General features: G+C 41.7%; 61 protein-coding genes. 18 read left to right on the top strand and 43 right to left on the bottom strand.

Features of this window, described 5'->3' with window-relative positions:
* The 8 genes from AB4263_RS17385 to AB4263_RS17350 form a co-directional block, all read left to right on the top strand.
* Positions 1 to 336, top strand: a 336-nt coding sequence (locus tag AB4263_RS17385; RefSeq protein WP_372083547.1) for a hypothetical protein, incomplete at its 5' end; no start/stop codon positions are given.
* 91 nt (positions 337 to 427) lie between these two features.
* Entirely contained in the window at positions 428 to 1,849 is a 1,422-nt protein-coding gene (locus AB4263_RS17380) for a hypothetical protein (RefSeq protein ID WP_136987184.1), read from the top strand.
* A 3-nt stretch (positions 1,850 to 1,852) separates the two neighbouring features.
* Positions 1,853 to 3,196, top strand: a complete 1,344-nt coding sequence (locus AB4263_RS17375; RefSeq protein WP_154723893.1) for a hypothetical protein — start codon at positions 1,853 to 1,855, stop codon at positions 3,194 to 3,196.
* Positions 3,197 to 3,285: 89 nt separating this feature from the next.
* A complete protein-coding gene (locus AB4263_RS17370) occupies positions 3,286 to 3,501 on the top strand; it encodes a hypothetical protein (protein WP_081231368.1) in 216 nt (71 codons plus the stop codon).
* Between the two features lie 151 nt (positions 3,502 to 3,652).
* A complete protein-coding gene (locus tag AB4263_RS17365; protein ID WP_154723894.1) occupies positions 3,653 to 3,931 on the top strand; it encodes a hypothetical protein in 279 nt (92 codons plus the stop codon).
* A gap of 17 nt (positions 3,932 to 3,948) precedes the next feature.
* Complete coding sequence (locus tag AB4263_RS17360; protein ID WP_154723895.1) at positions 3,949 to 4,131, top strand: hypothetical protein; 183 nt, start codon at positions 3,949 to 3,951, stop codon at positions 4,129 to 4,131.
* A 225-nt stretch (positions 4,132 to 4,356) separates the two neighbouring features.
* Positions 4,357 to 5,274, top strand: coding sequence for a hypothetical protein (locus AB4263_RS17355; RefSeq protein ID WP_136987186.1), 918 nt, complete (start codon positions 4,357 to 4,359; stop codon positions 5,272 to 5,274).
* Between the two features lie 492 nt (positions 5,275 to 5,766).
* Positions 5,767 to 6,003 carry a hypothetical protein gene (locus tag AB4263_RS17350; RefSeq protein WP_136987187.1) on the top strand — a complete coding sequence of 79 codons (237 nt, stop codon included), beginning with the start codon at positions 5,767 to 5,769 and terminating at the stop codon, positions 6,001 to 6,003.
* A 74-nt stretch (positions 6,004 to 6,077) separates the two neighbouring features.
* On the opposite strand, the gene AB4263_RS17345 is transcribed toward AB4263_RS17350, so the two are convergent.
* From AB4263_RS17345 to AB4263_RS17325, 5 genes are all read right to left on the bottom strand, one after another.
* The gene (locus tag AB4263_RS17345; protein ID WP_154723896.1) at positions 6,078 to 6,251 is read right to left on the bottom strand and encodes a hypothetical protein; all 174 of its coding nucleotides are present in this window, start codon (positions 6,249 to 6,251) and stop codon (positions 6,078 to 6,080) included.
* Between the two features lie 54 nt (positions 6,252 to 6,305).
* The gene (locus tag AB4263_RS17340; RefSeq protein WP_154723897.1) at positions 6,306 to 6,449 is read right to left on the bottom strand and encodes a hypothetical protein; all 144 of its coding nucleotides are present in this window, start codon (positions 6,447 to 6,449) and stop codon (positions 6,306 to 6,308) included.
* A 6-nt stretch (positions 6,450 to 6,455) separates the two neighbouring features.
* On the bottom strand, positions 6,456 to 7,481 hold the full coding sequence (locus AB4263_RS17335; protein WP_154723898.1) for an EAL domain-containing protein: 1,026 nt from the start codon (positions 7,479 to 7,481) through the stop codon (positions 6,456 to 6,458).
* Between the two features lie 469 nt (positions 7,482 to 7,950).
* A complete protein-coding gene (locus tag AB4263_RS17330) occupies positions 7,951 to 8,247 on the bottom strand; it encodes a hypothetical protein (RefSeq protein ID WP_372050549.1) in 297 nt (98 codons plus the stop codon).
* 76 nt (positions 8,248 to 8,323) lie between these two features.
* On the bottom strand, positions 8,324 to 9,457 hold the full coding sequence (locus AB4263_RS17325; protein WP_372050550.1) for a hypothetical protein: 1,134 nt from the start codon (positions 9,455 to 9,457) through the stop codon (positions 8,324 to 8,326).
* A 329-nt stretch (positions 9,458 to 9,786) separates the two neighbouring features.
* On the opposite strand from AB4263_RS17325, the gene AB4263_RS17320 reads away from it, so the two are divergent.
* Entirely contained in the window at positions 9,787 to 10,911 is a 1,125-nt protein-coding gene (locus AB4263_RS17320; RefSeq protein ID WP_102367749.1) for a tyrosine-type recombinase/integrase, read from the top strand.
* A gap of 144 nt (positions 10,912 to 11,055) precedes the next feature.
* On the opposite strand, the gene AB4263_RS17315 is transcribed toward AB4263_RS17320, so the two are convergent.
* The 12 genes from AB4263_RS17315 to AB4263_RS17260 form a co-directional block, all read right to left on the bottom strand.
* Positions 11,056 to 12,324, bottom strand: coding sequence for a phage integrase Arm DNA-binding domain-containing protein (locus tag AB4263_RS17315; protein WP_372050552.1), 1,269 nt, complete (start codon positions 12,322 to 12,324; stop codon positions 11,056 to 11,058).
* A 73-nt stretch (positions 12,325 to 12,397) separates the two neighbouring features.
* Positions 12,398 to 12,946, bottom strand: a complete 549-nt coding sequence (locus AB4263_RS17310) for a hypothetical protein (RefSeq protein ID WP_102561101.1) — start codon at positions 12,944 to 12,946, stop codon at positions 12,398 to 12,400.
* 50 nt (positions 12,947 to 12,996) lie between these two features.
* A complete protein-coding gene (locus tag AB4263_RS17305) occupies positions 12,997 to 13,236 on the bottom strand; it encodes a hypothetical protein (RefSeq protein WP_136987128.1) in 240 nt (79 codons plus the stop codon).
* 135 nt (positions 13,237 to 13,371) lie between these two features.
* On the bottom strand, positions 13,372 to 13,539 hold the full coding sequence (locus AB4263_RS17300; protein WP_170964551.1) for a hypothetical protein: 168 nt from the start codon (positions 13,537 to 13,539) through the stop codon (positions 13,372 to 13,374).
* 107 nt (positions 13,540 to 13,646) lie between these two features.
* Positions 13,647 to 13,868: a hypothetical protein gene (locus AB4263_RS17295; protein WP_086715480.1), complete on the bottom strand. Its 222-nt coding sequence runs from the start codon at positions 13,866 to 13,868 to the stop codon at positions 13,647 to 13,649.
* The gene (locus tag AB4263_RS17290) at positions 13,840 to 14,265 is read right to left on the bottom strand and encodes a hypothetical protein (RefSeq protein ID WP_102561104.1); all 426 of its coding nucleotides are present in this window, start codon (positions 14,263 to 14,265) and stop codon (positions 13,840 to 13,842) included. Before AB4263_RS17290 ends, AB4263_RS17295 begins: the two co-directional genes overlap by 29 nt.
* A gap of 10 nt (positions 14,266 to 14,275) precedes the next feature.
* Complete coding sequence (locus tag AB4263_RS17285; protein WP_081231411.1) at positions 14,276 to 14,467, bottom strand: hypothetical protein; 192 nt, start codon at positions 14,465 to 14,467, stop codon at positions 14,276 to 14,278.
* A 122-nt stretch (positions 14,468 to 14,589) separates the two neighbouring features.
* Positions 14,590 to 15,849, bottom strand: coding sequence for a Y-family DNA polymerase (locus AB4263_RS17280; protein WP_136987129.1), 1,260 nt, complete (start codon positions 15,847 to 15,849; stop codon positions 14,590 to 14,592).
* Between the two features lie 2 nt (positions 15,850 to 15,851).
* On the bottom strand, positions 15,852 to 16,256 hold the full coding sequence (locus tag AB4263_RS17275; RefSeq protein ID WP_086715489.1) for a LexA family transcriptional regulator: 405 nt from the start codon (positions 16,254 to 16,256) through the stop codon (positions 15,852 to 15,854).
* A 419-nt stretch (positions 16,257 to 16,675) separates the two neighbouring features.
* Positions 16,676 to 17,419, bottom strand: a complete 744-nt coding sequence (locus tag AB4263_RS17270) for an excalibur calcium-binding domain-containing protein (RefSeq protein ID WP_372050554.1) — start codon at positions 17,417 to 17,419, stop codon at positions 16,676 to 16,678.
* A gap of 32 nt (positions 17,420 to 17,451) precedes the next feature.
* Positions 17,452 to 17,733 carry a hypothetical protein gene (locus tag AB4263_RS17265; RefSeq protein ID WP_372050555.1) on the bottom strand — a complete coding sequence of 94 codons (282 nt, stop codon included), beginning with the start codon at positions 17,731 to 17,733 and terminating at the stop codon, positions 17,452 to 17,454.
* Between the two features lie 5 nt (positions 17,734 to 17,738).
* Positions 17,739 to 17,957, bottom strand: a complete 219-nt coding sequence (locus tag AB4263_RS17260) for a hypothetical protein (RefSeq protein WP_136987130.1) — start codon at positions 17,955 to 17,957, stop codon at positions 17,739 to 17,741.
* A 175-nt stretch (positions 17,958 to 18,132) separates the two neighbouring features.
* Between AB4263_RS17260 and AB4263_RS17255 the strand changes: the two genes are divergently transcribed.
* Complete coding sequence (locus AB4263_RS17255) at positions 18,133 to 18,498, top strand: hypothetical protein (RefSeq protein WP_081231404.1); 366 nt, start codon at positions 18,133 to 18,135, stop codon at positions 18,496 to 18,498.
* 31 nt (positions 18,499 to 18,529) lie between these two features.
* Here AB4263_RS17255 and AB4263_RS17250 read toward each other — a convergent pair whose 3' ends face one another.
* From AB4263_RS17250 to AB4263_RS17235, 4 genes are all read right to left on the bottom strand, one after another.
* Positions 18,530 to 19,465, bottom strand: a complete 936-nt coding sequence (locus tag AB4263_RS17250) for a hypothetical protein (RefSeq protein WP_136987131.1) — start codon at positions 19,463 to 19,465, stop codon at positions 18,530 to 18,532.
* Positions 19,466 to 19,846: 381 nt separating this feature from the next.
* The gene (locus AB4263_RS17245) at positions 19,847 to 22,534 is read right to left on the bottom strand and encodes a type III restriction endonuclease (RefSeq protein ID WP_372098600.1); all 2,688 of its coding nucleotides are present in this window, start codon (positions 22,532 to 22,534) and stop codon (positions 19,847 to 19,849) included.
* A complete protein-coding gene (locus tag AB4263_RS17240; RefSeq protein ID WP_372098599.1) occupies positions 22,527 to 24,371 on the bottom strand; it encodes a DNA methyltransferase in 1,845 nt (614 codons plus the stop codon). Before AB4263_RS17240 ends, AB4263_RS17245 begins: the two co-directional genes overlap by 8 nt.
* A 40-nt stretch (positions 24,372 to 24,411) precedes the next feature.
* The gene (locus AB4263_RS17235; RefSeq protein WP_372098598.1) at positions 24,412 to 27,282 is read right to left on the bottom strand and encodes an ATP-dependent helicase; all 2,871 of its coding nucleotides are present in this window, start codon (positions 27,280 to 27,282) and stop codon (positions 24,412 to 24,414) included.
* Positions 27,283 to 27,640: 358 nt separating this feature from the next.
* Between AB4263_RS17235 and AB4263_RS17230 the strand changes: the two genes are divergently transcribed.
* The 5 genes from AB4263_RS17230 to AB4263_RS17210 all read left to right on the top strand — a co-directional run bounded on the left by AB4263_RS17230 (position 27,641) and on the right by AB4263_RS17210 (position 34,475).
* Positions 27,641 to 29,869: an AAA family ATPase gene (locus AB4263_RS17230; RefSeq protein ID WP_372098597.1), complete on the top strand. Its 2,229-nt coding sequence runs from the start codon at positions 27,641 to 27,643 to the stop codon at positions 29,867 to 29,869.
* Between the two features lie 11 nt (positions 29,870 to 29,880).
* Complete coding sequence (locus tag AB4263_RS17225; RefSeq protein ID WP_372083541.1) at positions 29,881 to 30,909, top strand: hypothetical protein; 1,029 nt, start codon at positions 29,881 to 29,883, stop codon at positions 30,907 to 30,909.
* 235 nt (positions 30,910 to 31,144) lie between these two features.
* The gene (locus tag AB4263_RS17220; protein WP_081325388.1) at positions 31,145 to 32,662 is read left to right on the top strand and encodes an ISNCY family transposase; all 1,518 of its coding nucleotides are present in this window, start codon (positions 31,145 to 31,147) and stop codon (positions 32,660 to 32,662) included.
* A 265-nt stretch (positions 32,663 to 32,927) separates the two neighbouring features.
* Positions 32,928 to 33,164, top strand: coding sequence for a hypothetical protein (locus tag AB4263_RS17215; RefSeq protein WP_372050595.1), 237 nt, complete (start codon positions 32,928 to 32,930; stop codon positions 33,162 to 33,164).
* A 528-nt stretch (positions 33,165 to 33,692) separates the two neighbouring features.
* A complete protein-coding gene (locus AB4263_RS17210) occupies positions 33,693 to 34,475 on the top strand; it encodes a hypothetical protein (RefSeq protein WP_372050594.1) in 783 nt (260 codons plus the stop codon).
* Between the two features lie 30 nt (positions 34,476 to 34,505).
* Here AB4263_RS17210 and AB4263_RS17205 read toward each other — a convergent pair whose 3' ends face one another.
* Positions 34,506 to 34,796, bottom strand: coding sequence for a hypothetical protein (locus AB4263_RS17205; protein WP_136987166.1), 291 nt, complete (start codon positions 34,794 to 34,796; stop codon positions 34,506 to 34,508).
* Between the two features lie 351 nt (positions 34,797 to 35,147).
* Between AB4263_RS17205 and AB4263_RS17200 the strand changes: the two genes are divergently transcribed.
* Positions 35,148 to 35,402, top strand: a complete 255-nt coding sequence (locus tag AB4263_RS17200) for a hypothetical protein (protein WP_136987167.1) — start codon at positions 35,148 to 35,150, stop codon at positions 35,400 to 35,402.
* 66 nt (positions 35,403 to 35,468) lie between these two features.
* A complete protein-coding gene (locus AB4263_RS17195) occupies positions 35,469 to 37,379 on the top strand; it encodes an Ig-like domain-containing protein (protein ID WP_372098596.1) in 1,911 nt (636 codons plus the stop codon).
* Positions 37,380 to 37,430: 51 nt separating this feature from the next.
* Here the strand turns inward: AB4263_RS17195 and AB4263_RS17190 are convergent, their stop codons facing one another.
* The 9 genes from AB4263_RS17190 to AB4263_RS17150 all read right to left on the bottom strand — a co-directional run bounded on the left by AB4263_RS17190 (position 37,431) and on the right by AB4263_RS17150 (position 41,290).
* Positions 37,431 to 38,087: a hypothetical protein gene (locus AB4263_RS17190; RefSeq protein WP_136987169.1), complete on the bottom strand. Its 657-nt coding sequence runs from the start codon at positions 38,085 to 38,087 to the stop codon at positions 37,431 to 37,433.
* Complete coding sequence (locus AB4263_RS17185) at positions 38,077 to 38,514, bottom strand: hypothetical protein (RefSeq protein ID WP_136987170.1); 438 nt, start codon at positions 38,512 to 38,514, stop codon at positions 38,077 to 38,079. The genes AB4263_RS17190 and AB4263_RS17185 overlap by 11 nt, the downstream gene beginning before the upstream one ends.
* 56 nt (positions 38,515 to 38,570) lie before the next feature.
* A complete protein-coding gene (locus AB4263_RS17180) occupies positions 38,571 to 38,753 on the bottom strand; it encodes a hypothetical protein (protein WP_102423482.1) in 183 nt (60 codons plus the stop codon).
* A 2-nt stretch (positions 38,754 to 38,755) separates the two neighbouring features.
* On the bottom strand, positions 38,756 to 38,938 hold the full coding sequence (locus AB4263_RS17175) for a hypothetical protein (RefSeq protein ID WP_136987171.1): 183 nt from the start codon (positions 38,936 to 38,938) through the stop codon (positions 38,756 to 38,758).
* A 147-nt stretch (positions 38,939 to 39,085) separates the two neighbouring features.
* Entirely contained in the window at positions 39,086 to 39,325 is a 240-nt protein-coding gene (locus AB4263_RS17170) for a hypothetical protein (protein WP_136987172.1), read from the bottom strand.
* A gap of 44 nt (positions 39,326 to 39,369) precedes the next feature.
* Positions 39,370 to 39,687 carry a hypothetical protein gene (locus AB4263_RS17165; protein WP_136987173.1) on the bottom strand — a complete coding sequence of 106 codons (318 nt, stop codon included), beginning with the start codon at positions 39,685 to 39,687 and terminating at the stop codon, positions 39,370 to 39,372.
* A 191-nt stretch (positions 39,688 to 39,878) separates the two neighbouring features.
* Complete coding sequence (locus AB4263_RS17160) at positions 39,879 to 40,001, bottom strand: hypothetical protein (protein ID WP_276605648.1); 123 nt, start codon at positions 39,999 to 40,001, stop codon at positions 39,879 to 39,881.
* A gap of 146 nt (positions 40,002 to 40,147) precedes the next feature.
* Positions 40,148 to 40,693: a hypothetical protein gene (locus AB4263_RS17155; protein WP_372050591.1), complete on the bottom strand. Its 546-nt coding sequence runs from the start codon at positions 40,691 to 40,693 to the stop codon at positions 40,148 to 40,150.
* Between the two features lie 150 nt (positions 40,694 to 40,843).
* Positions 40,844 to 41,290, bottom strand: a complete 447-nt coding sequence (locus AB4263_RS17150; protein ID WP_081231389.1) for a hypothetical protein — start codon at positions 41,288 to 41,290, stop codon at positions 40,844 to 40,846.
* 213 nt (positions 41,291 to 41,503) lie between these two features.
* On the opposite strand from AB4263_RS17150, the gene AB4263_RS17145 reads away from it, so the two are divergent.
* Positions 41,504 to 42,601 (top strand): hypothetical protein, encoded by a 1,098-nt coding sequence (locus AB4263_RS17145; RefSeq protein WP_372083536.1) that lies wholly within the window; start codon positions 41,504 to 41,506, stop codon positions 42,599 to 42,601.
* Positions 42,602 to 42,821: 220 nt separating this feature from the next.
* Here the strand turns inward: AB4263_RS17145 and AB4263_RS17140 are convergent, their stop codons facing one another.
* The 12 genes from AB4263_RS17140 to AB4263_RS17085 form a co-directional block, all read right to left on the bottom strand.
* Complete coding sequence (locus AB4263_RS17140) at positions 42,822 to 43,505, bottom strand: hypothetical protein (RefSeq protein ID WP_372050589.1); 684 nt, start codon at positions 43,503 to 43,505, stop codon at positions 42,822 to 42,824.
* Positions 43,506 to 43,700: 195 nt separating this feature from the next.
* Positions 43,701 to 44,114: a hypothetical protein gene (locus AB4263_RS17135; protein WP_081231386.1), complete on the bottom strand. Its 414-nt coding sequence runs from the start codon at positions 44,112 to 44,114 to the stop codon at positions 43,701 to 43,703.
* 84 nt (positions 44,115 to 44,198) lie between these two features.
* Positions 44,199 to 44,747 (bottom strand): hypothetical protein, encoded by a 549-nt coding sequence (locus tag AB4263_RS17130; RefSeq protein WP_154724110.1) that lies wholly within the window; start codon positions 44,745 to 44,747, stop codon positions 44,199 to 44,201.
* A gap of 101 nt (positions 44,748 to 44,848) precedes the next feature.
* The gene (locus AB4263_RS17125) at positions 44,849 to 45,295 is read right to left on the bottom strand and encodes a hypothetical protein (RefSeq protein WP_372050588.1); all 447 of its coding nucleotides are present in this window, start codon (positions 45,293 to 45,295) and stop codon (positions 44,849 to 44,851) included.
* A 55-nt stretch (positions 45,296 to 45,350) separates the two neighbouring features.
* Positions 45,351 to 45,839, bottom strand: a complete 489-nt coding sequence (locus AB4263_RS17120) for a hypothetical protein (protein ID WP_081231383.1) — start codon at positions 45,837 to 45,839, stop codon at positions 45,351 to 45,353.
* Complete coding sequence (locus tag AB4263_RS17115) at positions 45,839 to 46,363, bottom strand: hypothetical protein (RefSeq protein ID WP_081231382.1); 525 nt, start codon at positions 46,361 to 46,363, stop codon at positions 45,839 to 45,841. Before AB4263_RS17115 ends, AB4263_RS17120 begins: the two co-directional genes overlap by 1 nt.
* Positions 46,364 to 46,456: 93 nt before the next feature.
* Positions 46,457 to 47,149 (bottom strand): hypothetical protein, encoded by a 693-nt coding sequence (locus AB4263_RS17110; protein ID WP_136987179.1) that lies wholly within the window; start codon positions 47,147 to 47,149, stop codon positions 46,457 to 46,459.
* Positions 47,150 to 47,227: 78 nt separating this feature from the next.
* On the bottom strand, positions 47,228 to 47,461 hold the full coding sequence (locus tag AB4263_RS17105; protein ID WP_081231380.1) for a 2Fe-2S iron-sulfur cluster-binding protein: 234 nt from the start codon (positions 47,459 to 47,461) through the stop codon (positions 47,228 to 47,230).
* Positions 47,451 to 47,921 (bottom strand): DUF4314 domain-containing protein, encoded by a 471-nt coding sequence (locus tag AB4263_RS17100; RefSeq protein ID WP_372050587.1) that lies wholly within the window; start codon positions 47,919 to 47,921, stop codon positions 47,451 to 47,453. The genes AB4263_RS17105 and AB4263_RS17100 overlap by 11 nt, the downstream gene beginning before the upstream one ends.
* A gap of 283 nt (positions 47,922 to 48,204) precedes the next feature.
* Positions 48,205 to 48,438 carry a hypothetical protein gene (locus AB4263_RS17095; protein WP_136987181.1) on the bottom strand — a complete coding sequence of 78 codons (234 nt, stop codon included), beginning with the start codon at positions 48,436 to 48,438 and terminating at the stop codon, positions 48,205 to 48,207.
* Positions 48,439 to 48,570: 132 nt separating this feature from the next.
* Entirely contained in the window at positions 48,571 to 49,761 is a 1,191-nt protein-coding gene (locus tag AB4263_RS17090; RefSeq protein WP_102424207.1) for a toprim domain-containing protein, read from the bottom strand.
* Positions 49,762 to 49,806: 45 nt separating this feature from the next.
* A partial coding sequence (locus tag AB4263_RS17085; protein WP_372098595.1) for a hypothetical protein occupies positions 49,807 to 50,832 on the bottom strand: 1,026 nt, incomplete at its 5' end.

The raw sequence follows: 50,832 nt of genomic DNA, 5'->3' as shown, positions 1-50,832 counted from the left end.
GATACTCCTAACCAGTTTGACACATCGGTAGCACCTAACGATGGTGCAGAACATGACTCTATGATGCGAGAAAGTGGTACTCAACTAGCATCAACAGGATTTGACGCTCCAAACGATGGACATATGGACCCAAGTACGTCTGACGCAAACTTAGGAGACAACTCTAATAAGTTGGATATTGCGACAGCTTTAACTACTGGCGACAAGACAAATCTTGAAATGGACGCCGATGAAATTATCAATGGCGACAAGCTTGATACTGTAGTTGGCTTGGGAGGTTCAGTAGGAGAAATCGATGGTGACGTGAATTATGATCAAGACACAAAACTAACATAATGCCCATATTGATGACGTTTAATCGATATTTCTAATAACTAAACCCTATTGGTGTATACAAACTCCAATAGGGTTTTTTTTAGGTTTCCGAATGAAGATATATTCCACAATCGCATTGATGATCATGTCGTTCGTTTCTGAAGCATATGAGGTTTCAGGGAGAAGTTTATTAATCATGGATGCGCAAACTACGGTTGGCTTAGAAGCTTTAGGTGTGGAAGCCGCTAAAGTTGATGCATTGGAACGAGTTGAGCAAACCATTTCCAAGGGAGACAAATATGGACTTGTGTATTCCTACCAGCCATCCATTCAGAAACTTATTGTCTTAGCTCAGGATAAAGTTGAATGCGATGTTGGCATTTGCTTAGAAACAACCATTAAATTGATAGTCGATAAACAAATTGCTAAGGCTATCACTCAAAGCCTTCATAACAGTGCTAGTGGCATGTCGCAACTTGAGTCAAAGCCCAAAGATGTACTAAGTGCGCAGCTAAACCAATTTACATTGATAGAGTCACGCCACTCTCGGTTACCAATTGAGTTCCGCGCAGAAGACGGAATCTATTCTCAGTGGTTAAGGCTCAGAGCAAAGGAACAAAAGGAGCTTGTTAAACGTATCAAGGTATCTACGATATTTAAGGATACGGGGTTCGTTCCACAAGAAGTTAAGCTGAATAAGGTGCCTGTGTTTGACTCAATAGGTGAGCCATCAACGTCTCAGTACATTGCCTATTCGTTTGTCCTACCTGGTTCTGAGAAGATGAATGATCTGGTAAAAGCCGTTCCATCTTTAATCTCTGATACTCGGTATGTGACTATGAAGATGAGTGTCCCAGAGCTGTCCATAGAGCAGGTCGAATTTAGGGCTAAGTACCATTGCATGTTATTCGCATCGGCAGATGATTACTTATCACATCAATCGCTGACAACAGCTCAGTTGTTTCACCGAGAGCCAGAAGTAGCAATCAACGTGTCAGGAAAGATAGTCCATATAGGTCGTGGGTACTATTACGAAAAAGGTTCCGAATCTGATTCAGTATTCAAGCGTTCAGGGATACCAACCTATTGTGAATTGCTTAATGGAGAATTGGTGTTTCCTAAAGATACAAAACAGGCAACTTTATTGGGGTCCCATGTGACGGTGTTTAGTACTGTTCGTATCCGGGAGGTAGCCACGGATTTCCATGGGGATGAAACGAATATTGATGATTGGCTTCTCGTTGATTCCAACTTTGATAAAGCATGGATAGAGTCACGTTATACAGATGAGATTAATACGATCCGACAAGGATGCATTGATGCGGTGTGTTCTTCACAGGTTATAACCCCTAAACAATTCATGTTGATGCTTAATGGCGAACCCCATGTTGCCTTCTCTAAAGTCGCAGCCGGAATGAGATACCCATTCAGAATTGAGCGCTATCAACCAACGTACCCTCTTGTTGTTCCATACGTGGGCTTACAGACCGCAGGGTATGGTACTGCTTTGAGTTCGTTAACAGTGGAGGAGTGATGTATGGGACGTATGTTTATTTTGTTGTTTCTAATGTCTAGCCTAGTGACTGCAAAGCCATTCGACGCAACTGTAGAGCGCGTAGTTCCGAGCGAGCAAGTAACGCAGGCTCTGTTTCAGCAATTGAAAGATGAAGCTGCGTTTTTAGCTGTCTCTAAAGCGGATCTACGTGGTTATGTAAAGACGAGTCAAAGTTATAACGGAACTTATCTAGAGACATTGAAGGTTCTACTACCTCTAGTAGCCGATGTGGATGTAGTTAGTCAATCAGTGAATAACTGCACTGGTGCTGATTTTAAATGTGTATCACTGACAGTCAATGTGGATATAGACAGAAGAGAGTTCCAGTCTCAGCTTGAAATGATAAAGAATGATGAAGTTTTAAGAAGAAGTCTGGAGCAATATCATAGGGAGCCTGGTCATCCTCTTCGAAAGCGCATTACGATGTTGTCTTCTCAGATCGAGAGTTTGAGTAAACGTGGTGAACAGTCTGATTTGATTAATTCGCTAAAGCTGCAGCTTCATGAGAGCAAGTTGGTGGAACGTGATATTAAGTCAATGCGAATTGTGACTGAAATTGCACGGCATTATTCGGATTTCATTATCTTTACTCAAGTTGAAGGTATCGAGCGCATTTCTAGTAACAGAGTGAAGGTTACATTACGTTCACGAGGTAGCTCATATGGCAATCATGACTTTGATTCTCGTTTAGCTGCAATTATAGATAGTAACGGTTATGCAATGGACATGTACCACCGAGTGGTGCATCAAGGAAATGTTTCTTCTCGCATCAGTCTAGGAAATCACTTTGATGATGGCCACCAGCTAAAAGTGCGACAGCTTTGTATTGAACCGAACTCCTTTGAATTTCATTCACCGGTTCTACAGGCTTTATATGAAAGTGACACGAAACTTACGCTTCCGCTTTATTCACAAAGTAGATTTGTACGAGTTGGTAGCTTCAAGGGTGAACCTGTACCAAAAGAAACAAAAGTGGATAGTTACTCTTACTGTATTTGGGACAAATTCGAATACCAATATTCAGTTGAATTGGCGGATAAAGAAATAGAACACTTTGCGATGTCGGCTAGTAGGTCAGCGGCCAGTCGTCTCACTATTGGCATAGAACCGGAACAATACGCTCAGATGTCGCCTAAGCAATGGCAAGCGTATATGGATATCAATGGCTTACTTGATGCTACCCACCAGAAAAAGCCTCGTAGGGTGTCACAGGGCGCAATGTTGCCAGCCTTTGGCAACGATTCAACGCGATACCGTGAGAATGTGATCATCGGTTGTAATGCGGATACCGGCGACTGTCTAGACCGAGCAATACAACACTTCTAAATACATTCCCCCCAATTTGGGTACGGAACATATTCATTAGTAGCTTTTTTGTTGTATAACTAAAATATGCAACAACAGGAGATTACAATATGTCACGAAGAACTGAGCAACAAAGCCACGATGATTTTTGCAATAGAATGCAGAACAACCGACGCAAAAATTCTGGAGTAAGGAGACGTGGCGTATCTCATCGTCATTCATCCCCTGAAAGAGAAGAAGACAAACTGTTTGGAGGTCTTCCATATGTTCATTGGCTTTCAAATGAGATGGATCGAGACAAAGCCTTTGAAGGTGACGATGATTAATGACTGCTGCGCGTTGCATTCCCTTCAATGTGCTTCTTTGAGGGCTATTGATATTAGACCAAATCGAACATTCACGATGGTTATACGTTCCTTGGGATAGATCTGGTAGACCAGAAAATTTAAACAGGATTTTGTAGCTTAGGGGTATTAAATGGACACACATGACTTTACAGGGTTCAAAATAGCCCTTGTCCCGAACAGCCCTGAAACTCCGATGATCTTGATTTTTGATGGTGTGGCTTGCTGTAGCATCGAACTACCATCTACAGGTGAGTTTCATGTTTTACCTGCTGATGACCGAGCGTTATACCACTTAGTACAGTTCAAAATGAACGGTGCTAAAAATAACCCTCCGGAGATAGATTTTCATGTGCCAGTATCGGAAATGGAAAGGTTTAAAAAAACTAGCCTTTTACCAGTAATCAGCTAATGGGGGAAAATGCGTTAATGACAAAAATAGTAATTTCGGTAGTTATTGCGTTCGCGTTCTTGGTCTGGGTTCTACTAACAGATTACGAAGCTACTCGAACAACTCAATTGCCTCTGATGTTGATGACGGTTGTAGCGATAGGTGTCGCGTTATTTAATGGTGCATTGATTTATAACCGCATAAACAAACCGAACAAGTAGGGAAAATATTATGCTGTTTGAAGCGATCTACATTCAACAGTTTTACTCTAAAGGTTAAAATGGAAACTTAATTATCCAGTCTCAATCTTCATTACCTCGACACCTCTTTACTCCTTCACACCTAATAAACATCCAAATATCTTTCATTATTTAACCATTTTATCGCGTTATTGCTCCATTCTTTCTTTACTACCTTCGGTGTAAATGAATGAAACGGAGATGCGTATGGATTCCGATCTAGTTAATGGATATTTGAAAGAGCATCTATTCCCAAAGATGACCCAAGAAACAATCGATCAAGCCTTTGGTCACCTGGTCCCCAGATTAGGTGCTGGTGAAATGGTCGAGTTGTTATGCCCTTCCTGTGGAAACAAGGGGACCCACTTTTTAGGCACTGGCAGTTTCAACTGTGAGTCTTGTGGACCTACTTCGATTATCGACGCCTATTCAAACGACCACTCAGTAACACCACATCGCGCCATTATAGAATTATGTCGCCTAGCCGGTTTGAATATACCTGCTGACATTTACCGTGAACTCACACCTGAAGATATCAAATTCACGGATATCGTTATGGACATCGCGAGAATGAGAGTCTTGCCAAAAGAAGTGGAAGAGTGGGGGCTTTCAGTGGATGAACGCAATGTGCCTGACCATCTATCCTGTATTCCAGACGCTGAACAATTTATCGAATATGTGAACGCTGTTAACGGTTGGGTTCCCAATGCCGTTATTGATGCCATCACTGAGTTTCAAGGCGAACCCATCTTATTGTTCGTTAACAAAGGTCGCTTAGTGTTCATTAAACTCAATGGATACAGCTCCGCGAGATCACCATTCATCCGGTCTTACACAAAAGGCACTAACAAAACCAAGCGAGTGTTTGTCTCAGATGATCCACTGTTTATAGATATGTGTTGGTCTAAGGGCCTATCTGCATATTTTATCAATCCAAATTTTATGACCCCGAGAGCGATTGAGTTTCTGAGTGATGAATTCAAATCGAAATCGGTGGTTGCAGTGTGGACCAAAACCAAAAGCCAAGATTACGTATTTAGCCGAGATCAAAAAGTACATCGTTACGATTGGTTTAGTCGTAAGGTTCCAGGTTCTTATCAACGTATTGCGGAGTTAATTCAATGACTATTTTTAATGCAAAATATCAAGCGACGGTGCCTGTTTTAAATTTCGTAAGAGGCTGGGTCATTGTCCTTATTGGGTTTATGTTTTACACCTCACTGGTCAGCTCATCCCATAGTTACCACCCACCGGTGCAAGAAGTGATATCTCTTTGCCTACTTGCCGTCTGCCTGTCTTGGACTGAATTTGTAGAAATCAAAGAGGACACGGTTGAAACTTACTATCGCCATTCGCTACTCACCTTCATAAAAACACCAAGGTTCGTATATGAGATCCAAAGCGATTGGTCTTTAGAAGCTAGGCCCAGTTCATTTGGGTATACAATATGGACAGCCAAGAGCGATAACGCTTTAATTCAGATATTTCATACTGGCCATGTGTCTAATTGCTATAGCAAGAACTAAACTTTTCGTAAATTGTTGTATATAGCAAGTATGTTTGACCATTAGAGATTAAATGTATGAATTTGAAATTTGCTTTTTTTTGGTAGCCTCAATGTCTTTCACTGTCTCTGTGTCAGTTGTCGCGTCTGAATCAGTGCAAGAAGGCGAGGGCAGTTTGAACCAACAATCCCTGAGCCAATTGGTAGAACAGCACGGGGACAAGACTATCGGTGGTTATGAACGGATGAATGAAGATGGCAACATTGAACAGTCTATTTATTCGGTGTCTGTACTCTTGGTCGATGGGGCGGTGAAGGCTGATCTTCAAGATAGTGAGCCAGTTAACTAAACGTTTTTGAAAGCACCCACCAGTTCGGTCATCAGTTACTTTTTCCTTTTCTTGCCTTAGTGGTGGGTTACAGTTTAGTCAGCATACCAAAGTCGTAGGCAAATAAATCTACTGTCGCCAGTGTCAATTTTAGTCTCATAAATAGATTCAATACTGACAATAGAAACTGCTTGTTCAACTAACCAGTTATTCAATCGCTCATGTGCGACATCCACAAGAAGTTCGTTAGCTGACGTTCTCGTGTTCATACCACATCCTAAAACATTAAATTCGATACGTTTTATCATCATTTTCCCTCTACGTTAGCCGTACCAAGACGCGTTGGTAATCAAGTTAGTCATTTGTTCTACTTCATTAGCGGATAGCGTTAATCTTGCGTCACCATGAGCCAATACAAAACGACCACTGACATTGACCAATCCACCTTTGGAACTTCCATTAGGCATCGTGTGTCAATGGTTGAAATTAGTATAATGTTGTTCGAAGTCATTGGAAGACAAGGGCTTTGAAAATAAAAAGCCCTGAAAACTCTCTATACCTGAAGATTGGTATAGTTGTAGTGCTTCTGGTGTCTCTATCCCTTCTAGAGTGGTGTTCAACCCCAGCTGCTTAGACAGGATGACAAAGTTTTCTAGCACTTTAATGCTTATCTCCTGCGATCTTGTATCATTGACTTTAAAGGTAATGAGGCTTCTGTCGAACTTGATTGTGTCGAACTTGATGGTCGTCAACATAGTCATACTATTGTGACCTGCAGTAAAGTCATCCAGAGCTAAATCGGCTCCCGACTGTTTCAGGAGCTCGATATTTCTGAGCATCATGTCATTGGTTTCAATTTTTGTTTGTTCTGTAATCTCTATTTCTATTGATATCCTTTCATTGACCACTGTACTCAAAGCATTGGCAATTTTTTTGATTGAATCAGTACACTGTAGAGTGTCGGCGGCAACATTAAACGATAAAGTGAAATCGTCAGTGATTTTATTTGTTATCAGCCAAACCTTTAATTGTTCGATGGCTTGTACAGCGATTTCGGTGTCTATTTCTGAAATCAAGCCTTCTTTGATCGAGAAGGGGATGAATTCTGCAGGTGGGATAACACAACCTTGGCATTCCCAACGTGCCAGTGCTTCACAGCCCGTTATCTTTCCACTTGTTTGTGAAACTCTACTTTGAAAATACGGTTTGATGTCACCATTATCTAAAGCAGTGTTAATACGCAGTACTTGGTTATTTCTCTCGCGAATCGTGATTACTTTTTGCATTTGAGTTAGAACGAGTCGATTGCCAAAGATGATCCCAATGATAAACCCACTGCACGCCATAATGACGCTTACTTCTTGAAAGATAGAAAGCTCTACTTTACCTTTTCCAATCAAGAGCCCAGCTAGACAAGCGGCAGCTAGTAAAGGCATACACAGAGATATCGCAAGTACGTTCCTTTCCTTCGCATATTCATTTTGTATTGAGTTAGTCATAGCTACTTATCTCGATTAGGTTCATTTCATGTCCCAATCAATTGAACTCTAATATTAATGATAAGTGTGCAAATAAGGCCCTTAAATTCATACATAGATTGTACAAATATCGGTTTTAAGCCTCTGAGCTCTATAGGGTAGTTAGATATCCACAAAATTTGTTAGTTGCTGGTGGATAAATACACAAAGTTGATTTGAGTGAATGGTTTAAAGTCTGCAGGGTTCAAGCATCGGATGTATAGAATCTTTTGAACGACTCAATAGAGTAGAGCAACTTACTGTAGAAATGAAAAAGTCGCTGTTAGGCGACTTTCACTCTGCCACATTTTCATGTGGATTCGTCAATACGTTGTCATGGCGCATTATATTGCCACAAACTCATCTTAGGTGGGACGAGCTGCATTGTTGTCAAATAGACAATCGATTTTCGCCGCTTAACTGATCCTTCGTCATGAATCTCTGATCCTCACTACTTATAAAGAGTAGGGTTAACGGACAGTTTCAAGTTAGTGATTGTTGAATCAATCTTCTCAGCCCAAGCAAGAATTTGTTGCTTATCGAACTTTAAACGCGTCAGTACCATACTGTTTGGGGCTTCAATAGCTATGCTGCCCCCGTTGACGTTCGCAACACGCAGTTGATGGCCATAGTGGGGAAATTGCTCATGAAACTTCTGATTGATTTCTGCAATGTCTTGGAGCTTGTCTTTGATTGCCGAAAATTTAGTGTCCTGGAACACATCACACAAGCTTGCTGTCGCTCTCATAATTCTCTCCAGTTAGATGAGTACACATATGGTTGTACACCATCTAATAGAAAAATGAGTGTCGAATGAATAGGACCTAATTGTTACCCAATTGAAGGTTTTTGGCCTCAAGTTCTTTGATGATGGTCTGGTTATTCGCTAGTTCTTCTTTTTGACTTTCGTTTTGCTGAGTAAGACGCTTAACATCATCCTCTAGGCGGCTACTGAAGGCACCTTGTCTTTCGATGGTACTAATGTTTTGACTGTTAGACATACGTAGCTCAGTAAACTGATCTGATAGAGAGGTTAGTCGTTCTGATGCAGTACCAAACCTTATCGTTGCTTGCTCTAACTCGCTGGCTAGGCGTGCGTTTTCAGATTTTGTTGTAATGTATTCCGCTTCAACTTCTGCTAGGTCAGTGCTGAATTTGTTTCGACTCTCACGTAATTCTTTGATCAGTTGAATATCGCCCTGAGCCTGAGTTTCGAACCTGATGATTTCTCCGGATTTCTGAGTCACAGTGTCACTTAGTTCGGATATCTTGTTTCGACATTCATTGAGCTGAGTTTCTAAGTTGCCTATTAGTGTCTCTTGGTTTTCGAGTTTGACCTCAGTCTTGGCCACTTGGCTTTGAGCCTTATCAAGATCGATTTTTTGATTATTCAACTTGTCCTGCAAGCCACCAATCTCATCCGTCAGCCGTTGTTCAATACCTTCACAGTTCTTTTCGCTTTGCGCAAGTTCGGTTGTAAGCTTGGTTATCTCTTTGTCTTTCAATGAAATTGTAGTGTTTGATTCTTCAAGCTTAACACCGGCTAACTCCAGCTCACCCTCCGTCTTCAAAAGGAGTTCATTGGCCAGATCTGCTTCATCTTTATACATGAGAACTTCGGCATTGTGCTCTGCATCTTTAGCGGCGCTTAATCGAGTGATTTCAGTTGAAAACAATTCAACAAATTCATCGCTAAAGCCTCGTTCTCTGAAGAGGTCCATTCGTTTGTTCTTAGCTTGAGTGTTCCATTCACGGACATCCACGTTAATCGTGGAGGTAGATTTAACGTCCGGCATCATTGATAAGACATTGCGAACACTGGTTTTCTCGCCTTTAACGAAGAGCGAATCACAAATTTCAAAAACACGTTGGCGTCGTTGTAGTTGATCTGCGGTAAGGTCTTTCTGTGTGCTGATGTCGCTCATTAGATGGTACTCAAGTTCAGATTTCGATGTCATTCATTTTAATCGAACATTGGTCGAACGTCCAGAACGAACGAACACCTGTTCGATGTTCGATAATTGTCGTTTGAAGCGAAGCACGGTAAAAATGTACCGTTCATTTACTGGATGCGTTGTTGTTAGAATTTTAGCCCCCCTACCCTCCAATAAAAGTGACACTGTAATTAACTCAGATAAATTGAATGTCAGGATAATCACGCGTAGATTTAAAGCCATAAATTGCACATTTTCTAGATCTCAGATAATTACAATTATATGTGATCTAGAAAAAATGCATGGAATTGGTTAGACTGTAACGAACTACGAAAGCATAAGTTGGAAATGATATGGTCGGCACTGAAATCTCACTTCATACGGACTTTTCCCGTTTAAGGCCAGAACATGTTCACCAGGCGATCATGCTCGCACGAAAGCACGGTACATCGAACGAACAGTACCAAAAAATTCAAGATGCTATTAACCATCTTTTGCGAGAGTTCAATAAACGTGAAGAGCGTTATGCTAAGAACTCACTTTCTCAACTCTATAGCAACTGGTCACGATTTGAGAAATGGTGTCACGAGCATGAACATCACCCATTGCCAGCAGCCGCAGAAACCATCGAATTATTCTTTGAAGATAAGGTCGACGACTTACACCGTAACTCAAATCGATCTTATGCGTGGGCCATTTCAAAAATTCATCGTATCTCGGGTTGTCCGGATCCATTTCTTGATGAAATCGTGCGTGACAAGATGGCCGGTATCTTTCGAAGAAAAGTTGAGGCGGGTGAACGAATTGTACAGGCTTCAGCGTTTCGAGAGAAACACTTAGATAAGATAACCGAATTGTGGCGTCATTCCCCTAGCCTACGGTATCGTCGTGATCTGGCTTTGCTGACTGTTGCTTATGAAACCCTACTTCGTGCGTCGGAAATCGCAAACATCCGTTTTGGTCACTTAGAGTACCCAGGTGACGGAACGGCTTTGCTGACTATCCCTATCACGAAATCTAATCATAGTGGCGAACCAGATACAGTGGTGTTTAGTCCAGAAGCTGTTGATATTATTCATGAATACGTAGAATTAGCAGGGCTTGATGACACAGATGAACAAGCTTTCTTGTTCGTCGGTGTGAGCCGACACAACACGCCATATAGACCAAAGTTAATCGACCCAGCCCACCCTGAAAGCGGCAAAAAACATAAGAAAATGACGTCATGGACTATCGAGCAGATCTTCAATAAAGCATGGGAAGCGCTTAATTTGGGCAAGGTTGGTATTGCCACTTTTACTGGCCACAGTGCAAGAGTTGGCGCGTGTCAGGATTTATTGACCGATGGATACACCATCTTGCAAGTACAGCAAGCTGGACGTTGGTCCACACCGGCTATGGTGATGAGGTACGGTCGCGGAATATTGGCAAAAGATGGTGCAATGGCACAGAAACGCGCATCTAGAGGACGAAAATAACCAGTCTTTTGAAACCCCGCAGCTGACAGCTGCGGGGTTTCATTATCCGCCGAGTCGGTTGAATTTCTCTATATTGATTTTAGCTTGGGGCATTTGCATTTTATGCCTCAAATTGAAACTACTGAAAAAGCTGGCTATATCTCTTTAGTTGTCGTTCGGGTATACAGAAACTGGCTCACACTCATTCCATACGGCTTGATCAGGTTTCGTATAAATCTCCGTTGTTTTTGAATTGCTATGAGCCATCCTCTTTGTGGCACTTAAGCCTTTCTTTTCAATCATTCGTGCCGCTAAGGAACGAATCTCATGGTACGTCGGTCTTTGGTTACTTGGTAAGTGCGATTTGACACCAACTTTGTCACGTATCTTGCTGAACTGCTTGCTTAGGTAATGACTTTGGACTTGGTAGATATGGTCACAATCTTTAGCAACGCCTCTTTGTCTTTGTATTGGTTTCATGTGGACGATATAAGGGCAGCGTATACGGTCTGTATAACTCATCTGCACAATGTCAAAGATAGACTGTGTGACAGGGATTTTTACTCTGGATGCCTCTGAATTTGAGACTTTTTGCCTATGTATATACAAGTAACCATAAATTTTTACGCCATCAACCATTACAGGTTGCTTATCCTCATTCCAGACAATTCCGCAACGGTTATCTCTTGGTGAACGTAGGTTGTATTTGATACGACATATTTCATTGATCGCATGCGTCGTCTCCAACGTCAATGCCATTGCCACCTTAAGAAAGAGTGGTGCGCTTTGATAAATCAATTCAAACTCTTCTAGTGTTAGTCTTTGACGCTTTTTAACCTGTTCTTTTTTAGTGACCCGAAGACGTTTTTTATTGCGCATGAAGTTATCAGGTATATACGATTGATCTGCTAAATAACTGAACGCTTTATTGATCAAACTGAGGTTGTTGTTGTAGCACTGAGCTGAAAATTTAGCGTAAAGAGTATTTAAGAAGACATTCATCATTTGCAAGTCTAATTCATGGGTAAGTGTCGTTCCTAAATCAGCACAGAGCTTCTTCATTAGTAATTGGTACTTCTCCATCGTACCTTTTGAAAGCTCTTCTCGTTTGATTAGCGGAAAGATTTTCTTCAGTGCTTTTTCTAAAGGAATATTGAAGTCGTTTAAAGAAGTGTGTCGTGGCTTATCTGGGACGCTATCGAGAGCCGGTAATGAAGCTTGGTGTGCTTTCTCTATGAGCTGTTCCATAGACCGGTACTTGATATTGTAGTTAACCGCTTCATTGATCGCGTGAAGTTTCTTCGTGCCTACAGGGAAAGAGTAGAATTTCCCTGACGCAAGCTTTAGGCGGTAACGTACCTTGCCATCTTTGTGTTGATATCGATAAAGATAAGGCGGTAAATCTTTGTGTTTATCAGTTCGTTTTGTACCCATATTTATATTACGAAGGTGAGCTTATAACCGTCGTTCCTTTTAGTTACGTTCGATTGTTACATACTGGATTACGTTATGCATCGCCAAATAAGTCAGGGAATATTGTCGCTTTTCTGGCAGCCTCTATTTGCTCAGGCTCATCAACTACTACGACTTTCGCTGCACCAATGCCCATAAGCAAACGTTTAAGTTCCTCTTCCTCTAACTTCGTCAGTTCAAGCATTGAGTGAACGATTAACAAAGGCTTCAATGTAAGCCCAGGTTGCTTTGCTTCCCGTAGCATCGAACCCACCAGCTCCGCGAAACTATCAGGATTATCTAAGAGTAGTTGCTTTACTGGTATCGTTGAAATTTTACTTAACTCTTCTCCTTGCCACATTAACTCGCATTGTTGTGTTGTTAGATGAATCACAGCTGGATTGGCGAGTACCTTTTTGTTGGCTAGGAGATCGATACGACAAGCAATACTAATGAGCGGAATGACCAGAACCATAGCTACTAAGCTTTTTAGGTTGTCATACAGCTCTGGTTGGTCAGTCATGAAATGCAGGTAATGTATCTCCAGAAATAAGAAAATACATACTATTGACATCGCATCATTTATCGTTCTTTTTTTAAGCATCTTGCTTTCTCCATTGATCTGACAATCGATGTCCATTGGTGGGTATTAAATTACACCGAGGTACTGGTTACCGCTAAGAAGAAGTTAATGCCGACTACTATAAACGACCAGAAAGTCATAATTCCAAAAAGGTAGCACCACAATTTGGTATGTGTTGAAAAGGTAACGTTGGCGTAGCTCGACCAAGTTGTTAATGTTGCAAAGGGCAGCACTACAAATGTTCCATAGATATTGGTTAGCTCAGATAGGTAGCCTGCCACCATCGCTATTAATGTTATGAATATAAACATTGCATTCACCCACCGTGAGGGTAAATTCGTCGTATTTTCGTGTACTTTCATACGAGCCCCGTCAGTTAATATGTGCGTTTCTATAGTGGTGAGTAACAGGTTCCTAACTGATTTTTAAGACACATGCTTATATTATTATCTATGTTCGATATCGGCTTCAGAGTGGACTTTGTATGGCCTATGGCAATCGTCGCATTCAAATTCACCACCCGCAGGATTGCCACAAAAACCATCTTGTACTTCTCCGCAGTGAGGGCAATATAGAGCGACATTCATTGTGTGCAATTCTGTCACTGTCTTCATATTATCTTCCTAAGATTAACTGTGAGTTTGTTATACATCCCAAGACTCCCAATTTAGCTTCGTATCGAGTTTCAATATTTAGACGACGCTAGAGCAGACTGAAGAACTCAAAGGTGCTCTTCTCGATCTTTACGTTTTTGTTTGTAGGCAATTGTCGCCACTGCCGCAACGAAACCCAAGGTGAGTAAGGTTTCAACGAGGCCGAAAAGTTGCCCGTTAAAGCCAGTAACTATCATTACATGCGACCCAATGGTTAGGATGCTTAACCTGAGCAACGCTTTATCAACAGGTCCCATGTAGTCAGTGAGATCGTACTTGAGTTTGCGCATTATTGGCGACTCTCCTTAACTGCTCACGGATATAGCCTTCTTGCCACTCGATATGGCAATCAGGGTTAAACTTCTCCCCTTTTCTACTTGCCATGACTCCGGCTTTGAATTCAGTCGTGTGGTTTGTGTTAACGGTGATAGTCGGTTCGCACATCTCGCAAGCTACTGCCGACAACAAATGAGTAAACATGCCTGAGTCATGTCGCTTCTCAGTGATCTCTAAGATTCTGACCAGGGCATGTAACTCGTTACAATTGAATTTGGCCATCGTTAATCGTATGACAGGGGACCATTTCTCATATTTTTCAATGAACCCCTGCTCTCCTGAAAGAAATATTTGTTGTTCACGACATTGGTAAAGCCGTTGAGCTGTAGAAACGATTTTTATTGAAGTCATATCTTTGCCTTTAACGGGAAGGTTTGAACTGCAATTCTGTTTCGTCTGACTGGTGCTTAGGTACTGTGACCTTAGATTGGAAATACTTGCCTCGCGGCAGCTGATTACCCACAGGAACGTGCGCAATCCAGTCATCGAATGCTGGTTTAGAATTCGAGGGGAGTCGTTGCCTTATAAACGGGTCTTTTAGCGTGTCTGCCATTCTTGCTCTCTACTTTGTTAAGTACTACTGAGTTCAGTATCCAACAACCCGATACAGGCATGTTCAAATAAAGAGCTTGAATTGGAGAATAGATTGCGTATCACAAACGCGGTGGGTAGAAATTAGCAGGCGATTCTAGGTAAGTCGCTCCATTTAGTGGTGTATTGCGGAGACAGCATTTCGCGGCGCATACCCCAAGACTGTCTTGTAGGTGTTCCTTGCGCAGCCAGAAAGATAGTGTCCATTCCATACTTTGCGTTTATCTGATCAAACGAAGCCATTAACTTTGCATTATTGGGTTGTGGGTTAAATAGGTCAGCTTGCTCATGTCTTCCGTCAACGAGGTCAATCAGCCCAACACCGACTTTGTAGTACTGAACACCTTCTTTGTAGAGTGTTTTGGCCAGAGCACAGGCCGCACTGGTTAAGGTATCCACATCAGCTGTCGCGTACTCAAATTTGTGAATCGCTTTGAAACTAACCGGCTTTTCGTCAAAAGGTGAATTTCCTGCAAAGCAAACCAACACTTTACAAAGTGACTGTTGAGCACGGATCTTTCGCGAGGCAATGCCCACATGCAGACTGATAGCTTGTCTAAGCTCATCGAATTCCGTTATGCGCTTACCCAGACTGCGGGTAGAAAAAACTTGTTGTTTGTCTGCTCTTGCTATGTCGAATGGAATACACTTTTCACCATTGAGCTCCCGTATCGTTCGCTCAACACCGACATCGAATTCTTTTCTCGCTTTTGAAGGTGAAAAATTTGCTAGTTGCGCTGCGGTAGTGATCCCCATAAATTGCAATGCTTTCGTTCGCTTGCGACCAATCCCCCAAACTGAACCCACATCAATAGCCTGGAGAACACGTTGGGTTTCTTTCACTGAATCTAAAACACATACCCCCTGATAACCAGGGAGTTTTTTCGCTGCGTGGTTGGCTAATTTTGAGAGGGTGAGCGTCGGGCCGGTTCCCACACAGACCGGGATCCGACACTCTTTCCATATTGCTTTTCGAATTGCGGCCCCATGCTCTCGTAAACAAGGAATGTTTATGCACTTGTCCAGATTTAGGAAGCTTTCATCGATTGAATAGATCAGTTGTTCAGGTCCAAAACGTGCAATCACTTGCATCATCCGCAAGCTCAAACTGGAGTACAGTTCATAGTTAGATGAGAAGACTGTAACGCCATGTTGCTCACATAATGCCTTGATTTTAAAGTAAGGTTCGAACTTTGGAATGTTCAACGCCTTCGCTTGATTGTTTACCGCAACGGCACAACCATCATTGTTACTGACGGTGATAACCGGCTTTCCACGTAAATCAGGTCTGAAGACTTGATGACACGAATTGTAGAATGAATTGCCATCTATTAATGAATACATGCTTAACCCGAAAACATAGTTGATACACGGTGGAGTCTGATGGAACTCGCTAATACCCCTTCTATTGCGAAGGAGTCTTGTTCATCAATTCTTACCGGCTTCATTGATTCATTCGCACTCAGCAAGCGACGTCCTTTGATATCTAGAATTTTACAAACCAGTTCACCGTTTAGATTGGCAATGATAATATCGTGGTCTTTCGCAGTAAGGGCTCGATCTACAATCAATACATCACCTGAAAAAATCCCAACTCCTTGCATGCTATCTCCCTGTGCCAGCGCTAAAAAAGTTGATGACGGGTGTTCCACCAGCAATTCATCAAGGCTCAATTCCAGTTGTTTATATTCTGCAGCTGGGGACTCAAAACCCACCACGCCTGCACTCACTGGATAAGTTAATATATTCATAATTTATACTGGTTATTTATACAGTGCAATTCTAGCCCCGAATCTAGATAAAAGGCAAGAGAATGTCTCAGTAGGTAACTAGCGCTATAGAATTTAAGGTGAGACAGAGGTTGAGAGGGCGACATTATGAACAAGAGCCATATATACGATAACATAATATGATATTGTGTATATTTAGGTTTCACCTAAACGATGTTAAGTTGTTTAAATCAAAGGGAAAGTTAAGAGGTCACTATGCCATTAGTAAGGTTTGCAATATTAGTTGTTGTACTATTTTTCGCTTGGTTAGCTTTAGTCCACATTTTCAATGACTATGGTGCTGGCGTAGGTCTAGTCTGTTTGGGGTTGTTTGTTTTTGTGGGTCGGAAGTTATCAAAGAGAACGCTGGCAAAACTTCAGTCTCGCCAGCAATAAATCGTTTACTCGCACACAACACCATCCCCGTCTCGGTCAGACATGAATGCGTATGCCGGGTCATGAGCCGTTACTGGTGCAATCTTATGATTTCGAGCTTCGGCACAAGTGATACGTCCGTTGTTGTTGTCATCATACAAGGACAACGCATGCCCCGTAGATTGGGTGACGTATTTAGTTGGAGCGCTTCCAGCAGGTGCATAGAACACCATTTCAAAAGACGGGCAATTATTGATAACACTCTCCAACGTGTTCGCTTCGACTGGATTTACACTAAGGCCATACTTAGTTTTTATCTCAATGACACGCAACGCGAACCAACATTGGTTTCTTGGCGGCAACCACTCGCCAGCGTCCAAGCCACATTTTCCAGTAGAACTACAACGGTTCACAGCTGGGGATGCTAGGGTCAAGTTCAATAGATCTGTTGCAAATGCTTTTCTTGTTTCAGGGCTTGCCGCACAGAGTCCACTGTCATGCCCTTCACTGGCTGCAATGATGTGTTCGATGTCTGTCTCTGAAGTTGATTGGTAGTAGGTGCCAGTATAAGGGCCATAAATCTGACCTCCCATACTATCGACTATCGCTGACTCTACTGAAGCGGGATATGGGTATTGGCTTTTCTTATCGTATGGTGAACATCGATGCTCTTCCTTAACTACCAACCCACGCCACATTTCATTTCCCAGTGATGAAAACGAAGCAAGTAAAACAACCAAATACATTGAACTGCGAATAATCCCCATCATAACGTTCTCTATTTATTTACGTTACATTGTCACTAAGACCAGCAGCCCGATAGAATCTGGGACCACAAACGCTGCCCCTTTTTAAGTCCACGTATATCCACGAATTTTACGGTGACTGGCTTACCTACTAAATCAGTCTCATACTTTTTTCCGGTTATTATGTTATATAAGTTTCCAGATGCATTGGCTAGAGGTATACCCAACTCTTTTGATAAACTTGCAGCAGTGTAATGCACTCCCGACTCCAACATATATGCGGCCATCTCTTGAGTGCTCATCTTGTTGTGAACCTTACTTGGTGTTGTTGTATTCATGGCCATTACACCTCTGTATAGTTACCGGAATCATACTCACGCATAATGGCAGTCTCGGTGAATTCAAGCACTTGTACTTCGCCATCTATCCCACGCGTTTTATCGGAAAATCGCACACGAAGTGTTACTTCAGTATCATCGATAATAGTCGCATGAATTCTTTGTCCATCAGGTGCATAACCTCTACCAGTATTAAATGTCAGTTCGCCTTGCTTCGTTTGCATATCTCAGTTCCTTCAATTGGCTTTGGATTAGATATACAACATCGATGTGTTCTATTAAGCACATTGTCATCACAAGGTTGTGGTTCAACCGGTATTGTGTGTTGCTGTTAGTAGCGGAATATTAGATATTACTAAGGCTATCTATTGTTATATCGAAATTTCAGGAAGTTAACAGATGTCTAAGCAGCTCAAACCTGGTGGTCTTCAATACGTGTCTCGTGTCCTAGCAAACAAATATGATGTTTCCCTGTCCACATTCGTACTGATTGATGCCACTCGAAATGGCAATATTATGACCGAGATAGCAGAGCTCTACGGGGTCAATAGAGATGGTAAGGATTCGTATCAATTTCTCAGTGACTTGGTTAAACATGCCAACAAGAAATCCTCTCTTCCAATTTTCAACGTCACGAATATGACGAGATATGACTTAATAGCAATGGGAATTGATCCCGTTTCAGGAAGACGTCCTCGTTGGCTGTCATTGACCAGCTACGGTATGACGATTCTCAAAGACTTCGACAAATTGATGTATGAATAAGGATCTAACAATGAGAGCCTTTTAATACACGCTATTTAATCAGGACCGACTCTCGCTTTATCGGCTTTTCATTGAAGCGAATTTTTACGATGTGGTTATTCTCAAACCTCTGCTTACCTATAAGATCACGATACTGTTGATAGGATTTTCCCTTGAGGCCACAGTGATTGACGTAGATAGCTACTTTATACACGGTGAAGTCGAGCCAATTTTTACGTTTCTTGTTCACATCGATGACTGCATCACTTAACGTTATTTTTAGTAGCTCCCATAACTTCCCACTAATTACGTGTGTGTTGACGCTGAGTGAGTAAAATCCACTACCATTCAATGCGCTAGTAAACATCGTCATTTCTCTGATCAGTTGGTCTTTTTTGCCTTTTATTGGTTTGTAAGGGTCTGCCAAATGGAGGGTTATATCTGATGCATGTTTCCAACGATTAGTGATCGGATACCACTCCAGCATCAATATCTCGGTGCTACCGAATACTAATTTTATCGGTGTCATTATCACCCAAGTCATGAACGCTACCAATAGGACAAGAGCATAGTTCCAGCCCGATAATAAGCAAGGCCATAGATTCTCTAAGGCCAGGTTCTCGCTATAATTTTTATTGATAAAGGTGTCGTTCCAATTGAATGAATCAAGTGCAAACAAGAGTAGATAAAAAACAGAGAACTTCGTCATAAGTTTGGCCGTCTTACAGAAACGGTGCCAATATTCGGAATGAAACATAGAGAGGTTCATGTGCGTCGGATCATCGAGCACTATCTTTTCATAGGCGATGTTTCTAATGGCTTTCGCCTGTACGAGTGAGACGCCCATTGCGACTATGAACACATAATCACCAAAATAACAGCTGAGTAAGATACACAGAGTCGGAATGATGTATTTCAGGGTTTGAATAACTACCGTGATGACGTTCATTACGTAATCAGTTAAGAGCGTGAAAGTTGGTTTTAACATAAGAATGTATTCCTTTTGATTTAAACCTACTTAATTTTTCCGAGATCGCAAAATTTTTTTTTCATATCCTGTAGGAGAGGAATAAAGTTTCATACTAAGCAGTCAAGTAACCCTGTTTGTACCGTTCTAAATGATACTCACCCAGAAATAAAGATTCATACTAATTCCTACTACAAAGTCTGAGTCACGCTACAACTGAGTAATAAAGTATCATACTGGTTGTCTTGGGCATCCACAGATTGATCGGCCCCATTCAAACACGTTTCTGGACAGAAATCATTTATGAATAACAAAACCATCTAAATACTTTATGTTTGAATTTGGCATTTTCATGCACATTAAAAAGGCTATTTAGTGCATCTAAATAGCCTCCGTAGTCTTTTAGTTCAGGAATGATCGTCCATATAAACCACTTTCTGCTGCTTTACCTGCAATGATTTCGTAGCCAATACCAGAAGCTACGCCCATCAAATCAGCCGCATCTTTCTTGTCTCTTACGTTCTGAGAATCAATCATGTGCTCGCCCTTCACTTCAACCATCACATAAGAACCATCTTGCTTCTTAATCAAAAAGTCTGGGTAGTAGCTGCGAACGCGCTGCGTTTCGCTATCCACATAATGAATCACAAAGTCGCTCTGGCCGTGCGTTAGCATACCGGTAAACCAAATCTTATCGACTTTATCTTCATGCAACATGCTCCAGAAGAAATCTCTCTCAGGGTTAGAATCGAAACAGTAGTTGTCAAGATGGAAACTTTTACCAACATTAGGGTTTGATTCGCTACTCGATTTGCTAATGATCTTGTCCTTCGCGACCGTTACAGGATAATAGCCCACATCAATAGGTGGTTCGTTTACCAGGTCTACTTCGAACTCTTCGGTAATGCTCTCAGCTTCGATATCATAAATAGCTTTAAACAAGCGTGGGATGACCTCGTCGTAAAGCACCTCGTTGAACTCGTTAACCATCTTCAAGATGCTTTCGAAGCCCTCAGCGGTTCCCCCGACTATTTTCTCAACCTCTAAGCATGGCTTGTTCAGGTAACGCGCAATATCAGCAACCAGTGTTAGCTTCGAAAAAGTGCGCTGATCTTTAATATGTGAAATATCGTTGTGCACTCGAGATTTCGCAGAACCAAGGTCATCTGGCATCAACATGCCGTCTTGAGTTGAGTGGATAAGGCGATATTTATCGACATTCACATCTTTAAGGCCAAGATCATACCCTTTGTCTAAGTCTTCTTTCTCAATCAACTTGAACTGACGTCGTACGCGCTTAATAGGAATTTTGATGCTTGGTTGCTCAACTCTAACCTGGACCGTAACTTTGTTCGGATCGGGGTCTTTCATCTCTTCAGCTGAGATACGGAAGTTCGCTTGAAGCTCTTTATCTAGAAGCTTCATGTTCTCATCGGTCAAGAAAACTTGGCCCGTATGTTGGCGATCACCGATAGCGCGCAAACAACGCATAGTCGCTTGGAGTATGAACACTTTTGATTTCGGTTCTCGGAACATTGCAACAGAAAATAGCGAACGACAGTTCCAACCTTCGCGACCTTTGTTTACCAATAAGATGAACTGCTTTTCCGATCTCGGTGTGTCTAGGCGATTGAATTCGCGAATGTCATCATCGGTCGTGAGTTTCTTATCACCAACGTTAACCAAAATACGATCTGTTGAGATGCCTCGTTCAGCTAAAATTTCTTCGACAGCAGGGCGAACAACATCGTTTATCTCTTCGATCGTCGTCCCAAAAATAGCCATTTTAGGTAGCATATTTTCTGGGCGACCAACTTCTTCTGCGCCTTCTAAGAATTTATCGATGGCTATTTCAAGGAATTGCTTCTGACGAGTTTGGGTAAAGCTGTGAAGCTTTACTTGCTTCAGATAATTGTTGTCGATTGCTTTGCGAAGGCCATACGCGTAAACCACCTCTGGAAGCACATCCTTACCAACATAGGGCGTACCTGTGTAGTTATAACACCCTACAACTCGAGTCCCAGCCGCTTTTAGATTTATGGCCAGCTCATCGATAGTTTTACGCAAAGAGTTCGCTGAGGTGTCGTTTTTTACACCCATATCTTTAGCGAGTTTAGTTCCGAACGCGTGGTGCGCTTCGTCAACAAAAATACCTAGCTGAGGAAGACGTTTTATTTTCTCAAATCGTTGGTTGGTGACAAGATCTGCTTCATCTTCTGGTGCAACATTCATCGTTTCAGAATCAAGTTCGAGGACATCCATCATGTCATCAACAACGTTGCCCATTCCTTGGTAGGCCTCTTTGCCTGAACTAAACAACTTATCCGCTGTTGATTTTCCTTTATTATCGCGACGTAAGATGATTTTCTGGCTGTTCGATACGATGATGTTGAACTTAGAGCCATCTAGAGTGTTAAGTGAAACACCGGCATCTTCTAAGTAATGAAACTTAAACTCTGCGACGATCGGCATGTATTCGGGCGGCACGACTTTGGTGTGGTCGAAAGACTCTATCTCACGCAAAGACTGCAGTACTGTCTTATCTGGGGCAAAAATAAGCGCATTCTGAATAAATCGAGGGTCATCTTTGCTTTTTTTGTTGCCAGCTAAAAAGTCATAGAAAATACAAGTGGCCATCAATATGGTTTTACCGGTACCCATCGTCAGAGCGAAGATGTAGTTCGGGTAAAGGCGGCCACCGTTGCTGGCCTTCATCTTCTTGAAGATACCTTTGTAATCCTTCGCAGACATCTCCCAGAACATATCCCCTTGCATCAGTTGGCCATCGACCGCGCTAATACCTGAGATACGTTCTTCGAAGCGGCCTTTGTTGCCATACCAATCTTCAAATAGTTGGTAAACGGGTTTGTTGTCCAAGAACTCTTTTAAGAAGACGTAAATTTCTAGCGCTTCGAACTGCGGCGTGCGCAAAAAGCTTCCCGGACGAGAAGGGTCGTTAAAATCGAGAAACGCCTTACTCAAGCGAGAATAATGCTTACGAACCGTACCTCGATGAATCTTATAGAACTCATGCAGGTGCACGTAAAATGCATTGTTAAGTTCGAAGTTCTCTTGGGCATTTTTAACCATGTGCAATCACCTCTTCATAAGATTCAGAGAGTAAATCTGTAATCTTAATCTTGATGTTATTTGCACCCTCTGGGATCTCGTATTCGCCAGCAACGAATTTATCTTTTGCAGGGATATCGATAACGATAGGCTCCATCACAGCACCATCGAAGTTCCAGTCGATCATGATAGATTCCACCATTTCTCGCCACTCAGTTACGTCGTCTTTTTGTTGGCTGAGCTTTTGTAATAGGTTACGAGGGTAGAAGGCTTCGATGACTAACTTACCATCCTTAATTTTAATAGACGCTTCAGAGTCATACTTAAAGGTAAGGTCAGATTTATCGCGCAGAATATCGACTACTTCAACCTTCATCTTATATCCGGATTCATTCTCAAGAATCGCGCCTAGCCCCGGCTCATGTCCCATACAAACCAGCATGATGTCTTCTACCGGTTTATTAGGATTTGCCTCTTTACGCTCCTCGAATTGCTTATAAGGGAAGCCTTGAATCAGATCATTCAAATCTTCTTTGGTTGCAATACGGTTGACTGGCATAATTTTCACTTTGGCGCCGTCTTTTTCGCCATCGTAGATGGTATTAGAGCCAAGCGGTTGGATTTCTAACGCTTCGATTAGAAGGTCTTTTGCCTCTACTGGATTACGGAAAATTTCGTAATTGTTAACGTTATAAACTTCAAAATTAGCCTGATCATTCCCTAAACGTTTAGTCGTGGTTTGAATAGAGCCTAGATTAATATCTGCACCAATAAACTTTCTATTAAGTTTATTTGCTACTAGCTGTGTTGTACCAGAGCCCATAAAGCAGTCAAATATCAAATCACCCTCACCACTTCCGATTTGAATTATTTTTTCAAGAATAGACACTGGTTTCTGAGTCGGATAGCCTGTTTTCTCTGATGGCGGTAATTGCTTAGCATCAAGCCAAATCGTACCTATGCGTGCTCCTTTAGAGTCCTTAAGATACTTCTTATATGACCATACTCCTGTGTCACTTTTAATAATAAAGCCTTTAGAGTCCATTTCGTCCATATTCTCTGGAGTAAATCGCCAATGGTTGCCAGCAAGAGGTAACATTCCTCTCCACTCTCCACCAGTGCTACCATTACGAATTCCAGGAGCATGCAATGGTAATATACGATAACTTTCCCCATCTGAGTCTTTGTATCTATACGCTGATTGGATATATTCGTCCCTTAACTCTTCAAAAATTTCGTTAAAACAATATTCGGAATTTTTTGAATACAAAAAAATCGTATCATGTACATTACTTAATGAGGATGATGTGAAGTTTTTTGAGTTACATTTTTGCCAGATAATTTCATTGACGAAATTATTTTGACCAAAAACCTCTTCAAGAATACAACGTAGGTAGTGACTTTTATGCCAATCACAATGAAGAAAAATAACCCCCTTTTCAGAAAGCAGTTCACGGAGAAGAATTACCCTTTCATAGATAAACTGTAAGTACTCATCATTTGACCAAATATCCGTATATTGCTTCTCTTCAAAAGAGTTTGAATCTCCTGATAGTTGCTTATTTTTGAGTTTTACAACCTTTTTATAATCAGCTTTTGAATCAAATGGAGGATCAATATAGATAAGATCCACTTTACCACGAAACTCTTTTAGCAAGTGGCTCATTACTTGAAGGTTATCGCCCCAGAAAATTTTGTTGATCCAACCGTTATCATCTTCTTGGCCGTACACTTCTTTTAGTTGTGCTGGAAAATATTGGGTAGAGCGAAAAGGACGCTTACCTTTCCAGTTAAGCATCGGGTAGCCCTTAATTGGCTCGAATTCATAGCTTTCTACGTTGGTCTGGTCGTTAGACATAGTCTTATTCTCTTTATTCTTTGATGTCACTTAGCCTTCGCTAAGCACAAAATTTCCAATTTTTTCGGTCACAATAACCACGCGCACTGCAGTCAACACATGTCTTGTCTGGTCGAGCCTTGAGCGAAAAATCTTTGTTTTCTATTCTGTCGACAATACTATCAAACTGTTCAATGGTTTGGCCGATTACCGCCGTATTTTTGTTGAAGCTGATGGTCGGTAAGCCTACGGACTCCCCCGTAAAATAAAGATGCATTTTACTCACCTTATAACCGGTGTTTTCCTCGACCAAATGCGCGTATACCTCAAGCTGACGCTGATGGTGCAAAATGCGGTCTCGGTCTTTCTCCATGTTTGGCTTACGCTCAGACTTAAAGTCGATGATCTCGACCGTATCGCCTTCTCCTTTGATAAGGTCAACACTGCCGGTAAGTACATAGCGATCTTTAACCAAGGATATATCCACTTCCGTCTCTTTGATATCATCCCAATTACTGCCTTTGCGGTCCACGTAACGCATCACATGTTGCAGCGCCGCACCAAGGGTTGAATCACCTAAGTACATTCGCTCACGGTTAGCCAGGTTTTGGTAGTTATCTTGGAGCCATTCCGCAATATTATCTTTGGTTATCTTATCTTCTTCCCCGCGAAGCGCAGCTTTGTGCACGTCTTCCAAGGTTTCGTGGATCAAGGTACCGAATAGCATTGGGCTTGCTTTAACCGGCTGAAATTCAAGTTCCTTGAACAAGCGATATTGCTCTGCGCAAGTCTCAAACAAAGTAATGTGCGATGTAAATGCGTATTCGTGTTTGATGTTTACGTCTTTAACTTGCTCAAACTCAATAGAAGCAAGTTTGTGCTTCACATCTCGCCAATAGGGGAGCTTTGAAGTGTAATCCGTAAAGTACTTTGATGGCGTTTTCCCATGACCAGATTTCTCCTGGCCAGTGAGAACAAGCAGGTTCTGAGGGCGAGAGAAAGCCGTATAAAAAAGGCGCCAGAAGTCAAAGTGCTTGGTATCTTCTAACGGCTCAAACGGAGGTTTGGCCATGTATTGGTGTTCGATGATTTCGTCTAAGTCAGTGTATTGTTTCTTGGGTACTGCTTCGAGCGAACCGACGAATACAATAGGAAACTCCAACCCTTTCGATTGGTGAATGGTCAAGAACGAAACACAACCAGACGGTGCGTATTCAGACATATCCTCATACTCATCGATTCCACCTTCGAAGAGAAACTTCAAAAAGTTATCAAACAGAGACGTTAGGTTTCGCAATAAGTACTTTGGACTTAAGACGCTGATATGGTGTAAGTATTCGAATTTCCCAAGCATTCTGCTCATCTGAGCTAGGTTACGCTGTGCACGTTCGTACCCATTCTCTTGCTCTAAGAAATGCGAAAACAATGGAAACTGAAGCAGCTCATAAAACAACCCAAGGAAAGCCGATTCTGCGTTCTTTGTCATGTTATGATGCGCTGCAGCTTTGCGCTTACACCACATAAGTAAATCTGATTGTTCCGGTTGGCGCAGTTTTTCAATAAAAGGTGCGATGCATTGTTGTTCGTAGTAATCCCAGATTGGTAGCCGTTTGCCTTCTTGGATTTTTTTCTTACGATCTAACATCACCATAGGAAATACCATGTGTAATGCACCAATTAAATGACGAATTTCTTCTCGCTCAAAAAACAAATTTGCGCGTGGTGAGTATACAGGAATACCTTTTTCTTCAAGAGATTGCGCAAGCGCTCTTACCTTATCCGCTTTTACGGAGCGGAATAAAAACGCTGCTTGGTTCCAATCGGTAAGCTTGCCTTCATTTTTTAGGTGCATGAGCATCTGATAAACATCTTCATGCCAATCATCACCTTCTGGAGTAATAGCACTAACAACCGTCGGCCCTGCATCAAACCCATCATCACGCGCTTCAATGGTTTTACTGTAGCGATAGTTTACTCCGCCACGTAACCAAGGCTTATCACCCATATAGGTATCATAAAAACCTACGATGTCAGGATGAGAGCGGTAGTTGATGGATAGCTTAACTTGCGCACATTCTCCTGGATCAAACTTAGATGGAAACTCCAAGATGTTACGAACGCTCGCCCCTCGGAAACGATAGAGTGCTTGGTCATCATCACCAACCACACATAAATTACGCTTTGCTCCCATCAAAAGCTGTAAAAGTTGCTCCTGAATGGTATTGGTGTCTTGGTATTCGTCGACCATCAAGTAGGTGATCTTTGTTGTAAGCTCCTCAAGTACTTGAGGGTACTGTTGCAGCAACACCAAAGTCTCAAGCTGGATGCATGAGAAATCGAGAGAATTGTGTTTCTTCAAGAGTTCTTGATAGGTGGTGTAGGCTTCGCCCAAAGCTGAAATCGCTACATCATCTGAGTGAGTCAGTTGTTCGATATCAAGAACTTCTTCTGAGGCTTTATTAAGCCAGCCCAATAAGTTCTCAGATTTAGCCCAAGCCGGAATTTTACTCTCACCTTGAATGAATTCAATGCCTTCTATTTCGCTGAATTCAAGCAAATTTTGGTAAAGGAAGTACTGTTGGTCGAATTGGTCCATGAGCACAAAGCTGCGTTTGAGGCGGGTAAACTCGCGGTACTCTTCCAGAATACGAAGACATATAGAGTGAAACGTACCTAAGTACATTTCGTTGACGTTGAAATGCGAACTTCGCTCTAAGAGCCGATTCGAAATTCGAGTCTTCAACTCTTGCGCAGCTTTTTCAGTGAACGTTACGACTAAGAGCTGTTCAGGCTTTGCACCATGTACATCAATCAAATTCATGATGCGCTCTACCAGTGTATAGGTTTTACCTGACCCCGGGCCCGCGATGATCAGCAGAGGGCCTTGATGGTGTTGAATTGCTTTTTTCTGTGAGGGGTTCGATGTTGTCACCGGACTTCCTTACCATATGCAAATAATAGTTAATCAACCATTTTATAGCATTAGCGGTATAAGTAATATCGGTGAGGCATGCTTTTGCATAAAAATGCATCTTAATATTTTCAATATAGAGCAGTTCGAAGCTAATAATGGGGCAGAACCTTCTTAGAGTAATCACTTAAATTTAAAAATTGCGGATGACTTTTGGTATTTGAAAGTCGCTTAGTGGACTGTCTAGCCCTGATGGTGTAGTTCAATAACGGTTGAACCTCCATGAGCGTACAGATACCTTTATACAAAAGGACAACACGCAACAAATTATGAAATGAAACTGGTATAGTATCCCTATTATATTAGTCGGGATAACTTGATGTTTAAGAACATAAAATCAATAAAGAACTTCGGTATCTTCAAAGACACCAAAATGAATGCTGGTCAGCCATTCCTACAATTTAATCTGATATATGGCTTTAACTATTCAGGAAAGACTACTCTTTCACGTATCTTCAGAGCTATGCAGCAAGGACTCGTTCATGAAGACTTTACTACTGCGAGTTTTGTGGTTGATCGTTATGAAGGAGAGGCGGTATCAAGTGCTACGTTAACGCCTATAGCCAACCTTCGTGTCTTCAATTCTGATTACATCAAAGACAACGTTAATTTTGTAGATTCGAGCGTGAACCCAGTGCTCATGGTTGGTGAACGTAATATTGAATTAGAAGATGAACTTAAACATCTTGAAGAAACACTAATCCCAGCGGAACAAGGAACGTGGGAATCACTAAAAGATTTGGCTGAAAGCAAAGAGAAAGAAAAAAATAAACGCCTTCAAGATGTTGCTAAGTTGGTTAACACCTTAAGCATTCTCGGTAACTCTAAATTTGACATCCGTGGTGTAAGGACACTATTACCTCAGGTTTCATCTCAAGATCTGAAAACTGATAAAGAACGGTTACAACTCGAAGAAACTGCCCGTTCACAAAAATCAGAACCCGTAAGTAATGCGTTCATTAAAGTACCAAACACAGCAGCCTTACTAGACCAAATTCAGACAATTCTGGCTGAGTCTGTTACCCGAACAACCATAGAAGAGTTAGAAGCCAATGTTGGACTCCGTCAGTGGGTCGAAGACGGTATCAAGCATCACGGTAAAGCAAAAACTTGTCAATTCTGTAAAAGCCCATTGGAACAAGTGAGGCTAGATGAGCTAAATGCTTATTTTTCAGATTCTTACAAAGCACTTTCTCAAAAAATCAGTGCTGCGATCAAACAAGTAGGAAGCATAAAGTTGGGGCATTCTGTCCCAAAAGCTACAAGTTTATACCCTGATCTAATTACCAACTTCGAACAATTGGTAGAACAGATCCCTGTACTAGAAGAACAGGTTGAACGGCTAAAAAATCGTCTGCTAGAGGTGTTAGAAGATAAGCGCAGCCGTATGGAAGAAGTTGTTCCATTTTTGCAATCGGATTACCAAATGCCTATCGCTTCTAAACTACTTGAGCAATTCAATATTCCAATAGGTGAACACAACAGACGATCAAGAGAACACAATAAAGAACAAACAGTAGCCCGTGATGCAATAAAACGGCACTTTGTTTACGTAGAAACCATGGAATATGACCAAATTAAAGCTTACGAAACGGTTGTTGAACTACAACAAAAACAAGGCGAATCAGAGGGTAATTTACTACGGCTAAAAGGTCGTGTAATGGAAATCAAAGCAGCCCTTCGGAATGTTAAACAAGGTGCTGACAACCTGAACGATAACCTTAGCCTTTATTTTGGTAAAACAGATATCGAGATTCAACCTGTTGGTGAAACTTACCAGTTCATGCGTGAAGGAAGACCAGCAAAACATCTATCTGATGGTGAACGTACAGCAATTGCCTTTGCCTATTTCATTACTGAACTAGAAGATGAATCCTTGAAGGACGCGAAGCCAATTGTGTACTTAGATGACCCGATATGTAGTTTAGATTCGAACCATATCTACAATGTTCTTGGTATTATCAAAGACAAGTTGAACCATGACAAAGTTGAGCAGTTGTTCATATCAACGCATAATTTTGAGTTTTTCAATTTGGTGAAGACATGGTTTGATTATTATAAACTAGTAAAACGTGACGGTGATGTAGTTAAACCTAAACGTGCTGAGTTCTATTTGGTAAATCGTAAGCAAAATGCTTCAACCGTGGAACAGTTACCTAAAAATCTAAAAGACCACAAATCTGAATATGCTTACTTGATAGCCAAAATCAAAGAAGCAGTAAGGAACCCTGAGCAATTTGATGCTGTAGCAGTTCAAGCATACGTACGAAAGATATTAGAAGTTTATTTTACGTTCAGGTTCAATAAACCATTCCGAGCTAATAACAACAGTTTTTTAGAGAAGCATTTATTAAATGGTATAGATAATTCTTCAGCTAAGGCGACAACACTCTATGAGTTCATAAACGAAAGAAGTCATGCACAATCTATATCCTTTGGTGTTGAACTACCAGATGCCCTACAAGCACAATTACAAGGGGTTTGGGATATCATTGATGAAGCAATTCGCACAAATGACCATCCACATTATGAAGCTTACTACGTTTAGTTATTATCCTTATGATGAACCAATATTTGACAAAGTACGACAGTATTATAGACAAGGCGATAGCTAAACGTGGTCAACCTGAGAGATATAATAGCCAACGAATCAGTGGGTATATACAGCATCACATCATTCCACAGTATATGGGTGGTAGTGATGATGGTAGTAACATTGTATACCTGACCAATCAAGAGCACTGTGAGGCTCATGGCCTGTTTGCAAAAGCTAATCCGAGCGACAACCAAGCCTACTTTGCTTGGTGGCGTATGGTGAATGTGGACGGAGTAATAGTATCTCCACAAGATTACGGTAAAGCACGAAATGAAAGTATTAGACGAAGATTACTCTTAACCGAGGAGCAAGCTAAAAAGGCTGACGATATGTATTGCCAAGGGATGACTGGTCGAGAAATAGCTGCGGCATTTGGATGTAATGAACAGGCTGCACGTAACGCTATGCAATTTTATTGCAATACGCAGTTCAAAGGAGTGGGTAAAGCAAACGCTAGACTAGATGAGGTTGAGAGCACCATTGCTATTACTGAATATCAAAAAGGCAAGACCTTAAAGCAGATTAGCGAAAAACTTGGATGTAGTGCAACGGCAGTACAGTATGCATTGGAGCAGGCGGGAATTACTCGAAGGAAAGGTGGTAGAAGTGGTATCCCTCATACAGATACAGCCAAAAAGAAAATTGCAGCAGCCAATCTTGGTAAGTCTTTCACAAATATAACTAGAGAATTGATGTCAGAAAACTCACATATGAAAGGTAGGCTACCATGGGAAAATCCTAGTACAACTAACAACCCTATGGCAATGCGTGTATGGAAGCAGTTAGAGAGTATTTATAGATTATGGCTTTCACTCGGACGATGCGGTGCCGTCAAGCTACACAAAGCAGCCAATGCTGAGTTTGGAATAACTTGCTCAATACGTCCATTTAACACAGCTATTTCTATCTTCAAGGACAAAGACAAATTGGATGCTATCATCACCGAACAACAATCCATCGGGTGGTGGTCTAAACCACCATCAATTGGATAAGATTTTTTAGGGCAAATACGCATTAACAGCTTGTTAATGAGTGTTTACTCTGACTGATAATGGGGCATTTTCGATTTAGAAATGGCAGCGTATCGACTGTGATCACCAAGCGATTCTGTCGTACCTTAACTACCAAGCGACTTTGTCGTTAGCCTAATTACCGAGGGAAATTGACGGTCCTACTTTTTACGTAATCCTTTGACTATCACTGTGAATTAATCAAAGGGTGTATAGGATGATCGTTATGGATGCTAAATCCCAGCTTACCGTGGATGTCATTGCTAAAGTGGCACTTAACAAAATCTCTATTCTCAATGCCTCGAAACTGCTCAATAAATCCCACCGAACCATTGAACGTTACCTCAGGCGATACCGTACCGATGGTATTCTTTTCGTTGTTCATGGCAACACAGGAAGAGCACCCGCTAATAAAATTCCCGTGACCTTAAAGAAGCAAGTTCAAGCTCTGATAAAAGCCAAGTATTACGACTTTAACATGCTTCATTTGGCAGACATGCTGGAAGTGTTTGAAGGCATCAAAGTAAAGCGAGAGACACTTCGTACCTGGGCGCACGAAATCCATCATGTAAAACGAGCTAAACATCGCCGCTCCAAAGTAAGAAGACGACGAGAGCGCATGGAGGCAGAAGGCTTAATGCTGCAAATGGACGGCAGCCCTCACCTTTGGTTCGGGGACAAAAAGTCCTGCCTTATCGCTATGATTGATGACGCAACCAGTGACGTTCATGCGGAATTCTTTCCTTCAGAAACTACGGAAGGGTGCCTCAAAGTAATGAAGGCTTATATCGAAAAAAAGGGGCTTTTTAAGACGCTTTATGTTGATAGAGCGGGTATCTTTGGTGGACCAAAACGCTGCCACTTCTCTCAGATGCAACGAGCCTGCGAAGAGCTTGGTATAGAAATTATTTTTGCCAACTCCCCCCAAGGAAAAGGTCGTATCGAACGCGCCTTCGATACGTTCCAAGATCGTCTCGTCCCTGAGTTAAGACTGGCGGGGGTCACCGATATGAATAGCGCAAATGATTACCTGCAAAACACTTTCATCCCTGACTATTGGGCGACAACCCTCACCGTCAACGCTAAGCAGGTGCGCTCGGAACATAGGCCCGTTCCGAAACACCTAAACCTCGATGCGATATGTATCCAAAAAGAATATCGAAAAATCCGTCGGGACCATACCTTCAGTTATGGTAACGCAATGTACCAAATTACCTCTCCGTTAAGGCACTCTATCGTGAGTCAACAAGTTGAGCTACGTAAGCAACTTGATGGTAACTTCACCGCTTACTTTGCTGACCGAGAGCTGTCCATTAAAGAGCTTGTTGAGCCTAGCTCTAGGAAAGAATACGGGGAAGAAGTTCAGAAAAAGCTCGATGCTATTGAACTTGCCAAGGAGTTAGGCAATGTGAGAGAAGCTGCTCGGCAGAGCGGTTGCTCTGTCAAAAGCATTCACAACAACCGTCAACTTCTCGAAGCACACGGTCCATTAGCTTTGAAACGTATGTATGGCCAACCAAGGCACAGTAACCGCATCGATGAGAAGACTCGAAATGTCGTCATCTCATTAACGCTCAAATTACCTCATCTAACATCGATCAGGATCAGTGGTGAGATGAGAAAGCGATTTAACATCTCGATTAGTCACTCAACAGTAAGGAACATCTGGCTTGAAGAAAAGCTGAATACAAGAGAGTTACGGGAAGCTCGTGCCGAGGCATCAATTATCGAATAAGAGCAGAACTGTCATAGTTGACTACTATTAATAAGACTATGACAGAGTCCTTCGGTAATTAGACCGTCAACCTCCCTCGGTAATCACAAATGGCAGCGTATCGACTGCAGCGTATCGACTGCGATCGCTGCCATTTTAGTATGATACTTTAATACTCAGTATGAATCTTTATTACTCTCTCACATATCCCTCAAAACTACCGTGTACCCACTTTGGATGATGCTATTGTTTGAACTTCAATGCACTTAGCGCACAGGAGAGAGATATGATTTCATGGACAAATTTGGATGACGGCACTCACGAACTTAAAATTAGTGACGCGTTTAATATCGTGCTCTACCCATCAGCTGGCTATGCCATCGCAACGGGTATCGATAGAAAGATCAGTTTATTTGGCTATACTCTTGAAGAGCAAAAGCAAGATGTTCAAAGAACGGTAGTCGCTATACTTTTAGACATCGCGGAAAAAGTGTCACCGGATGATGTTAGATACGGTCGTTAACTAACTTTCTCTGTATCCAAATAGAGAGCACACATACCGCGCATAGAAATAGTGAAATATCGGCTAGAGAGTTTGGGGTGACATTTAAAAGTGAAGAAACAGGTTCGACATACTTCATGACGACTAAGAGAGTAAAGGCGACTGTAAGCCTCTTATAACCGCTTCCAATAGACATACGCATAACCTTTAGTCCATATTCCAGTTTTTGATGGAAAGCAACCCAATTGGCCCTTGCGCCAAACTGTACGTGACAGCCCAAATCTTCCACAAAGAACTTTCGTGTGGGTTCTTAATCCATACGAGAATTGCGGGAGCGGTGCCGCATCCAACCCAAAACCCAAATGTGATATAGAAGATCACCAATAACCATAGTTCTTGCATGAGTTGAGCTCCTTTAAGTGCCTAACGCCTTTTCCTCGACGCATTCTTGATGCGCTACTGGCAATTTATTCGTCATACAAGGCCCATTTTGTATTTAACCAATAATTGTATACAATAACATAATACGTTATCTAAGAGTCTTCCAGAATGACAAACCGCAACGCTGATTGGGTACGCTTCTTCAAATTAGAAGAGCAGTTCTTCGACGATGTACTCTCTTCCACAAATGAAGTTGAGTCCTTTGGTTCACATTGCTATCCAAAATACACTGAAGAATTTACCGAGTCGGGTCACCTTCGTCTGACCAAACCTCAACATATTCGCTGGATAGGTCACGTTAATGGCGATCAAAGCCTGTTCAATAAACTTCAGAAACAAGCCAAAGAAATTTACGACCTTCATCAATTTTTGACACTTTCGGAAAAAAGATGCTCTCGTGAACCTATTTTTTTAGTTGATGCTACGCGTATCGGTGTTTACAAAAACGTTGCGCACTCTTCGAATCTAATCACGAGCTCTGACGAAGTGAGCTTAGTACGAGGTAAATATAGCGATACACCGGAACGCGACATTCAAAACTATAACGACATGCGAAAGGATTTAATTGACCTTGGGTTCAGTACCGCTACCGTTTCGTTAGCTCCAGTAACACTCTCTTTAAAAGTAAGCACGCAAGAGTTAGTGAACTACTTTGGTCGCGAAGATATAGTGTATAGGAGACAAACAGGTCACCAATATCGCAGCCGAGTATATTGGGATCGACAATCTAGACCTATGAAACTTGGTTTCTTTATTAGCTTATCTCCAATTACTTACCATTGCGTTGTCTCTCCAAGAGAATCACGCGAAGACTCGTACCTAAACAGTGGCGAAGCCATTCCTTTCGTCGGTCCTTGCGATGGTGAATTTTGGATAAGCAAGACCTCATAATGCGGTTTATGAGGTCCCTAACCACTTAACTTATGCTTGCTCTTCGACGTCAGACGATTCGGCAGTCTTTTTCTCAGCGATCATCTTTTTCGTACCACCGATAGCTAACAATATGCCACCGACAGTTGGAAGTAATTGAAGCATCGCGAGATTTTTAACATCTTGCGGAAGATTGTTTCGTAAAGCTACTTCGGCAATGAATTCAAATAGTGGGTAGCCATTTACTGCGGCTTGGAAAAAAAATGACAGACCGCAACACAGCATTAGTATCAAACCAATGCACGTAATTCTAAAGTTAAAGTTCTTCATGTTGTTGTTCATAATGTACCTTATTTATGCTGACTGATTGGTTCAGTTCATTTATACACGCCCCATTCTCTCCTTTTAGAAATTAGCGAAGCCAATATCGCACCTTAATTGACAAAGCATCGTTTCAGGGACCGACAGCTCGGTAAACGTCACGCCAATCTCATAGTCGTATCAATTTAATCGCTGATATAGCCCTGCTTATTTGAATTTCTTGGTTCGACACTGAGATATCCTCAGCTTACGTAGCCAATCTAAACCCGTGATTTTGGGTTGGCATTGAAATTTTCTGCGGTTGAGTGCCATGGCACAGCCCCGAATACGCACGTTTCCCACAGCGTTCGCAGCAAAAGAAAACTGGAGTAAATGATGACTACAAATACGACTTCGACCAACACAGAAACCAATAGTGCTGTCCGGTTAGTGGCGGCATTAAAGGTTTTAGGTGTCACCGATGATACGCCCCTGCATTTGCGCCAATTGCTCATAAGCAGCATTTTATCGGTCGCGAAATTTAATGATGATGCAGATTTAATTGATATTTGTGAGTTTTCTCTGGCTCGTTTGCAAACCGAACTTGAGGATGATGTCAGCGAAAGCGCGGGTTCACCGATTCATTGATAAGAGGAACAAGCCATGAAATTCAATACAAAGTACCTTCTTTCTTGCGTGGCCATAAACTGGTTAATGTCCATCGGTGTCGCTAATGCTGAGTCAGATAAAGTGAATTTGCATACATGGAAGCAGTACGGCGAAGCTGCGTCAGGAGACTGGACGGTGAGTTCAGATGGCCAAAGTGTCTACCAAAGCATCAACGGACACCCCACTGCGTTTATGAGTGCAACCAAATACGAATATCGAACCTTCAAAGGGGTCATTCAAGTAGATGCGGGAGCTGGAGACGATGACTACATCGGGTTCATTTATGGCGATCCTACTGCTGGTGGTTTTTACCTCTTCTCATGGAAAAAACTGCCAACCGGCGCAGACAATGGATTCAGTTTAATTTATTTCGATGGCACCTTAGATGAGATGAAATCATATGGCTGGACGGTTCATGATGTTGAACAAGGCCAAAACACCATCTTGGGTAAGAAGCGAAATGTAGAATGGATGCATGGCCAGCCCTACCAATTTGAAATGCAGCTATTTCCGAATCGGATCGTGACCAAGTTAGATGGCGCTACAATCTTTGACGTCAATGATCTAACCGTTGCACCGGGATATTTCGGCTTCTTCAACTGGTCACAAGGGAATGTGCGTTATAACTCCATTCAGCAACTGTATCCACCTATCGCTGAACACAAGACTGGCGATATATCACAAGGGACTCCTTTTACGGTGGCCGGGACTTGGACAGACAAAAACCCAACCGACTCTCACACCTGCATGGTAAGCCAGCAACCGTATTATGGTTTAGTGACGATGACGCCCCCATGCACCTTTACCTATACCCCATCACCAGATAATGATGGCATTCAGACATTCAAATATAGAGTGACTGACGAGTCGAACTTGTTTACAGACGGGATTGTCGATGTGAATGTACGTTCGAGTGGAACATCTTTCACGTTGCCACCACACCTTATATCTGGACAAGAAAAAAATGTCTTCACCCAAATCAAGTCAACAAAGACTGACGGAAAGCCCGTGGTCAATATAATCAATAAGCCTAACTTTATGCGATTAAATGACTTGGGTGTCATCGAAATGAATCCGACGGATGATGATCTTGGGATGCATCACGACATCACCTTTGAAACGAGCGATGGCCTCTCGACGTACAATGCAGGCACATTTGATATTCAGGTCATACCCTCGACAAACAATGACTACTTGAACCAAAACTTCGAAATTATCACCTCTGATGTGCAGCTGCTGAATTTGGACAATACGCCTCACACACTAGTCACCATTCCAGCACTTGAAAGTGGTGAAGGAAATTTAGTGGAAGGCCCACATGAGGCTTTAATCACCGCTGATGCCAGTAACACCCATGACATGATGGTTGGTGATAAGATTGCCGCACCAGGTGATACGGTATCTATCACGGTCAACCTTGATAAAACAGGGACAGCTTTACCCATTTTCTATTTTACTCCGGATGCAGAAATAGCGAACTTTAGCATTGAATTCCCTTGGATCGACTCACCTCATGATTGGCGATACGTCGTTCAGAGAACTTGCTCAGACGCCGATTCAAATCGATGTGATCGAACATTGGAGATGGACCGGTTGAAAGCACCAACTGGCAACTTGCAAGTCTTTCTCAGAAAGAGTGCCAATGCTGAGTATCATAGTTATGGTTTTGCTGACCCTTCCACTTGGCGCGATTCCGATTTGGACGAACACCTTGCGACACTCAGTGAAGGTGACATAGTGGCCATCAACATCAATCAGAAATCAGATGCACTGAACGACTTCATCAATCAAGTTATCACACAGTTTGGTGATGGCGATTTGAGTAATAAGCTATCAAATATTGAAGACCAAGCGATCTTGCTCTATCGAATTGGAAGTGGAGTAAAAGAATATAAAACACAAAAGAGTACACGCTGGGGGACATCTGCGGTGACATGGTTGAGTTTGAACCAGTAACAGATGGAAGATGAAAAAAATTGCTCCCAATGGGAGCAATTTTTGTTTTAGTTAAAATTGTTCTGGTACTCGAATACCATGACTACGTAACAACCTGATGAGGTTGGACTGCACGTAAGCCAAAGTACATTCGCACCCTTCAAAATAACCTTTGTCGATAGCCAAACTGGTATTTCGACGAAGTTTTTTGTTTTGTTCATCTTCTCGGAACTCAAATAAGAGCGCCTTAAGATCATCTTCTAAGCTGTTTGTTTGAGTTGGGGCTGTTTCATTCGCTACAGATTCCGAAGCTTGAAGTTTCATCCATGACCAAACATAGCTTTTGTTAGACTGCATTGATTCAGCAAATCTTCCGATAGTCCTTATGGATTGATGTTTCGCATACTTAGACCATAGGGGCTTGGCCAATTCATCAGTCAGGAATGGGACAAACTTAATTGACATCGTTTCTTGTATGTTTTCATTCGAAGCACGCAGTGGAACGATTAACGTATCCCCAAATTCGACAAATGAATGAGACGCAGCCATTAAGAACTCAATTGAGTAGTTTCTGGTCGGTGTAAGTAACCCGTGTTTGCTCGTATCGTAATCAAAATGATTATCGTGACGTCGTAAGCACAAGTACTCATGAAAGGCAGTACTAAACTTACATGGGGTAAGAGAGTTATTAATCATAACCCACTCAGCATCTATCACTTTATTGAACATGAGAACGCTCCTCTTGCTTTACTTCCAAACCCATCACGACAGGTAAAAAAGTACGTTGAAACTGACCAGCCACCAGCACGTCGCCAACGTAAATAAATTGGGAACCGGCATGTTCAGCTGTTTCAGGAGTGAAATTAGGGTTAGGTACGAATTGACGAGTGCATTCAAGTGCAACAACGGTCCAATCACTGGACATTGCGAACTCTTTGCTCTGTTGAGTCGTGTAACCTTGGTTGAGGTAATGCTGGTAACTTTCCTCGACTAAGAATTCATCACGAATCGTAAGTTGTTCACCAACAGGGATCGTCTCTGCACCAAATTGACAATCTGCAATTACAGTGGAAGATGACAAGCCAATGATGCAAGTGAGTGCAAATTTGCTCATTAGGTTACAATTCAAATTTGCTGGTTTTGTTGTGAAAGACATAGTAATTCCTCGGTATATTTCGTGCGTAAGCACATGGGGTTTAGTAAGTGCAGATGTCATTTTTTAGAATGAATATCGATTTCTGAACTGCATGATTTAAGGACCACCTCAAGATTCTCTTCGGGGATCTCGTTAACTAGGCGACCTAAAAAATATTCCACAACGACGGCTACATCAGCACCTTCTAGATGCATTGCGACCGGTTCTGCCATGGCTTTCTCTGTCATTTCAATATTCATAATCACACCTGTTGCTGTGAGGGTAGTTGTCTAATTTTCCAAGCGATTCCTTGCGGGAATGACCTAGCGTAGCGATACACATTTCCTGCTTCTGTATCTTCAAACATTTTCTTCTTCACCTTGCCGTTTATCTTGTAGAACAAGATAAAGTCAGCAAACTTACTTATTGGGATATTTCGTGGCATGAGTTAGCTCCTCCAAGAACTGGAATTCGAGACGTACTAGGCCACCACACGGGTTAGCTAATATGTCCCGTGTTGGGTTAGGTTTATTGGGGTTTAGATGGGATCTATCCGTTGGTGTTTGTTGGGTTACAAACTCCGAGAGATGGGTTACTTCTTGAGAAGGGGTTGTATAACGTCATCTTGAAAAAGATGGTCTATACGAGCAATGATGCAGTCGCCTGCGTAACTATCTATTTGGGCACTTTTAGCTTTCAAATCATTGAATGATTGATAGGTATCAGTGAGTAAATTTGATGGTGGTCTATTGAGCAATTTAATGCGTCTGACAGATTTAATAAGACTGATCTCGATGTCTACTAAAGCTGACAGTTGTTCGAAAGTAGTCATGTGGTATCTCCATTTATTCAATGGTCAACAATGAGAGAAAATCACTAAATCAAAACTTGGACAATTGGCACACTGACGTAGCCAGTTCTGCATGATTTTCCAGTTAATTTAATAATTCCAGCCTCGACAAGAACATCTTCAATTCCAGTGTTTTCACTGTAGTTTTTGATGCAGGTTTCATTTGTCAGTAGGTTGGCATTACTAACACAGGTTGTTGCAACACAAATTCGTTCACCGGGAAAGGTGTCGTTGTTAATGTTGTCATCGGTTTCAGCAGCAATCAGCTCAAGCGCAATTACACCGTTAGCGTAATGACGTTTAGCAATGCAGCAATCAAAACCAAGGAAGTTAAGTACATTCATATCTGGACTCCAGTTATTCATGGGACTATTTGGTGTGTAAACAAGATTTGTATGTGAACGTTGGTAACTCAGAGAGAGTTATTAGGGGCAGTCAAAAGACTGATTACATTTCAGATGGCGTAATAACCAGTTGAGTTAGAGGAATTTCCTCGCTGCCCATTGGACAGTGTGTTACTCAGTTTGCCCTTGTACTATGGCAAAGTAATCAGTGACTGTTTCCAATTAGTCAGCTTATTTTGCTTGTTTTGAGTACGCGTGCTTTCTAACCATTGCAGATAGCGCACACGTACATCGTGACCGTGGGTTTCAGTCATTACCTATTCAAATCGATATAGTTCTCATGAAGATTGATGACTATTATCGCTGGACAATAAGTTTGAAACTTTTCTACGTCCCAAAGCGTGTGTCTAGGTACTACCAGAATCCAATACTGACCATAAAGATCAATGCATAGACTCAATCAACGTAATGACTGGAACGTCACATTGCCTCTAGTTATCTCTTCATGAACTTTCGGGCGGTGCTTAAAATTGACTAAAACTTCATACTCTTGCCCAAATTCAACATTGTCACCAAATGGACCTATAATAGCCTTTACATTTGTATCAACTGGAACCTCGATTACACATATTTTTATGGGCTTCGTATAACCATTTTTCAATGCGTGGTAAATCGCGATGTAAGGAGACAAAGTTGTAGACACAGGTTTGGTCCAGTCATCATTTTCATTTTCAGAACAGACACCGCGAAACAAAATCTGACCTTTGGCTAATGAAAGACCTTTCTCCTGTATTTCCATATCTAAATTAATGAAATCATCGACATTGAAACCTCTATAGTTTCTCTGAAATAGTTTAAATATCGGGGTATCACCGTTACTGGCCATACTCTCTTGCCATTGATTCAAAACATTTGAACTTTTAAGGAATTCTTCATACTTAATACATTCATTAGGTTTTTTGTGGGTACTAGGGTCAATGTGATATCCATAAAGCCCTGAAAACATGTCTAAACAACTTTCCAGACTACCGTCCCAACCAAGTAGCTCAACATCAAATTTATCTATGAGTACCCCCTCCATCGAAAAATATAAAGCACTTAAAAGTCACCTTGTTAACTAAACTCAACCAATCGAATAAGCTGGCGACTAGGTAAACTAGTTTGCCATTCGAGTAACTACTTCCTTATATATATGTCCATATCCCTCTGAACCGCGTCTCAGTAAGTAACTAAAATCTACCGGTCTTGTATCATAAACTTCGAATGTGTCATGAAAAGCGCTATCGCGACCAACAAATACTTTCTCCAAACAATCGTCAAACTGATCAGCAGTGATGTCGACAACAATAGTTTCATTCACCGTTAACCAAACATGGTTATTTTCACTGTACTCGCATTCCGGAGATGGACGTTTGCCGACTGACTGTACAACGTTAACAGCATATTTTTCTCTCAAATAGAGTCCCAAAATTACACTAGATACCTCACACGAACCTGAAGGAAACCTTTGAAGCTCAACATCAACATAGGTTGACTCTGAAACGACCTTCTTAATCACTTTCCGGACCAGGGTAGCCACTGTTTTTAGTTCTGATACTTGCACTTAATCTCCTTATCAATCATTAGCTAATTCCTTATATTGGGAATTTTTCGCGATTGAATTTCGTCTATGTTGCGGTCATCAAATATAAAACTCAACCAATATCAATCTATGATGTGTGTCGAAAGATAATATATTTGAAGAGCTCAAGAACTATCACTATCATAATTGCCATTCTTTATAATATTTTCAGTTAGTTAGAAAAGGAGCTGGTGAATGAGAAGCGTTGTTAGTGATGATAAAATCACGGATTTTAGGGAGTTAGTGAACTCAAACTCTAGCTTTGTGTATCAAATCTACAAAGATAAAGGCGGTAAGAACCTTTTTAACCTCGTTTGCTCTGCTATGGATTGGATCACTGTTTCTGTTAGGCACTTAGAAAATGCACCTGAGTTTGACAAGAATATAGATAGTAGATGTATGCAGGTCTACTCTCTTATCTCTTCAATAGACCTCATTTTCGAGTCAATCAAACAACTCCATCGAGTGTTTATGAATGACAATAAAGATCCGTTTCATGGTGAAAAGAAATGCTTCAAAGCTCGCCTCTTCCCTAATGAAGATGACAATAATTACTTTAAAACTATCAGGGCGTGTTTCGGTGCTCACCCAGTAAATCTTAATCAAGAGAATTCAAAGCGATTCGCAAGTTGGCCATTTACAAGCAGTTTCAACACTGGCGACCTGAGTGTTCATTTGTACAGTCGAGATGTGGGCAAAGAGGACTTAACGTTAAACCTGAATATCAATGAGCTGTTCGAATTTCTCAAGATACGATATGAGTACCTAGATGTTATCGCTGATAGGATTGAAACGCTGTTTGTTGAGTACCAACAAAAACTTTCAAAAGAAAAAATTGAGACTAAACCTGATCCTTTAGAACAACTCTATGTTCTTCGCACTGAGTCAGAAAAAAGATTAGATAACGAATACTATAATGGAGAGATTGATGACCTCATTATGATTTTTGAAGCGGAAGTAACTGACGCTGACCTTGTACCATTAGCTGATAAGTATAAAGAATCCCTCCTACCTCTGATTGAAGAGATTAAGACGAATCTACAAGAAATGAACATCGTTGACCTAGCAACCATTAGTGTACTGAGATTAAGATCTGACCTTAATAAAGAATTACGATACGAACTCGGAAAGTTCTACACTTGGGTTCACAGTGGTAGGTATGATCCGCTACTCGAATACTATTTTGAAAGGTTCGACGCTTCTACTGATGGTAAGTTCAAGTTCACCAAAACTGATGACATCAAACTTGCGTTTCTTAAAACAAAACTTATGCTCACTGAAAGGTGTGAATAAGTTGGCTTTGCCCTTTTCTTTAGCTGCTCAATACTTTTGAATATCAAAGTGACCTCAACATTACTGTTTCAACTTTGGACTGTATCTCATTAAGGGGCAAAGCCTTCTCAGAACACTGCTAAACCAAAATGGCAAACTCGCTCACGCCACTTGAACGGGAAAATCAAGCATGAAAGGTGAATGCTTTAACTGCACTCAAACTTACTATCATAAATGCCCCCTAGTGTATCGTCGGTTGAGTGTTAGGCAGCGAGTTCAGGTTGTGTTCAATTTGTTCAGCATCCGACATCTTACTGGCGATGTAGTGTTGGGTCCCCTCTTGTCGTGTTATCGGATCGATATTGATGATTTTGAGGTTGCCTGGAATGATGGCAGAACCAAATTTGGTAGATAGGTATTCGAGCTTATGAAAGATTTGAATCACTGCGGCTGCACAGTTGAGAGGCTTAACCTCTTCGAGATAATAAGTGTAATGATCGAGAGGATTGCTACGTTCTGTATGCTTTTCACAATATGCCTGCATGAGCTCCATAGTTAACGCACCAGTACCGCAAAATGGTTCATAGACCTCGTTATCATTGAGCCCCATCATTTGCTCTAAAAAATCGTCATCTTGATGATTGTTCATTCGTTTCGTCTTTGTATTCACACCTAACTCAATCAGAATGTCCCCGATTGGATCACTGTACCCATTAAGCATTGCATTGCTTAACAACTGTGCAAGCTCTACCACCCCATCTTGTACTGATTCTTTAGAATCTAACCTTGTAGTCACTTTGTGCTGATTAGTATGCGCAAAGGCCCAATAGAAGACAAAATCAGAGAAGGATTTGGAATGGCTGTCGTCAAGGTTCCAATTGGTGATGATATTCAGTGCTTGGTTGATCGTGTCCTGTTTATTCATGTGCGCTAACCCATTTAAGTTCTTGATAGTCGGTTAAAACGGTTATGCAACATACGAATGCGGATTTAGGAAGTATTTCAAAGAAATTGAAATTTAGGGTGAAGAGATATGGCTGGATGTGTCAAAGCGGATGGAAATGGTGGATGAAAAGCCACCCGATCGGGTGACTTTTCATCTTAACTACAAGGTATGCAGCTACTTATTCAGGTAACGTGTCGAGAAACACATTTTACCTCCTAAGTCTTTTAAGCGGCCATCGAGTTCTTGACGACGCTTTTTTTCAGCTTCACAACTTTTGCAGGTTCCCATCTCACGCTGGCCATGTTTAGTGGTGCGCTTGACGTGCCAAAATTCTTTAGTGAGCGGAAAAAAGTGATTGCATAAGGTACATCGTTTTTCAATACCAATGGCAGTCAATTTCATTTTTCCTAGCTGAGAGTTTTTACGCAAAATGTTGTCAGTAATTGCAAAATGGCAGGTGTCTAGTGACATCGCGATATTGGCAATTGGTACTTCAAACTTTTTGGCAATTTCATTTATCGGCATATCTTCTTTGGATAACGCTTTAATTAAGATATGGTCGGTATCATCTAAATAGGTTGATTCCACGATAGATTCCTCCAATTTTGAGGGATCTATCCCTATGAGGGAAGATCCCTCACGGGTAGTGGTGGGTTGTATCAAGGTTTGGGGTTAAATGAAGTAACCTTGATATGGACAGCTCTCAGAAGCAGGGTAATCACTGTATTGCTTACCTTTTCTGAAACTGAATTTTAATGGGTATTTAACTGGTGCTAATTGCAGGTCAGTTCTCAAATGCGATGGGAGATCGTTTGGTCTAATTTCCTCGCCGTTCACGATAATGAAATCGGAAAAAGCTTGGAATTGGGTAAACTCGCGTTCAAGCAGTGCAGGGTTCACCTGTCTTAGCACATCCAACTCATTCTCTTTAATGAATAGATGGTTATCGTATTCAAAAGAGTCTAAGCCAAAGGCCAATTTTATCCCCAGAGTTCGGAGCTCATCGTCGTCGTATGAGTTCGTGACTGTCGTTGGCAAATTATGTTTCGCTAACCATGTATAAGCATCAACACCTCCGAAAACACCATAACCTTCATAAGCCGGTTCATATATTGGGTCTTCGTTGTTTGGTTGGAGCATGTACACTGGACGACACTTCTCAGTACACGTATTAAAGATTGACTGTTTTGTGTCAGCGGTTTTGAAAGAAAAAAAGCCCATAATGTGTTCCTCTGCATAAGGTGGTTAACCTATGAGGCACACAACTCCCCTACGGGACGTATGCCCCAAAGGGAGTAAAAGGAAGATTCCTTTAAGATTGGTTACTTCGTTAAGAAGTCAGCAATAATGCTCATGGCATCTTGCGTATTTTTGATGACTGCTGCGGCGCTAGTGTCTCCGTGGTCCGAAGCGTCATACCAAATATCAGCAACAGCGCCATCTTGAAGAGCTTCAACCTCAGTTTTAGGCACAGTGCCGAGAAATGATTTCAAGATGTATAACGCTGAACTGTGCAATGTATCTGCACGGTCAGAAATCATCTTTTCAACCAACTCTGCGCTGATGTCTTCAAAGGCTTCACACTTATTGTCTTCAATGAATTCGAGCAACTTGGCTTTATCATCGAGCAATTCAGAATCAATAACTTCACTAAGGTACGCGCCAGCGGCCTCAAGATAGAAGTATTTCGATGCTGTTAAGTTGTCTAGAAACTCCAAAACGGATCGAGGGGCTTCAACATCTTGCGATGTAGGTGTTAGTTCATTCATGGTATACCTCTTGAAATGAGGGGACCGCCCTAATGGGTATCGGACCCACAGGGGGTTAAGCTATAAATAGCTTCGCAATTAAGTCAGCTAAACTGATTATCCCTAAAAGAAATCCAATCAAACCTAAACGAAAGGAAAGCTTTACATTGAGATCTGGGAACGTCCAAAACCATCTTGTAATGTCCCACCAGTCAGCTGTATTCACAGACAAACGAACGTCTTTATTAAAGGTCACACCAAGTTCATTTACACCATCGTAATCGATAGCAATATATTCCTTGTTCAGCCCTTTAATCTTGCCGCCATTCCCCATGCAATATCGGATTATCCATTGACCATTCTCTTTGTTGGTGATTCGAATTGCCGTTCGTCTTTTTAGCTTTAAGCTTCCAAAACCAACACGACTGTTTTCGAATCGAACAATTGAATGAGACAGGCCAGAGTCTTCATCAGGCAAACGCAGAACACGTTGAGCAATCATAAAGCTGTGACCATCGTGTATTCGACGACATGGACGTTGAATATCTAAAGTTTTGCGATTCATCAGTTTGCCTCCGTCAGTTCAATCGAACGCTGAATACAAAGAGACATAAACGCAGCCATGACTGGATGATTTAGATCTTCGAACCAACGTTGCCATGACTTCCAGCTAGAGTTTTCATCTAAGCTACATTCCGCAAGAGCAGAAGAATGCACGCAAGCATGGCTCAGTAATTGAGTGACTTTGCGTACCAGTGTTTCTTGATATCGAATACCCGTCACATCGAAAGGAAGTTTGCACGAAAGCTGTTCGGCTTCTTCGGTTTCAATCGGAAAGATATCGTCATTTTTTATCAAGAACGCTTGATGACTTGCTTCAAAACAAAATGTCACGAAGTGTGGATTCACGCCTTTTCCAATTGGAAACAAGACACTGCCACAAGGCTTTACAACCCAGAGAAATTGGGTGGTTGGGTTATCACGGCGAGTACGATTCAAGCTACGCGCATCAGCTTCAATATCATCAATCGCAACGATTGGTAATCCGAAGGGTTTTGCTGCAGTTAAAAGCATATCTGAAGTGATCATATTCAGTTCCTCCAAGAACTATTAAGGTTTTGAAGGGACAACTTCCCACAGGGAAGAAAGTCCCTGCTAATGGGTAAGATGTAAGGGGTTGAGCTATATAGCTCTTTGCTTGACTAGACCTAGACTCGGGCTAGTCGTGCTGAATGCACGTTTGCCAAAAAAACGAATCGATAGTTCTTGAAACAGGTACATTTCAAACATCGACTCAGGGCTAAATGAGCAATATAACTTGCGAGTACCAAACCAACTTCTTTCCATGATGTCAGCACCAAAGCTGGATACAATCGATTCAAACTGCTTGAGTTTGTACTGATCTTCCCAGGTTGTAGGTTTGACGATCCAAAAAGACATGGAATGACAATAAGGCATAGCCTCATAACTCACTGCTTGCTTGAATGCCAATCGTAATGATTTAAGCCAGCCTTCAGGGGTTGCCCATCGACCATTAGGCTTTAAATCGCCACTTTCAACACTTCGGCACCATTCACATCCGTATTTTTGGAATAGTGAATACTCAGTGTCGACACCGCAATACATCCAATCTCGGGTGCGCTTTCCTGACTCTGTATCAACACAATTGGACGGACCAATTAAGAGTTGAAGCATGTACAAGTTATCCGTTGAGATGATCTTGAACCGTCTGAAAAGTTCGGCATCGATATCGTAATCGCTCATAGTTGAACAATTGATATTGAAATGTTTGAGTAGGAAATCTTTCTTTTGTTGACTTACTACATCTGCAGGACAGAACGTAGCAAATTTCTCATAGATGATTTCATATGACATAAGGGTTTCCTCCATAGGAATTGGGGATACAAGTTCAATGTCTTTGATTGACGTTGAGTTTGTTGGGGTTATGGGTAATTAAGGTAGTTCGATGTCAATGTCTGATTGCGAATCAACGCAACAAACAAGTATTTCACCGTCTTGCTTATATCCAATAGGGTCATTTAAGTAAGTAGGAGTGCCAGTAGCTTTGAGACGACAAGCGCCACAGTAACCATTTCGGCATTCAGAATTTACTTTGTATCCAGCTCTTTCTAGTGCGACAAGCGCCGTACAAGAATCAGTTGGAATGGGTGTGTTGTTAACTCGCATAATAAACCTCGAATAAATCTCCAGCAGGCATGCAAATACCAAGAGAACGACCGTTGTCCCATTGCATATGCAATGTTCCCATGTCGTCGATACGCTTGATTTGACCAAGTTCTCCTGCATCAATTGGGTCAATATCGTTCATGTGAATCATCTTGATGACGTCACCAGGTTTAAGCGATTGCTTGATTGTTTCAGTAGTCGGGACAAATAAAGTCTCAGCCAGAAACCAGCAATCTGTAGCGAAGTTATCGTGGTATTTAGAATCTAAAAGAAATGGCACATCTAATAATCCATTTGATGTAGTTCGGAAATGTTCACGGCCAGTAAGCTCAAGAGAGGCGTTAATCCAACGAACAGCGCATTGCGAGATTTGTAGGTCCAACGGGTTATCGTTACAGATATAGCGGGTCATAGAAGACGTATAGTTTGCTAAAGCTGCATCAATGATAGAGTTGCGCATGGTAATTCCTCCAAGGAATAAAGGAACAAACGCAACCTATGGTAATAGGGTACGAACTGTTCCCTATGGGTAGGTTTTTGTGACTTGGGTATTAAAGTCAATGGGGACATGTCATAAGACAAGAGGATATTGCAACAGCATCCTAACTGGATGAGGAATAATCACTTTAATAAAGTGATAAATTTCTCGGGTAAATCAATTACAGTTAACATGAATTTCATCGTACTTTTGGCAATTACTGGCGGTATTTTCCGTGTTTACGAAGTACTTGTGTTCTAGTGACCTAATGGCTGAGTAGTAACCTTAAGGTTGATTTTCGTTTTACTGTGCCATCCTTAATTGGCACAACGGCTTTCACTTGCAATAAGCTCCACCCTAACCGCTCTGACTCTTCAAGGACGATGCATTCATAGGCAGCCTCAACTTCACTCAGTGCATTGGCCATATCAGAGAACTTTAGCTCGGACAGCCCTTCAATGTTTTTACCATCAACCGTGTACCAAGACCCAGTGACCATAAGGTTCTCCTTCAGTGATTTTATTTATATCGTTATACAGCAACCGTGCATTGTCTTGAGCTTTTTGCGTTTAGACCAATCCTTGAGCGACCTAAAAGCAAAAAGCCTCCCCGAAGGAAGGCTAATGCGTATTTAAGCAACATCGTTAAATTCTCTATCGAGAAAACCAACCGGTGTCAGCTTGTTTTTGGCTAAGTATCCGATGAAATTCTGATATCCAGAATCACACCATTCATCAAGCCAATCTTGTGATTTTGCCAATTCCTTGATGGGACTCGGTGGAGATGCAATGGTCACTTTGCAGTGATTCATATTTTTCTCTACACGTTCCTTCAAAGAGATGGCAGCTCTGTCGCCTTCCGGCATGTCTTTTCCTTGTGTAAGGCGATCTTTGTCTTTAAAAATAACCAAATCGGTTACTTCGAAAGGAATATCGATCAGCTCCATCAAGGTAGAAGAGATACCTGACCAAACAGGAATACTCTCAGCATGCTGGCAAGCCAAACAGGTTTCAGGACCTTCTCCAACACCTAACACAATTCGTGTATTACCCATTTCATCTTTGCAGATTAAAGGCATACCAAACTGTATTGATGCACCGCGAGGATCCTCTATTGGTGACATTTGCATCTTAGGGTTATCAAGCAACGGTGATTTATCTGAGCCATCGTCATTCAAAAAAATTCGATGAAAAGCAATCGCCTCACCTTTCAAATTTTGAATGTATAAAACAATGCCTGGTAAATACACTTCGTTGCTTTGTGAGTCCCACATTTTAAGTTGTGAGTGAAACCCAACGTTGCAAGGTATTTGAATGTCACCTAATCCGCGAGATATTAGATAGTTCATACCTATTTCAGATTCAGTGACAGCAAATGCCTCATGTTCAACCTTTTGCAAAATCCATAGGCGTTTGCTTATATCTGCAGGACTAAGAACAGCTTTCTCTTCTTTTTGAGCGGCTACGGCTTTCACTTCTCGTTGAGAAATGTTGTCTGTAGACTCCCCCAAAATATCTAAGATAATGTCCATCGCCTTCGATTTATTACAATTTTCAAGCCAAGCGACCATATCAATACCATCACCAATACGACCCTTACCATTGTAATAACCGCCACCAGACTCGTTCCAATCTTTGTACAAGCGAAAGACAGTTTTGCCTTTGCCAGTGAATGGATCTGGTACAGCTTTAGAAACACCATTTGAAGACTTTCGCATCGCCTCAGTTAGTTCACCGTAACATTTGAACACTGAGGACCAGCCACCATGACGCATCACTAACGCATGTACATCTTGGATTTTTGATCTTCTGTAATTGCTCATTTTGACCTCCTAAAAGGGACGCTCCGAAGAGCGTCACTGTTACGTTTAACTAATTTCAATCGATGACAACAAGTTCTGTTGAATCATGTCATCCAACACAGCGGGAAGGTCATCAGCATCACGTATCACTTGATAATTTGGAATGCCTCCGTACCTTGATTCGCAAATATTGATTGACGCAACATCAATCCCTTCGGCTTTACATTGCTCTACCTGACTTTCGACAGCATGTGTATCAGCTGGACACCCATCGGTAACAACAAGTAATTGCTTTCTGCTTGCCAAATCGAGCTTTGTAAACTCTTGACGAGCAGCTAAGACAGCCTTATTGGTTTCAGTACCATCACTAGAGTCAATACCGATTCGCGGATAGCATTGCATCAAAGGTTCATTGAATGACTTTCCAACATAAGCCATCGTATTGAAATACAAGACTGATACTGGTACATCCAACTCTTCAAGTGCAGCTGCAACCGATAAGGCGGCTTTCTGGGCAATGTCTAATCGACAGTAGCCAGTTCGATCTCCAAACTCATTTGTAACAGGCACAGCCATTGAGCCAGAAATATCAATCGCAATAACGAATGAAGATTTATGAGTCTCAACGATATCCTCTGTATAGAAAATTCGACTGTTACCAGCAGTTACACCCGCAAGTAAATCACAGTCAAAATCACTACCAGATTCATCGTACATGATGGGTACAGCCTCTTTAGCCCACATCTGCGATTCGATAATACGTTTAATCGCACGAGCACCAGAGTTGATACTGCTTTGGATTGGCATTGATAACATTCGCCCATTTAGCTCTGGCGTGACGTTATAGTTACAAATGTCCTCATAGGATGCCGGATTCACTGAAGCATGTTTATTGATCGCTTGATCGATAAGCTCATGAAGATCGGCCAATGCTTCACCCAAACGCTGAAAATCTTCATCACTGAGTGGGTTACGGGTTGAAGAGCCTTGAGAAGCGCCCTGACCAGCTGAACCGGAGTCCTGACCATCTGAGTCATCATCTGAATCTGAACCGGAGCCCTGACCATCTGAATCATCGTCTGAATCTGAACC

Origin of the sequence: Vibrio sp. 10N.261.55.C5, assembly GCF_041470505.1 — a bacterium.
GTDB lineage: Bacteria > Pseudomonadota > Gammaproteobacteria > Enterobacterales > Vibrionaceae > Vibrio > Vibrio crassostreae_C.
The sequence above is the reverse complement of the archived record's forward strand: the minus strand, read 5'-3'. Positions and strand labels throughout refer to the sequence as shown.

What these genes read in the sequence shown, in the direction of transcription:
- AB4263_RS17380 (WP_136987184.1), top strand. Translation starts at nt 428, where the DNA reads ATGAAGATATATTCCACAATCGCATTGATGATCATGTCGTTCGTTTCT.
- AB4263_RS17165 (WP_136987173.1), bottom strand. Translation starts at nt 39,687, where the DNA reads ATGAATGTACTTAACTTCCTTGGTTTTGATTGCTGCATTGCTAAACGT.
- AB4263_RS17290 (WP_102561104.1), bottom strand. Translation starts at nt 14,265, where the DNA reads ATGACTTCAATAAAAATCGTTTCTACAGCTCAACGGCTTTACCAATGT.
- AB4263_RS17260 (WP_136987130.1), bottom strand. Translation starts at nt 17,957, where the DNA reads ATGCAAACGAAGCAAGGCGAACTGACATTTAATACTGGTAGAGGTTAT.
- AB4263_RS17125 (WP_372050588.1), bottom strand. Translation starts at nt 45,295, where the DNA reads ATGAATGAACTAACACCTACATCGCAAGATGTTGAAGCCCCTCGATCC.
- AB4263_RS17295 (WP_086715480.1), bottom strand. Translation starts at nt 13,868, where the DNA reads ATGCGCAAACTCAAGTACGATCTCACTGACTACATGGGACCTGTTGAT.
- AB4263_RS17250 (WP_136987131.1), bottom strand. Translation starts at nt 19,465, where the DNA reads ATGTTAAAACCAACTTTCACGCTCTTAACTGATTACGTAATGAACGTC.
- AB4263_RS17245 (WP_372098600.1), bottom strand. Translation starts at nt 22,534, where the DNA reads ATGGTTAAAAATGCCCAAGAGAACTTCGAACTTAACAATGCATTTTAC.
- AB4263_RS17090 (WP_102424207.1), bottom strand. Translation starts at nt 49,761, where the DNA reads ATGAGCAATTACAGAAGATCAAAAATCCAAGATGTACATGCGTTAGTG.
- AB4263_RS17370 (WP_081231368.1), top strand. Translation starts at nt 3,286, where the DNA reads ATGTCACGAAGAACTGAGCAACAAAGCCACGATGATTTTTGCAATAGA.
- AB4263_RS17185 (WP_136987170.1), bottom strand. Translation starts at nt 38,514, where the DNA reads ATGTCTTTCACAACAAAACCAGCAAATTTGAATTGTAACCTAATGAGC.
- AB4263_RS17315 (WP_372050552.1), bottom strand. Translation starts at nt 12,324, where the DNA reads ATGGGTACAAAACGAACTGATAAACACAAAGATTTACCGCCTTATCTT.
- AB4263_RS17225 (WP_372083541.1), top strand. Translation starts at nt 29,881, where the DNA reads ATGATGAACCAATATTTGACAAAGTACGACAGTATTATAGACAAGGCG.
- AB4263_RS17145 (WP_372083536.1), top strand. Translation starts at nt 41,504, where the DNA reads ATGAGAAGCGTTGTTAGTGATGATAAAATCACGGATTTTAGGGAGTTA.
- AB4263_RS17100 (WP_372050587.1), bottom strand. Translation starts at nt 47,921, where the DNA reads ATGCGCAACTCTATCATTGATGCAGCTTTAGCAAACTATACGTCTTCT.
- AB4263_RS17140 (WP_372050589.1), bottom strand. Translation starts at nt 43,505, where the DNA reads ATGAATAAACAGGACACGATCAACCAAGCACTGAATATCATCACCAAT.
- AB4263_RS17300 (WP_170964551.1), bottom strand. Translation starts at nt 13,539, where the DNA reads ATGAAGACAGTGACAGAATTGCACACAATGAATGTCGCTCTATATTGC.
- AB4263_RS17130 (WP_154724110.1), bottom strand. Translation starts at nt 44,747, where the DNA reads ATGGGCTTTTTTTCTTTCAAAACCGCTGACACAAAACAGTCAATCTTT.
- AB4263_RS17280 (WP_136987129.1), bottom strand. Translation starts at nt 15,849, where the DNA reads ATGTATTCATTAATAGATGGCAATTCATTCTACAATTCGTGTCATCAA.
- AB4263_RS17325 (WP_372050550.1), bottom strand. Translation starts at nt 9,457, where the DNA reads ATGACATCGAAATCTGAACTTGAGTACCATCTAATGAGCGACATCAGC.
- AB4263_RS17330 (WP_372050549.1), bottom strand. Translation starts at nt 8,247, where the DNA reads ATGAGAGCGACAGCAAGCTTGTGTGATGTGTTCCAGGACACTAAATTT.
- AB4263_RS17170 (WP_136987172.1), bottom strand. Translation starts at nt 39,325, where the DNA reads ATGACTACTTTCGAACAACTGTCAGCTTTAGTAGACATCGAGATCAGT.
- AB4263_RS17095 (WP_136987181.1), bottom strand. Translation starts at nt 48,438, where the DNA reads ATGGTCACTGGGTCTTGGTACACGGTTGATGGTAAAAACATTGAAGGG.
- AB4263_RS17230 (WP_372098597.1), top strand. Translation starts at nt 27,641, where the DNA reads ATGTTTAAGAACATAAAATCAATAAAGAACTTCGGTATCTTCAAAGAC.
- AB4263_RS17220 (WP_081325388.1), top strand. Translation starts at nt 31,145, where the DNA reads ATGATCGTTATGGATGCTAAATCCCAGCTTACCGTGGATGTCATTGCT.
- AB4263_RS17115 (WP_081231382.1), bottom strand. Translation starts at nt 46,363, where the DNA reads ATGATCACTTCAGATATGCTTTTAACTGCAGCAAAACCCTTCGGATTA.
- AB4263_RS17265 (WP_372050555.1), bottom strand. Translation starts at nt 17,733, where the DNA reads ATGAATACAACAACACCAAGTAAGGTTCACAACAAGATGAGCACTCAA.
- AB4263_RS17200 (WP_136987167.1), top strand. Translation starts at nt 35,148, where the DNA reads ATGATGACTACAAATACGACTTCGACCAACACAGAAACCAATAGTGCT.
- AB4263_RS17190 (WP_136987169.1), bottom strand. Translation starts at nt 38,087, where the DNA reads ATGTTCAATAAAGTGATAGATGCTGAGTGGGTTATGATTAATAACTCT.
- AB4263_RS17105 (WP_081231380.1), bottom strand. Translation starts at nt 47,461, where the DNA reads ATGCGAGTTAACAACACACCCATTCCAACTGATTCTTGTACGGCGCTT.
- AB4263_RS17320 (WP_102367749.1), top strand. Translation starts at nt 9,787, where the DNA reads ATGGTCGGCACTGAAATCTCACTTCATACGGACTTTTCCCGTTTAAGG.
- AB4263_RS17155 (WP_372050591.1), bottom strand. Translation starts at nt 40,693, where the DNA reads ATGTTTTCAGGGCTTTATGGATATCACATTGACCCTAGTACCCACAAA.
- AB4263_RS17285 (WP_081231411.1), bottom strand. Translation starts at nt 14,467, where the DNA reads ATGGCAGACACGCTAAAAGACCCGTTTATAAGGCAACGACTCCCCTCG.
- AB4263_RS17275 (WP_086715489.1), bottom strand. Translation starts at nt 16,256, where the DNA reads ATGAATATATTAACTTATCCAGTGAGTGCAGGCGTGGTGGGTTTTGAG.
- AB4263_RS17110 (WP_136987179.1), bottom strand. Translation starts at nt 47,149, where the DNA reads ATGTCATATGAAATCATCTATGAGAAATTTGCTACGTTCTGTCCTGCA.
- AB4263_RS17195 (WP_372098596.1), top strand. Translation starts at nt 35,469, where the DNA reads ATGTCCATCGGTGTCGCTAATGCTGAGTCAGATAAAGTGAATTTGCAT.
- AB4263_RS17270 (WP_372050554.1), bottom strand. Translation starts at nt 17,419, where the DNA reads ATGATGGGGATTATTCGCAGTTCAATGTATTTGGTTGTTTTACTTGCT.
- AB4263_RS17310 (WP_102561101.1), bottom strand. Translation starts at nt 12,946, where the DNA reads ATGCTTAAAAAAAGAACGATAAATGATGCGATGTCAATAGTATGTATT.
- AB4263_RS17365 (WP_154723894.1), top strand. Translation starts at nt 3,653, where the DNA reads ATGGACACACATGACTTTACAGGGTTCAAAATAGCCCTTGTCCCGAAC.
- AB4263_RS17215 (WP_372050595.1), top strand. Translation starts at nt 32,928, where the DNA reads ATGATTTCATGGACAAATTTGGATGACGGCACTCACGAACTTAAAATT.
- AB4263_RS17205 (WP_136987166.1), bottom strand. Translation starts at nt 34,796, where the DNA reads ATGAACAACAACATGAAGAACTTTAACTTTAGAATTACGTGCATTGGT.
- AB4263_RS17345 (WP_154723896.1), bottom strand. Translation starts at nt 6,251, where the DNA reads ATGAACACGAGAACGTCAGCTAACGAACTTCTTGTGGATGTCGCACAT.
- AB4263_RS17180 (WP_102423482.1), bottom strand. Translation starts at nt 38,753, where the DNA reads ATGAATATTGAAATGACAGAGAAAGCCATGGCAGAACCGGTCGCAATG.
- AB4263_RS17240 (WP_372098599.1), bottom strand. Translation starts at nt 24,371, where the DNA reads ATGTCTAACGACCAGACCAACGTAGAAAGCTATGAATTCGAGCCAATT.
- AB4263_RS17350 (WP_136987187.1), top strand. Translation starts at nt 5,767, where the DNA reads ATGTCTTTCACTGTCTCTGTGTCAGTTGTCGCGTCTGAATCAGTGCAA.
- AB4263_RS17160 (WP_276605648.1), bottom strand. Translation starts at nt 40,001, where the DNA reads ATGACTGAAACCCACGGTCACGATGTACGTGTGCGCTATCTGCAATGG.
- AB4263_RS17375 (WP_154723893.1), top strand. Translation starts at nt 1,853, where the DNA reads ATGGGACGTATGTTTATTTTGTTGTTTCTAATGTCTAGCCTAGTGACT.
- AB4263_RS17255 (WP_081231404.1), top strand. Translation starts at nt 18,133, where the DNA reads ATGTCTAAGCAGCTCAAACCTGGTGGTCTTCAATACGTGTCTCGTGTC.
- AB4263_RS17210 (WP_372050594.1), top strand. Translation starts at nt 33,693, where the DNA reads ATGACAAACCGCAACGCTGATTGGGTACGCTTCTTCAAATTAGAAGAG.
- AB4263_RS17360 (WP_154723895.1), top strand. Translation starts at nt 3,949, where the DNA reads ATGACAAAAATAGTAATTTCGGTAGTTATTGCGTTCGCGTTCTTGGTC.
- AB4263_RS17175 (WP_136987171.1), bottom strand. Translation starts at nt 38,938, where the DNA reads ATGCCACGAAATATCCCAATAAGTAAGTTTGCTGACTTTATCTTGTTC.
- AB4263_RS17305 (WP_136987128.1), bottom strand. Translation starts at nt 13,236, where the DNA reads ATGTTTATATTCATAACATTAATAGCGATGGTGGCAGGCTACCTATCT.
- AB4263_RS17335 (WP_154723898.1), bottom strand. Translation starts at nt 7,481, where the DNA reads ATGACTAACTCAATACAAAATGAATATGCGAAGGAAAGGAACGTACTT.
- AB4263_RS17340 (WP_154723897.1), bottom strand. Translation starts at nt 6,449, where the DNA reads ATGCCTAATGGAAGTTCCAAAGGTGGATTGGTCAATGTCAGTGGTCGT.
- AB4263_RS17120 (WP_081231383.1), bottom strand. Translation starts at nt 45,839, where the DNA reads ATGAATCGCAAAACTTTAGATATTCAACGTCCATGTCGTCGAATACAC.
- AB4263_RS17355 (WP_136987186.1), top strand. Translation starts at nt 4,357, where the DNA reads ATGGATTCCGATCTAGTTAATGGATATTTGAAAGAGCATCTATTCCCA.